The organism is Paenibacillus sp. FSL M7-0656, from assembly GCF_038003225.1.
Lineage (GTDB): Bacteria > Bacillota > Bacilli > Paenibacillales > Paenibacillaceae > Paenibacillus > Paenibacillus amylolyticus.
The window spans coordinates 5,709,467-5,767,137 of record NZ_JBBOOT010000001.1; the positions used below are offsets into that span (position 1 = coordinate 5,709,467).

Annotated in this window: 49 protein-coding genes, 9 tRNA genes, 3 rRNA genes and 2 other annotated features (2 of these 63 running past the window's edge); of the genes, 59 read left to right on the forward strand and 2 right to left on the reverse strand. The window is 47.5% G+C overall.

Annotated features, from left to right (window positions below):
* From MHI01_RS25135 to yajC, 58 genes are all read left to right on the forward strand, one after another.
* On the forward strand, window positions 1–578 hold the 3' portion of the coding sequence (locus MHI01_RS25135) for a hypothetical protein (RefSeq protein WP_036605891.1). The gene continues 10 nt to the left of window position 1, outside the view; only the last 578 of its 588 coding nucleotides appear in the window; its start codon lies beyond the left edge, outside the window; its stop codon occupies window positions 576–578.
* 335 nt (window positions 579–913) lie between these two features.
* Window positions 914–1,315 carry an adenosylmethionine decarboxylase gene (gene speD, locus MHI01_RS25140; RefSeq protein ID WP_127548249.1) on the forward strand — a complete coding sequence of 134 codons (402 nt, stop codon included), beginning with the start codon at window positions 914–916 and terminating at the stop codon, window positions 1,313–1,315.
* 342 nt (window positions 1,316–1,657) lie between these two features.
* Window positions 1,658–3,043 (forward strand): glutamyl-tRNA reductase, encoded by a 1,386-nt coding sequence (gene hemA, locus MHI01_RS25145; RefSeq protein WP_036605893.1) that lies wholly within the window; start codon window positions 1,658–1,660, stop codon window positions 3,041–3,043.
* 14 nt (window positions 3,044–3,057) lie between these two features.
* Window positions 3,058–3,885 carry a cytochrome c biogenesis protein CcsA gene (ccsA, locus tag MHI01_RS25150; protein ID WP_036605894.1) on the forward strand — a complete coding sequence of 276 codons (828 nt, stop codon included), beginning with the start codon at window positions 3,058–3,060 and terminating at the stop codon, window positions 3,883–3,885.
* A 5-nt stretch (window positions 3,886–3,890) separates the two neighbouring features.
* Window positions 3,891–4,541: a precorrin-2 dehydrogenase/sirohydrochlorin ferrochelatase family protein gene (locus tag MHI01_RS25155; RefSeq protein ID WP_340984361.1), complete on the forward strand. Its 651-nt coding sequence runs from the start codon at window positions 3,891–3,893 to the stop codon at window positions 4,539–4,541.
* Between the two features lie 2 nt (window positions 4,542–4,543).
* A complete protein-coding gene (gene hemC, locus MHI01_RS25160) occupies window positions 4,544–5,500 on the forward strand; it encodes a hydroxymethylbilane synthase (RefSeq protein WP_036605896.1) in 957 nt (318 codons plus the stop codon).
* A 4-nt stretch (window positions 5,501–5,504) separates the two neighbouring features.
* Complete coding sequence (gene cobA, locus MHI01_RS25165) at window positions 5,505–7,067, forward strand: uroporphyrinogen-III C-methyltransferase (RefSeq protein ID WP_036605897.1); 1,563 nt, start codon at window positions 5,505–5,507, stop codon at window positions 7,065–7,067.
* Window positions 7,068–7,169: 102 nt separating this feature from the next.
* Complete coding sequence (gene hemB, locus MHI01_RS25170; RefSeq protein ID WP_017692601.1) at window positions 7,170–8,171, forward strand: porphobilinogen synthase; 1,002 nt, start codon at window positions 7,170–7,172, stop codon at window positions 8,169–8,171.
* Between the two features lie 26 nt (window positions 8,172–8,197).
* The gene (gene hemL / locus MHI01_RS25175; protein ID WP_036605898.1) at window positions 8,198–9,502 is read left to right on the forward strand and encodes a glutamate-1-semialdehyde 2,1-aminomutase; all 1,305 of its coding nucleotides are present in this window, start codon (window positions 8,198–8,200) and stop codon (window positions 9,500–9,502) included.
* Complete coding sequence (locus tag MHI01_RS25180) at window positions 9,499–10,404, forward strand: RluA family pseudouridine synthase (RefSeq protein WP_101314283.1); 906 nt, start codon at window positions 9,499–9,501, stop codon at window positions 10,402–10,404. Before hemL ends, MHI01_RS25180 begins: the two co-directional genes overlap by 4 nt.
* A 367-nt stretch (window positions 10,405–10,771) precedes the next feature.
* A complete protein-coding gene (locus MHI01_RS25185) occupies window positions 10,772–12,355 on the forward strand; it encodes a LysM peptidoglycan-binding domain-containing protein (RefSeq protein ID WP_282320391.1) in 1,584 nt (527 codons plus the stop codon).
* A gap of 155 nt (window positions 12,356–12,510) precedes the next feature.
* Window positions 12,511–12,792 (forward strand) — a binding site (T-box leader).
* A 60-nt stretch (window positions 12,793–12,852) separates the two neighbouring features.
* Window positions 12,853–15,519 carry a valine--tRNA ligase gene (locus MHI01_RS25190; protein WP_036605901.1) on the forward strand — a complete coding sequence of 889 codons (2,667 nt, stop codon included), beginning with the start codon at window positions 12,853–12,855 and terminating at the stop codon, window positions 15,517–15,519.
* A 78-nt stretch (window positions 15,520–15,597) separates the two neighbouring features.
* Window positions 15,598–16,974, forward strand: coding sequence for a bifunctional folylpolyglutamate synthase/dihydrofolate synthase (locus MHI01_RS25195; protein WP_036673600.1), 1,377 nt, complete (start codon window positions 15,598–15,600; stop codon window positions 16,972–16,974).
* Between the two features lie 56 nt (window positions 16,975–17,030).
* A complete protein-coding gene (gene murC, locus MHI01_RS25200) occupies window positions 17,031–18,350 on the forward strand; it encodes a UDP-N-acetylmuramate--L-alanine ligase (protein WP_047841184.1) in 1,320 nt (439 codons plus the stop codon).
* Between the two features lie 116 nt (window positions 18,351–18,466).
* Window positions 18,467–19,693 (forward strand): SPOR domain-containing protein, encoded by a 1,227-nt coding sequence (locus tag MHI01_RS25205; RefSeq protein WP_164783275.1) that lies wholly within the window; start codon window positions 18,467–18,469, stop codon window positions 19,691–19,693.
* 145 nt (window positions 19,694–19,838) lie between these two features.
* Window positions 19,839–20,081, forward strand: a complete 243-nt coding sequence (locus MHI01_RS25210; RefSeq protein ID WP_047841183.1) for a DUF4321 domain-containing protein — start codon at window positions 19,839–19,841, stop codon at window positions 20,079–20,081.
* Between the two features lie 94 nt (window positions 20,082–20,175).
* On the forward strand, window positions 20,176–20,787 hold the full coding sequence (locus MHI01_RS25215) for a Maf family protein (protein WP_036673538.1): 612 nt from the start codon (window positions 20,176–20,178) through the stop codon (window positions 20,785–20,787).
* Between the two features lie 37 nt (window positions 20,788–20,824).
* Window positions 20,825–21,514: a RadC family protein gene (gene radC / locus MHI01_RS25220; RefSeq protein WP_036673540.1), complete on the forward strand. Its 690-nt coding sequence runs from the start codon at window positions 20,825–20,827 to the stop codon at window positions 21,512–21,514.
* A gap of 183 nt (window positions 21,515–21,697) precedes the next feature.
* Window positions 21,698–22,732 carry a rod shape-determining protein gene (locus tag MHI01_RS25225; RefSeq protein WP_017692612.1) on the forward strand — a complete coding sequence of 345 codons (1,035 nt, stop codon included), beginning with the start codon at window positions 21,698–21,700 and terminating at the stop codon, window positions 22,730–22,732.
* A gap of 185 nt (window positions 22,733–22,917) precedes the next feature.
* Window positions 22,918–23,790, forward strand: coding sequence for a rod shape-determining protein MreC (gene mreC / locus MHI01_RS25230; protein ID WP_127548268.1), 873 nt, complete (start codon window positions 22,918–22,920; stop codon window positions 23,788–23,790).
* Entirely contained in the window at window positions 23,790–24,323 is a 534-nt protein-coding gene (gene mreD / locus MHI01_RS25235; protein ID WP_036605906.1) for a rod shape-determining protein MreD, read from the forward strand. The genes mreC and mreD overlap by 1 nt, the downstream gene beginning before the upstream one ends.
* A 74-nt stretch (window positions 24,324–24,397) precedes the next feature.
* Complete coding sequence (gene minC, locus MHI01_RS25240; protein ID WP_017692615.1) at window positions 24,398–25,060, forward strand: septum site-determining protein MinC; 663 nt, start codon at window positions 24,398–24,400, stop codon at window positions 25,058–25,060.
* 3 nt (window positions 25,061–25,063) lie between these two features.
* Window positions 25,064–25,858 carry a septum site-determining protein MinD gene (gene minD, locus MHI01_RS25245; protein ID WP_017692616.1) on the forward strand — a complete coding sequence of 265 codons (795 nt, stop codon included), beginning with the start codon at window positions 25,064–25,066 and terminating at the stop codon, window positions 25,856–25,858.
* A gap of 149 nt (window positions 25,859–26,007) precedes the next feature.
* Window positions 26,008–26,859, forward strand: coding sequence for a M23 family metallopeptidase (locus MHI01_RS25250; protein WP_076320302.1), 852 nt, complete (start codon window positions 26,008–26,010; stop codon window positions 26,857–26,859).
* Complete coding sequence (locus tag MHI01_RS25255; RefSeq protein ID WP_036605910.1) at window positions 26,852–27,712, forward strand: M50 family metallopeptidase; 861 nt, start codon at window positions 26,852–26,854, stop codon at window positions 27,710–27,712. Before MHI01_RS25250 ends, MHI01_RS25255 begins: the two co-directional genes overlap by 8 nt.
* Window positions 27,713–27,818: 106 nt before the next feature.
* Complete coding sequence (locus MHI01_RS25260; RefSeq protein ID WP_036605911.1) at window positions 27,819–29,069, forward strand: Rne/Rng family ribonuclease; 1,251 nt, start codon at window positions 27,819–27,821, stop codon at window positions 29,067–29,069.
* Window positions 29,070–29,125: 56 nt separating this feature from the next.
* Window positions 29,126–29,210 (forward strand) — a sequence feature (ribosomal protein L21 leader region).
* A gap of 14 nt (window positions 29,211–29,224) precedes the next feature.
* On the forward strand, window positions 29,225–29,536 hold the full coding sequence (gene rplU / locus MHI01_RS25265; RefSeq protein ID WP_017692620.1) for a 50S ribosomal protein L21: 312 nt from the start codon (window positions 29,225–29,227) through the stop codon (window positions 29,534–29,536).
* Window positions 29,537–29,550: 14 nt separating this feature from the next.
* A complete protein-coding gene (locus MHI01_RS25270) occupies window positions 29,551–29,880 on the forward strand; it encodes a ribosomal-processing cysteine protease Prp (protein WP_036605912.1) in 330 nt (109 codons plus the stop codon).
* A gap of 23 nt (window positions 29,881–29,903) precedes the next feature.
* Window positions 29,904–30,215, forward strand: a complete 312-nt coding sequence (gene rpmA, locus MHI01_RS25275; protein ID WP_017692622.1) for a 50S ribosomal protein L27 — start codon at window positions 29,904–29,906, stop codon at window positions 30,213–30,215.
* Between the two features lie 90 nt (window positions 30,216–30,305).
* Entirely contained in the window at window positions 30,306–31,103 is a 798-nt protein-coding gene (locus MHI01_RS25280) for a Spo0B domain-containing protein (protein ID WP_235193928.1), read from the forward strand.
* A 17-nt stretch (window positions 31,104–31,120) separates the two neighbouring features.
* Window positions 31,121–32,431, forward strand: coding sequence for a GTPase ObgE (gene obgE / locus MHI01_RS25285; RefSeq protein WP_036673545.1), 1,311 nt, complete (start codon window positions 31,121–31,123; stop codon window positions 32,429–32,431).
* 229 nt (window positions 32,432–32,660) lie between these two features.
* Window positions 32,661–33,098 (forward strand): ACT domain-containing protein, encoded by a 438-nt coding sequence (locus MHI01_RS25290; protein WP_017692625.1) that lies wholly within the window; start codon window positions 32,661–32,663, stop codon window positions 33,096–33,098.
* A 58-nt stretch (window positions 33,099–33,156) separates the two neighbouring features.
* The gene (locus MHI01_RS25295; protein WP_017692626.1) at window positions 33,157–34,443 is read left to right on the forward strand and encodes a homoserine dehydrogenase; all 1,287 of its coding nucleotides are present in this window, start codon (window positions 33,157–33,159) and stop codon (window positions 34,441–34,443) included.
* A 115-nt stretch (window positions 34,444–34,558) separates the two neighbouring features.
* Window positions 34,559–35,629 carry a threonine synthase gene (gene thrC, locus MHI01_RS25300; RefSeq protein ID WP_036673546.1) on the forward strand — a complete coding sequence of 357 codons (1,071 nt, stop codon included), beginning with the start codon at window positions 34,559–34,561 and terminating at the stop codon, window positions 35,627–35,629.
* Window positions 35,626–36,594: a homoserine kinase gene (gene thrB / locus MHI01_RS25305; protein WP_315372268.1), complete on the forward strand. Its 969-nt coding sequence runs from the start codon at window positions 35,626–35,628 to the stop codon at window positions 36,592–36,594. The genes thrC and thrB overlap by 4 nt, the downstream gene beginning before the upstream one ends.
* A complete protein-coding gene (gene pheA / locus MHI01_RS25310; RefSeq protein WP_101314286.1) occupies window positions 36,591–37,463 on the forward strand; it encodes a prephenate dehydratase in 873 nt (290 codons plus the stop codon). The genes thrB and pheA overlap by 4 nt, the downstream gene beginning before the upstream one ends.
* A 148-nt stretch (window positions 37,464–37,611) precedes the next feature.
* Window positions 37,612–38,496 carry a branched-chain-amino-acid transaminase gene (ilvE, locus tag MHI01_RS25315; protein ID WP_017692630.1) on the forward strand — a complete coding sequence of 295 codons (885 nt, stop codon included), beginning with the start codon at window positions 37,612–37,614 and terminating at the stop codon, window positions 38,494–38,496.
* Window positions 38,497–38,691: 195 nt separating this feature from the next.
* Window positions 38,692–40,320, forward strand: coding sequence for a LysM peptidoglycan-binding domain-containing protein (locus MHI01_RS25320; protein WP_340984364.1), 1,629 nt, complete (start codon window positions 38,692–38,694; stop codon window positions 40,318–40,320).
* Window positions 40,321–40,864: 544 nt separating this feature from the next.
* Window positions 40,865–42,417: ribosomal RNA gene (locus tag MHI01_RS25325) — 16S ribosomal RNA — on the forward strand.
* A gap of 368 nt (window positions 42,418–42,785) precedes the next feature.
* Window positions 42,786–45,710, forward strand: a 23S ribosomal RNA gene (locus MHI01_RS25330).
* 78 nt (window positions 45,711–45,788) lie between these two features.
* Window positions 45,789–45,905 (forward strand): 5S ribosomal RNA (rrf, locus tag MHI01_RS25335).
* Together the 16S, 23S and 5S rRNA genes with 9 tRNA genes alongside form the textbook arrangement of a ribosomal RNA operon.
* An 83-nt stretch (window positions 45,906–45,988) precedes the next feature.
* Window positions 45,989–46,064: transfer RNA gene (locus MHI01_RS25340), tRNA-Asn, on the forward strand.
* Between the two features lie 4 nt (window positions 46,065–46,068).
* Window positions 46,069–46,140, forward strand: a tRNA-Glu gene (locus MHI01_RS25345).
* 6 nt (window positions 46,141–46,146) lie between these two features.
* Window positions 46,147–46,222, forward strand: a tRNA-Val gene (locus MHI01_RS25350).
* A 17-nt stretch (window positions 46,223–46,239) separates the two neighbouring features.
* Window positions 46,240–46,313: transfer RNA gene (locus MHI01_RS25355), tRNA-Met, on the forward strand.
* 27 nt (window positions 46,314–46,340) lie between these two features.
* Window positions 46,341–46,418 (forward strand) — tRNA-Asp (locus MHI01_RS25360).
* A gap of 23 nt (window positions 46,419–46,441) precedes the next feature.
* A tRNA-Gly gene (locus tag MHI01_RS25365) sits at window positions 46,442–46,516 on the forward strand.
* Window positions 46,517–46,522: 6 nt separating this feature from the next.
* A tRNA-Arg gene (locus MHI01_RS25370) sits at window positions 46,523–46,599 on the forward strand.
* 16 nt (window positions 46,600–46,615) lie between these two features.
* A tRNA-Leu gene (locus MHI01_RS25375) sits at window positions 46,616–46,694 on the forward strand.
* A 7-nt stretch (window positions 46,695–46,701) separates the two neighbouring features.
* Window positions 46,702–46,775, forward strand: a tRNA-Pro gene (locus MHI01_RS25380).
* 202 nt (window positions 46,776–46,977) lie between these two features.
* On the forward strand, window positions 46,978–47,670 hold the full coding sequence (locus MHI01_RS25385; RefSeq protein WP_340984365.1) for a BofC C-terminal domain-containing protein: 693 nt from the start codon (window positions 46,978–46,980) through the stop codon (window positions 47,668–47,670).
* A gap of 306 nt (window positions 47,671–47,976) precedes the next feature.
* Complete coding sequence (ruvC, locus tag MHI01_RS25390) at window positions 47,977–48,480, forward strand: crossover junction endodeoxyribonuclease RuvC (RefSeq protein ID WP_017686765.1); 504 nt, start codon at window positions 47,977–47,979, stop codon at window positions 48,478–48,480.
* Complete coding sequence (gene ruvA, locus MHI01_RS25395) at window positions 48,477–49,091, forward strand: Holliday junction branch migration protein RuvA (RefSeq protein WP_036616866.1); 615 nt, start codon at window positions 48,477–48,479, stop codon at window positions 49,089–49,091. Before ruvC ends, ruvA begins: the two co-directional genes overlap by 4 nt.
* Window positions 49,092–49,146: 55 nt before the next feature.
* Window positions 49,147–50,157: a Holliday junction branch migration DNA helicase RuvB gene (gene ruvB, locus MHI01_RS25400; protein WP_036616868.1), complete on the forward strand. Its 1,011-nt coding sequence runs from the start codon at window positions 49,147–49,149 to the stop codon at window positions 50,155–50,157.
* A gap of 105 nt (window positions 50,158–50,262) precedes the next feature.
* Window positions 50,263–52,350 carry a SpoIID/LytB domain-containing protein gene (locus MHI01_RS25405; protein ID WP_340984366.1) on the forward strand — a complete coding sequence of 696 codons (2,088 nt, stop codon included), beginning with the start codon at window positions 50,263–50,265 and terminating at the stop codon, window positions 52,348–52,350.
* Window positions 52,351–52,356: 6 nt separating this feature from the next.
* Window positions 52,357–53,385: a tRNA preQ1(34) S-adenosylmethionine ribosyltransferase-isomerase QueA gene (gene queA / locus MHI01_RS25410; protein ID WP_340984367.1), complete on the forward strand. Its 1,029-nt coding sequence runs from the start codon at window positions 52,357–52,359 to the stop codon at window positions 53,383–53,385.
* Window positions 53,386–53,420: 35 nt separating this feature from the next.
* Window positions 53,421–54,557 (forward strand): tRNA guanosine(34) transglycosylase Tgt, encoded by a 1,137-nt coding sequence (gene tgt / locus MHI01_RS25415; protein ID WP_036616872.1) that lies wholly within the window; start codon window positions 53,421–53,423, stop codon window positions 54,555–54,557.
* Between the two features lie 67 nt (window positions 54,558–54,624).
* Window positions 54,625–54,936, forward strand: coding sequence for a preprotein translocase subunit YajC (gene yajC, locus MHI01_RS25420; RefSeq protein WP_036616875.1), 312 nt, complete (start codon window positions 54,625–54,627; stop codon window positions 54,934–54,936).
* A 125-nt stretch (window positions 54,937–55,061) separates the two neighbouring features.
* Here the strand turns inward: yajC and MHI01_RS25425 are convergent, their stop codons facing one another.
* Window positions 55,062–55,454 carry a TIGR04086 family membrane protein gene (locus tag MHI01_RS25425; protein ID WP_036616878.1) on the reverse strand — a complete coding sequence of 131 codons (393 nt, stop codon included), beginning with the start codon at window positions 55,452–55,454 and terminating at the stop codon, window positions 55,062–55,064.
* A 228-nt stretch (window positions 55,455–55,682) separates the two neighbouring features.
* Here MHI01_RS25425 and MHI01_RS25430 point away from each other — a divergent pair, with 228 nt between their 5' ends.
* Entirely contained in the window at window positions 55,683–56,396 is a 714-nt protein-coding gene (locus tag MHI01_RS25430) for a YetF domain-containing protein (protein WP_445744932.1), read from the forward strand.
* A gap of 3 nt (window positions 56,397–56,399) precedes the next feature.
* Here the strand turns inward: MHI01_RS25430 and spoVB are convergent, their stop codons facing one another.
* Window positions 56,400–57,671: the 3' portion of a stage V sporulation protein B gene (spoVB, locus tag MHI01_RS25435; RefSeq protein WP_340984369.1), read on the reverse strand. 351 nt of this gene lie beyond the right edge of the window; only the last 1,272 of its 1,623 coding nucleotides appear in the window; its start codon lies beyond the right edge, outside the window; the stop codon is at window positions 56,400–56,402.

Here is a 57,671-nt window from a genome sequence, read left to right on the forward strand (position 1 = left end):
GGTTAGCCACAGAGTACGTTAAGGCCACTATGAAATTGTCAGAACCCCAGATGCATCAGTTTTTGCGCATGACAGAAGACGGCAGGCTTCATCACCGGGTTAAGGTGTTGGACAATGGTTGTCAGGAGGTTGTGCTGGGGGATGTAAGTGGAGAAGAAGTGCATTTCCCCTTTGACCGCATAGAAGGGTTTTATATCTGTGAATTATCTTGCCGCCTGGTGAATCTGCATCTGACCAACGTTGTCCGGAAGCTCTTTGTGACTTTTAAGGGTGACGGGGTCGTTCATCGGATCTATAAAGGGTTCACCATGACGTATGTTTATGCTCAAGGCACTGTCCGCAAAATTGTGGAGAAGACCGGGGAGAACACCCGAGTGATCTATGAATACAAAAACACGTTGCTTGAATTGCAACATCTGTTCCAGGCCAGAGATGTAGAACGCGAAATCAACCGTGTGTATGCCGAGATCGATTCATTACTGGACACTAGAAAAGATGCGACTGCTGATCAGCTCCATCAGATTGATGAGACCCTTGCTCGTCATCAAAAACGGTTGTTTGAGCTTGAAGCTTATTAGCTTAAAATTGTATGTTTATAAACGTATATGTATATAATGAATTCCCTTGTATCTTCCGTGCAGTGGCACTCGCCAATGTGGAGGTTGCAGGGGGATTTTTTGATGTGAGATGGAATATTCCGAATTGAAAATATTTATTTTACAATCTTCTGGAAAAGGGTTGATTTCACTCTGATTCAATGTTATTTTTAATCTCGTTGAAAACAAAATAGGAACCAGGATTCACTCAGGACATTATATGTTGCGAGAGATTTTTCCCTCGGGAAGTGAATGACGTAGGTCCTAGCGGATGAAATTTTTCAAACATTTTATTCCTAGGAAGGGGGAACCGAAGGATGGAATATTCAACTTTCGGAAGACACGTTGCTGTTGATACTTGGGGTGTTGACTTTAATCTACTGAACAATGCAGAGTATCTGGAAGCCCAAATGATTGAAGCAGCAGAGGCATGTGGCGCGACAGTGATGTCCGTACAATCCAAGCAGTTTGATCCACAGGGAGCGACCGTACTTGTACTATTGTCTGAGAGCCATCTCTCCATTCATACGTATCCTGAGAGAGGTTTTGCAGCGATTGATTGTTACACTTGTGGGGAGACTGTAGATCCACAGCTTGCTATTGACTACCTGGTATCCGTATTAAAGCCTGAAACAACGTATGCAAAGAAGTTGGTACGTGGTTTGGGCGAATTGCAAGTTGAAACACCAGACATGAACAACCAGATTGAACGGGTTTAAATAAAAAGTATATTGCATACACAATGTTCACATATCGGGATGGACACATAACCTCCCAAACTCTAATAGTCATGGAATAATTCCATGGCTATTTGTTTTAATATGCGTATCGTTATGAATATTCATAATGGACACTTTTTAACGCATAACGGTGAACTTTGGTGAGACACTACAATAAATGACAGTGCATATGATGATGAACATGGTGATTTCATAAACATTTCATAAAAATGACCCGGTCATGGCTATGATGTGTGATATAATTAACCTTGTCAATCATAAATGGATAGACATATGCAGTAAGCACTTTGATTGGAAATTTATTAGGCAGGTGAACTTGCAATGCACATCGTTGTCGTTGGTTTGAATTATCGCACGGCGCCTGTAGAGGTTAGGGAACGATTCACATTTGCAGAAAAGGATTTGTCTGAAGCGCTGCAGCAGCTCAAGCTGACCAAGAGTGTATTGGAAGGTGTAATCGTAGCCACATGTAACCGTACCGAGTTGTATGTTGTGGTGGACCGTCTTCACATGTGTGGTTATTTTATTCGAACATTCATGGAACAATGGTTTAACGTACCACGGGAAGAATTTACGCAACACTTATATATATATGAAGATGATCAAGCCATGCGCCATTTGTTCCGCGTCATCTGCGGACTAGATTCCATGGTCATTGGTGAGACTCAGATTCTTGGACAGGTGAAACAGGCTTTTCTTAAAGCGCAAGAAGAGAAATCAACAGGTACCTGGTTTAATATGCTGTTCAAACAGGCAGTTACGCTGGGCAAACGGGCACATTCGGAGACTTCCATCGGGGAGAGCGCCGTATCTGTCAGTTATGCTGCTGTTGAACTCGGTAAGAGGATTTTTGGCATGTTCACAGACAAGAAGGTGCTCATTTTGGGTGCCGGCAAGATGAGTGAACTAACCGTAAAACATCTCTATGCCAACGGGGCATCCGAGGTCATCGTGGCGAATCGAACGCTCGCAAGAGCTGAAGAATTGGCAGCCAAGTTCCGGGGGACACCTTGTACGATGGAACAGGCATTAGATCGACTGAATGAAGTTGATATTGTGATTAGTTCGACTGGAGCTGAACGTTATGTCATGGATGCAGCAGTGGTACGGGAGAGCATGAAGCGTCGTCAATCTCGTCCATTGTTCCTGATTGATATTGCGGTTCCACGCGATATTGATCCGGCGATTGGTGAATTATCCAACGTATTTCTCTATGACATTGATGATCTGGAAGGAATCGTGGAGAGCAACCTGGAGATGCGTAAGGTGGAAGCTGCCAAAATTGAGAGAATGATTGAGCTTGAGATGGAGGATTATTACCATTGGCTCAAAACGTTGGGTGTTCGTCCCGTTATTCGGGCTTTGCAGGAAAAAGGTGTCTCCATTCATGAAGAAACGATGGATAGCCTGTTTAATAAACTGCCTGAGCTCGATGAACATCAACGTAAAGTCATTCGTCGTCTGACCAAGAGTATTGTGAACCAAATGACGACAGATCCGATTAATCGGATTAAGGAAATGGCAGGCACGAAGCAAGGTGATGAAGCTCTGCGCATGTTTACTCAGATTTTCGCTCTGGAAGATGCAGTAGAGATGGCCGCTGAAAAAGTGAGTCAGAGTGATGCTACAGCTCTGGCGAAACCAGCCGCTCACCTTAACGAAAACCGGCAAGACCCCGTGCCGGCTTATGCTCCGGCAGGCGTATAAGGCGGGTGGGCAGCTTGACCCTTGCTGAACAAGTTTATGAAGCTCTAATCTATATGTATGCCCTGAGCCTACTGTTCTATTTCTCGGACTGCATTCGACGCAATGCGGGGGCGAAGCGGACAGGCACAGGGTTTCTTGTCGTTGTTTGGGGATTGCAGGTAACGCATGTCATATTGCGCATGTGGACTGAAGGCCATTTCCCCATCTATACCACCTTTGATTTTTTGTTTATATTTTCATTCAGTATTGTGCTGATGTCTCTCGTCATGACTCGCATCCAGCGTTCCGAATTTGTGATTTTGTTGCTGAATGTTGTAGGTTTTTCCGTTACGGTATTAAACCGACTGTGGTTTACGGCCGGAGAGATATCACTGCATAACTGGCAAACGGTACATGGATTACTCATTATGCATATTACCTTGGCGAATCTTGGTTTTGCGGCGTTAACCGTTGCTACGGTATTTGCCATGTTATATCTGTTCCTGCACCGTAAGTTGAAGAAAAAAAAGTGGAATGATACGATGCGACGGATGCCAAGCCTGGAAGTGATCGGCAAATACATGGATGGTGCTAATTTCATAGGTACACCGCTCCTTGGTGTTTCTGTGATGCTTGCCGTATTATCCATTGTGGCGGAAAGACGCTGGATTCTACTCTTGGATCTCAAAGTTATTGCGACAGGTCTTGCTATAGCCATCTATGTGGGGTACTTCGTATCCAAGAGAAGGAAACAGTTCTCTACAATTATCATGGCAAGATGGACACTGATCGGGTACGGATTTGTCATTATAAGTTTTTTATCCAATGCGTATTCAGCGTTTCATCGTTGGACGGGAGAGTGAAGGGGATGGACCGTTACACGCCCATATTTGTGAATACTTCAGGCAAGAAATGCTGCGTGGTTGGTGGTGGACGTGTTGCCGAACGTAAAATTAAGGGATTACTGCATGCTGAGGCACAGATTACGGTCATTAGTCCGGAGCTTACTCCCGTATTAAAACAACTGTATCATGAATCCCGAATTCAATGGATAGACCGGTCCTACCGCAATGGAGATTTGCGGGGGGCCTTTCTCGTATATGCAGCGACTGACCATTCAGAGGTTAATTCAACTGTGGTTCGGGATGCGGAGGCTGCGGGCATACTGGTGAATAACGCGATGTCTTCGGAGCACAGCAACTTTATTACGCCAAGCGTGGTAAGGCGTGGGAGATTAAGCATAGCGATATCCACAGCAGGAGCGGGACCGGCAGCAGCTGCGGAGATACGTGCCACACTCGAACGACAGTTCGGTGATGAGTATGAGACGTACCTTGAGTTTTTGCACCAGATGAGGACTGAGGTGAAGTCACGCGTATCTTCTTCAAGTCTCAGAAGTACGTTGCTTCGGCAATTAACTGAAATGCACATATTAGAAGATATTCGTACAGGCCATTTTCGGTGGTGGACCGAAGAAGAAATCGGGGACTGGATATCCCGTAATCAGGAGGAAGTGTAGATATGCGTACAATTAAAGTTGGAAGTAGACAGAGCGCGCTTGCGCTAACCCAGACAGGTCATGTCATTCAGGATTTACGCGATATTTGTGAGCGGGAAGGATTAGCTTTTGACTTTGAAGTACATAAGATTGTTACCAAGGGAGATCTCATTCTGGATGTAACGTTGTCAAAAGTGGGAGGCAAAGGTCTGTTTGTCAAAGAGATTGAACAGGCGATGCTTGATCGTACGATTGATATGGCTGTGCATAGCATGAAAGATATGCCCTCCGAGTTACCCGAAGGATTAATCAATGGTGCTATTCCCCGTCGTGCAGATCCACGGGATGCGCTGATATCTAATGGTGGACTAACTCTGGATCAACTGCCAGAAGGAGCTAGAGTCGGAACAAGCAGTCTGCGCCGATCGAGTCAATTAAAGGCCTATCGTCCAGATTTGCAATTGGAATCGATTCGCGGCAATATTGATTCCCGTCTGCGAAAGCTGGAGACCGAAGGATTCGATGCGATTATTCTGGCAGCTGCAGGATTGTACCGTATGGGCTGGGAAGACCGAATCACAGAGTACCTGACGGAAACAGCTTGCCTTCCGGCAGTGGGTCAAGGCGCGCTTGGTATCGAATGTCGTGAAGACGATGAGGAACTATTGCACTTGCTGCAGCTGTATAACGATCCCGAGACAGCATTTCCTGTACAGGCGGAACGCCGTTTTCTCAGTGTATTAAATGGGGGCTGTCAGGTTCCGATCGGTGCTCATGCGGTGTGGGTGCCTCAGCAAGATGCAGATTCCCTGAATGGTGAAAACACGTTACAATTAACAGGTATGGTCGGCACGCCGGATGGTGGACTGATTCTTAAGGAAGCTATGATCGGCAAGGACCCGGTTCGTCTGGGAGAAGAAGTAGCGTGGAGATTGATTGAACGGGGTGCAGAGCAGATACTGGCAGAAGTTAGGGGATGAAGACATGGTGGGAAAGGTCTTTTTGGTAGGGGCAGGTCCTGGGGATGCAAAGCTGATTACGGTAAAAGGATGGGAATCCATCGGGAAAGCCGATGCTGTAGTCTATGATCGTTTGGCAAGTCCGAGATTGTTGAAACAAATGAAACCCGGCGCAGTCAAGATTTACGTGGGCAAGCGCCCGGATCGGCATACGATGAAACAGGAAGAAATCAATCAACTGTTGGTTGATCTGGCTCTTGAAGGCAAGGTTGTGGTTCGGCTTAAGGGCGGCGATCCAACTATCTTTGGACGCGTGGGCGAAGAGGCGGGTTTGCTACACAAAAACGGAATTCCGTTTGAGATTGTACCTGGGGTTACCGCTGCAATAAGTGTACCTGCGTATGCCGGAATTCCTGTGACTCACCGTGACTATGCATCTTCCATCTCTATTATTACGGGGCACGAGAGTCCGGACAAGCTTGATCGCAGTATCCATTGGGATAAAGTGACGAATGCAACGGGCACACTTGTATTTATGATGGGGGTTGCCAAAATTGGATATATCAGCGAACAATTGATTCGTCATGGTCGTCCAGCGCAAACACCGGTAGCTCTAATTCGTTGGGGAACACGAGCGGAACAGGATACCCTTACAGGTACCCTTGAGGATATAGAAGCGAAAGTGATCGAAGCCAATTTCCAACCACCAGCTGTTATTGTGGTGGGAGATGTCGTCAATCAGCGGGAACAATTGAAATGGGCAGAAGCGCTGCCGCTGTTTGGCAAACGAATTCTGGTAACCCGTGCTCGCAGTCAGGCGAGTGAACTGGTGAATCGCATTGAGGAACTCGGCGGTGAACCGTATGAGTTTCCGGTTATTGAGACGGTCATGCCATCCAGTGAATCTGCCAAGCAAAGTGTCAAAGACGCCTTCAGTGCTTTAAATACCTATGACTGGGTGTTTTTCACAAGTGTGAACGGCGTGGAGTTTTTCTTCCGCCATCTGGAACAGGAAGGCAAGGATATTCGCTCGATTCATCAAGCGAGAATTACTGCCGTAGGACCTTCCACAGCGGACGCTTTGCGCAAACATGGCATCGTAGCTGAAGTTGTCAAAGGTCCTTTCCAGGCCGAAGGCATGCTTGAGGCTTTTGAAAGCGAATTGAAGGAAGGTCAGAGAGTATTGCTTCCGCACGGTGATCTGGCACGTACGTGGTTACGTGATCAGTTGAGAGAAAGAGGGCTTCAGGTCACCGAAGCCATCACCTACGATACGATCCTCGCTGGTGAGGATGATGACGAACTACTCAAGCTACTTGAAGAAGGTGGTATTCATGCGGTGACCTTTACAAGTTCATCGACGGTTACCAATTTCATGAGTATGTTGAAACGTATGGGGTTGCAAGATCCACTGCCTTTATTGAAAGATGTGGAGGTTGCGTGTATCGGGCCTGTTACAGCCAAAACGGCAGAAGCCGCTGGACTAAAGGTTACACTGATGGCAGAGGAAGCAACGATGGATAGCTTGATCACAGTGCTATGCGACTGGAAACGGACAGGCACCAAAGAAGGCGCTCTTCGAAATTAATACACATGTAATCATGTCAACATATGAAGCGTGCTGAATTCGATAGGATACCAGCGCGCTTCCATTTTTGCTCTATTTAACTTTCAAGGAGGTTTTACTCGTATGAGTTTTCCAATTGTACGGCATCGCCGTTTACGCCAATCGACAGGTATTCGCAATATGGTCAGAGAGACCCATCTAACTGTGGACGACTTTATTCAACCGATCTATGTGACGTATGGAGAAAATGTGAAATCTGAAATTAAATCCATGCCTGGCGTATTCCGCTTCTCGCTGGATCGTCTTCAGGAGGAAGTAACGGAAATTGCCGAGCTGGGAATTCCAGCCGTGTTATTGTTCGGTATTCCCGAGACGAAGGACAGTGTGGGTTCATCTGGCTTCGCTGAAGATGGCATTGTGCAGGAAGCGACGAGATTGATCAAATCCTGGTACCCGGAACTGCTGGTTGTTGCTGATACTTGTCTGTGTGAATTCACGGATCACGGTCACTGCGGTATGGTACACACCGTGGAGATTGACGGCCACATCTGCGGAGATGTGTTAAATGATGAATCACTTGATCTACTCGTGCAAACGGCAGTGTCTCAAGCCAAAGCAGGAGCGGACATTATTGCACCATCCAACATGATGGATGGATTTGTACAAGCGATCCGCGCGGGGCTGGATGAGAATGGATTCAGTCACATTCCGATTATGTCTTACTCTGTTAAATATGCATCCGCATTCTATGGTCCATTCCGCGAAGCAGCGGATTCTACACCCCAATTCGGAGACCGCAAGTCGTATCAGATGGACCCGGCGAACGCGCGTGAAGCCTTGCGTGAAGCAGAGACGGATGTGCTCGAAGGAGCGGATATGCTAATGGTTAAACCTTCGCTGTCCTATCTTGATGTCATGCGTACGATTAAGGATCAATTTGATCTTCCGCTTGTTGCCTATAATGTAAGTGGCGAGTATGCCATGGTGAAGGCGGCGGCGATTCAAGGCTGGATCGATGAGAAAAAAGTTGCCATGGAAATCCTGCTCAGCATGAAACGCGCAGGTGCAGATATGATCATTACCTACTACGGAAAAGACGCTTCACGCTGGTTGGCTGAGAAATAAAATAAATTACATTGAGGAGGATATTCATGACTGCACAACAAGGTAATCGTCGCAATGATGAGCGCTCACGCAGCGCGTTTGAGGAAGCGAAGCAGTACATACCCGGGGGTGTGAACAGCCCTGTACGCGCATTCAAATCGGTGGGACTTACTCCGATCTATGCAGAACGTGGTGAAGGGTCCAAAATCTACGATATTGATGGCAATGTTTTTATTGACTATGTGGGATCCTGGGGCCCACTCATTATGGGACATGCACACCCTGACGTTGTAGAAGCTTTGCGTGAGACAGCCCTCAAAGGAACAAGCTTTGGTGCGCCTACCTTGCTGGAGACCGAGATGGCAAAACTGGTCTGTGAGCGTGTACCTTCTATCGATATCGTGCGGATGGTTAATTCTGGAACTGAAGCAACGATGAGTGCCATTCGACTGGCACGCGGGGTAACCGGACGCAGTAAAATTCTGAAGTTTGAAGGATCATATCATGGACATGCAGACAGCTTGCTGATCAAGGCTGGCTCAGGTGTTGCAACGCTGGGTCTTCCAGATAGTCCAGGCGTGCCTGAAGGCGTAGCTGTGAATACCATTACGGTGCCTTATAACGATCTGGAGTCCGTGAGACTTGCTTTTGAACGTTATGGTGAAGAACTGGCCGCTGTTATTGTGGAGCCTGTGGCAGGTAACATGGGGGTTGTTCCTCCGGCTTCCGGTTTCCTTGAAGGGCTGCGCAGTTTGACGACCCAATATGGCAGCCTGCTTATTTTTGACGAAGTCATGACCGGTTTCCGCGTAGGGTTGAACTGTGCTCAGGGACGGTATGGGGTTACACCTGACCTGACTTGTCTGGGTAAAGTTATCGGTGGCGGCCTCCCGGTTGGCGCTTATGGTGGTCGTCGGGATCTGATGGAACAGATTGCTCCAACAGGACCAATCTATCAGGCAGGTACATTGAGCGGGAATCCGCTGGCTATGGCAGCAGGGTATACAACGCTCAAATTGTTAACACCAGAGGTCTATGACCGTCTGGAGACATTGTCTGCACGTCTGCAAGCCGGATTCGAGAAAAATGCAGCTGAGACGGGTATTGCGATAACCATTAACCGTGTGGGTTCCATGGTTTGTCCATTCTTCAGTGCCGTTCCAGTAACCAATTATGATATTGCCAAAGAAAGCAATCTGGATCAATTCCGTCGTTATTTTGCGGCCATGATTGATCAAGGTGTGAGTGTTGCGCCTTCGCAATACGAAGGTATGTTTGTCTCTGGTGTGCACACGGAGCAGGATATTGACGATACGATTGAGGCGAATCGTAAAGCTCTTCAATCGCTATGACCATCAAAAGTTGGAAACGCCGCGGGGAATGGCTTGAGCTGATGCCAGGGAAAGCCGTAACAGGCAGCTCGGACAAACCGATGGCTGCAGAGCAATGGTTATTGTCTGAGCTTCAGTTTCCGGAGAAACTGCTCCGTCAGCTGAAAGCAAACCAAGGAATACAACTTGCAGGGGACCGGCTTCGGCTGGCCCTTTTTGCGTCCCAGCCAATCGATGTTGAGCCACGCTGGGCTGATGTGGATGTATTATATGAGGATGATTTCTGTCTGGTTATGCACAAACCTGCAGGCATGAAACTGCATCCAGATGGAAGCCGTACCGATCAGGCGATCACGCTGGATCATGTGGTTGCCTCTTATTATGAAATGAACGGAATACAGGCGAGCGTACGCCATGTTCATCGACTGGATGAGGATACAACGGGACCTGTCCTATATGCCAAAAATGCTTTTGCCCTCGCCAAACTGGATGAAGCGATGCGTCGTAAAGAGATTGGTCGCCATTATGTAGCTATTGCAGGTGGACAAATTCCCCTTGAACTCCACAAAATTGATGCTCCGATTGGCAAGGATAGACATCACAAGCAGCGCAGACGTGTCTCGGAAGGTGGACAGGAAGCTGTTACTCATGTGGAGACCGTCGAAGTGTGGGAAAGAGCAACCCTTGTACGATTAAAGCTGGATACAGGACGAACACACCAAATTCGTGTACACCTGAGTTACGCGGGACACCCGCTCATTGGTGATTCGTTGTATGGTGGTAGAGCGGATGCCATTGGGCGACAAGCACTTCATGGAGAGATGCTTAAGTTTAGTCATCCGTTAACCGGAGCGATGATTGAAGTGAACGACCGTTGGCCATCCGACTTCACACAATTGGCAGAGCGAGAGGGGTCTTACTAGTACACTATATAAGTTCGACTAACTATTTACACGAAAACGGAAAGGACAGAAACAACCAGAAGAAGTAAAGCGTTCGCCTAAAAGCTTTCTGAAAGAAAGCTACTTCGGAAGCATAAGCTATCCCCGGTTTTTCCCTTTGAAGAAGGGAATCAAAAAAAATCTGGGGATAACAGTGATCGGAAGGTTGTTCTGTCATTGGAGTGACAGTGTAAATAACCATGAGTTGAACATATATAGCAAGGTTTTTCAAAAGGTGGCATGCTCCTCTCATTCAAGGCATATAGATGGGGTAACGAAGGATTTGGACCATGGATCAGTCCCATGAGAAGGATCATGGTGAACATATGCCGAAAGGAGGACGCCACCTTTGTTGAATCAACCTTATGGTTTGCGGTTCGATATTTATGAGCGCGTTCATTTGTCTGAGGGAGTCCCTGCGATTGAGGAACTGGAGGAGATTGAACTATACCCGCGCATTCAAGTCATAGGGCAGGATGATCATGCCACGTTAAGAGGACATCTTTTACTTACAGGTGCGTACAGAGGAGAGAATGAGGCTTCAGAGGAGCTCAAACATTTCATTCCCGTGGAGATCACAGTGCCGCTGAACCGGGTCAGATCGATTGAGGATATTTCCATCGAGATCGAAAATTTTGACGTGGATCTGTTATCCAATCGCAGTCTGAACATTACAGGCGTGTTGTCGCTACGAGGTATCGAAGGTTTTCCTGTTGAAGAGCCACAAGTGTGGTCAGCAGATGAGTTTACAGTTGTTCATTCACCTGATGCTCAGCAATCCAACCGTTCCGATGAAGCAGCACAGGCAGGTAGCGATCCCAACACATTTGCACAAGAGTACCTGCTCCAGCGGAGTGAGGAAGAGAGACTTACGAATGCAGCAGAACTTGCATATGGTGCTCCGGAATTCGCTGACCTGTCCACACGGGAAGAGACATTAAGGAATAGCGAAGAATGGCAGCAGGATTATGCGAATGCGTCATCCGCAGAGCCACTTCAATCTGAGGAGCTAAGTGCGGAGTACGTTAACGAAAACAGACAACCTGATGCAAATGAAGATCCCGCATCTCTGACAGCGAATGGAGATGAATTGGCATCTCATGAGCAATACAGCGAACCTTCTCCGATCTCGTCATTTATGGCTGAGACCGCAGATCGATTAGCTTCTTACCCTGAGTCGGAACCATTGTTGCCTCTGGAAGATGAGTCTTCGGGTTGGTCCGAGCCTTCCGTGGATGCATTGCCTGCGAACTCGAGAAGTGCAGATCAAGCAGTCTCAGAGCCTACTGCTCAATCATCTAATGAGTTGGCATCACCGGATGTACCGGACGCACCAGAGGTATGGCACTTCGAATCCGCGAGATCTGTACCTCAGCAGGAGAATCAGGCAGTTGCCGATGTCCCGGGCGAATCACAGGCGGAGAACTGGCAAGGTGTATTTGCTTCGTCCGAACCAGGCAACGCTGAGGAAGACCGGCCGTCTTTTGAAGCGACTGGGGTAGACGAGTTCGTACAGAACGAAGCATTTGTTCCTGAACCTGTAGCTGAGACGGAAGACAAGCCGGAGCTGAAGGTTGCTTTTGGCAGCAAAAAAGAATCCGCACCACGGCAAGAAGAGGGCGTAGGTATCTCTTCTTTGTTATCCTCCGGTAGAGCGGCACGCGATGCTGAAGTGGAGCGAGGCGATGAGGTTCCTGCGGGTGTGGTACAGGAAGAAACGTATCCAGCTGATGATGTGGAATGGAAGAACCTGTTCCTGGGAACGATCGTGGACCAGACCCCGTTCCGCAAGGTGAAACTTTGCATCGTTCAGCGAGAAGATACACTGGATGCTATTGCAGATCGATATCAATTGAGCACGAGGGAACTTCAGTTGTATAACCGATTATCTGAGCAGGTTGTGGAAGAAGGTCAGATATTGTACATCCCTTAATCCGTAGTTAAAGCCTTCGTTACGACCCGTGATCCCCTTGAGGATTGCGGGTTTTTGCATGATTCGTCCTAAACCTGCATTCCAGCGCTCTTTATCCGCTGTTGTCAGGTTGACTATCGCGCACGAGCAAGGTATGATGTGTGTAGGTTTTTTGAAGAACAACGTGGAACGGGAGTAGTAGACAGTATGACCTTTCAGAGAGTGGAATTGCAGCGCTGTGAGATTCCGCAGGAACCAACTGATCGAAGTCGCCCGGGAGTTGCCTGTTTGAATACAAGGGATGAATGAGATCTATCGTCATTTATTTCTGAGGTAGGATGGGCCGGTAGCAGCCGTTATCTGCTTGAAGTGTCACGTCATGTACAGAGGGTGAAGTCTATCTTGCTGTAGGCGTGAAACAAAGGTGGTACCGCGAAAGCTAACCTTTCGTCCTTTGATGGATGAAAGGTTTTTTTGTTTTTTTTGGCGAAGATGATGAAGTAACGGAGGAATGACACATGTCTGAGGAAAAAAAATCAGCTGCAACAGAAATGCCGACCACTTACGATCCTAAGGCGGCAGAGGATAAATGGTACTCCACCTGGATGGAGCGTGGATATTTCAAAGCCGGTCAACGTAAAGATGCAGAGCCGTATACGATTGTAATTCCACCCCCAAATGTGACCGGTATGCTGCACATTGGGCATGCGCTTGATTTTACACTGCAGGATATTCTGATCCGCACCAAACGGATGCAAGGTTATGACGCACTGTGGCTTCCGGGTTCCGACCATGCAGGTATTGCTACCCAAACCAAAGTGGAGCAGAAGCTGCGTGAAGAAGGTCTGACTCGTTATGATCTGGGACGTGAGAAGTTTCTGGAGAAGGTATGGGACTGGAAAGATCAATATGCCACTACCATTCGTCAGCAATGGGGCAAAATGGGATTGTCGCTTGATTACTCACGTGAACGTTTTACGCTGGATGAAGGTCTGTCCCAAGCGGTTCGTAAAGTATTTGTTCAACTGTATGAAAAAGGCCTTATTTACCGAGGCAAACGTATCATTAACTGGGACCCGGTGAACCGGACAGCTCTGTCCGACATTGAGGTTGAATATAAAGAGGTTCAGGGTCACCTGTACCATCTGCGGTACCCGCTCAAAGACGGAAGTGGCTACGTTACAGTGGCAACAACGCGTCCTGAAACGATGCTGGGTGATACAGCGGTTGCTGTTCATCCGAAGGATGAGCGTTATGCAGATATGATTGGTAAAGTACTTGTACTGCCTATCATTGGACGCGAAATTCCAATTATCGCTGATGATTATGTGGATAAAGAGTTTGGAAGTGGTGCAGTTAAAATCACGCCTGCGCATGATCCAAATGACTTTGAAGTAGGTCTTCGTCATGATCTGCCTCAGATTACGGTAATGGATGAGAGCGGCACTATGAATGCTGAGGCAGGCAAGTATCAGGGACTGGATCGCAGTGACTGCCGCAAGCAGATTGTTGCTGACTTGAAAGAGCAGGGCGTATTGATCAACATTGAGGATCACACGCATCAGGTTGGACACAGTGAACGTACCGGAGCTGTTGTTGAGCCGTATCTGTCTACACAGTGGTTCGTTGAGATGAAGCCACTTGCAGAGAGAGCGATTAAAAAACAACAGAGCGGCGAAGGGGTTAATTTTGTTCCAGATCGTTTTGAGAAAACCTATCTGAACTGGATCGAGAACGTTCGTGACTGGTGTATTTCCCGTCAACTGTGGTGGGGACATCGTATTCCTGCCTGGTATGATGAAGAAACAGGTGAAATCATCGTATCTGCTGAAGATCCAACAACGCTGCCAGAGTATGCTGGACGCAAGCTCAGACAGGACGAAGACGTACTCGATACTTGGTTTAGCTCCGGCTTATGGCCATTCTCCACACTAGGCTGGCCGGAAGATACGGAAGACCTGAAACGTTATTATCCGACAAGTGTACTTGTGACAGGGTATGACATCATATATTTCTGGGTTGCACGTATGATTTTCACTGCACTGGAATTCACCGATGAGATTCCGTTCAAGGATGTGCTGATGCATGGTCTTGTTCGTGATGCAGATGGACGCAAAATGTCCAAATCACTGGGCAACGGTGTAGATCCGCTGGATGTGATTGAGAAATACGGCGCAGATGCAATGCGTTACATGATCTCAACCAGCAGCACGCCAGGTCAGGATCTCCGTTTCCGTTGGGAACGGGTGGAGCAGGCTCGTAATTTCGCCAACAAGATCTGGAATGCTTCGCGCTTTGCATTGATGAATCTGGAAGGATTCACCTATGAGGAACGTGACATCAGCGGAGAGCTTGGTACAGCGGATTATTGGATTTTGCACCGTCTGAACGAAACTTCCCGCGATATTACGCGTCTAATCGAAGCGTATGAATTTGGGGAAACGGGTCGTGTGTTGTATAACTTTATCTGGGATGACCTGTGTGACTGGTACATTGAGTTTGCTAAGCTGTCCTTCTATGGGGAAGATCCGGTTGCCAAGAAGAAAACACAATCCGTGCTTGCTTATGTGCTGGATCAGACCATGCGCCTGATTCATCCGTTTATGCCATACATCTCCGAAGAGATCTGGCAGCATCTGCCGCATGAAGGTGAGACCATTACGTTGGCATCTTGGCCGGTATATGATCCTGCTCTTGAGAACCCAGAGGCTGTTGCCGAGATGAACCTGCTTATGGATACCATTCGTGCAGTGCGAAACATTCGTGCAGAAGTGAATGTGCCGATGAGCAAAAAGATCGAGCTGATGGTCAAAGCAAATAGTGCTGAGACGTCCAGCATCATTGCGCGTAACAGTCACTACATCAAACGTTTCTGTAATACGTCCGAGTTCGATAGTGGGCTGGATTTAAACTCACCGGATAAGGCAATGACTGCGATCATTACGGGGGCAGAACTATACTTGCCGCTCGCAGGTCTTATTGATATCGAGCAGGAAGTGGCTCGTTTGGAGAAAGAGTTGGAGAACCTTGAGGGCGAAGTTCTCCGTGTAGAGAAAAAGCTGGCGAACGAAGGCTTTGTAGCCAAAGCTCCTGCCAAAGTTATTGAGGAAGAGCGCGCCAAACAAGCAGATTATTCCGATAAACGGGATAAAGTGATTGCACGAATCAAGGAACTTAAAGGTTAATATATGTGGGTCGGATGGAGAGCCATTATGCCATCCGGCCGCTTTTTTCACTCAAACTCGGGACCGAAGGTGAATCAGATGACGGAATTAGACGGGACAGATGCAGCAGCTCCTTTACTTACGTACAACGAGGCCGTGGACTGGATCAATGGCCTTATTCCTTTTGGCATCCGACCTGGATTGGAACGAATCGAGAGTCTGATGTCCATGTTAGGCAATCCACACCAACGTCTCAAATTTATTCATGTCGCGGGAACGAACGGCAAAGGTTCGACTTGCGCTTTTTTGACGTCAGTGCTTCTTCAGGCTGGATATGATGTGGGTACCTTTACGTCGCCTTATATCACCAAGTTTACAAACCGTTTTCAATACAACGGTGAGGATATTCCTGAAGAAATCCTGCTTAAGCTCTCGAACCGATTACATCCACTGGTCATGGAAATGGCCTCCACTCCGCTTGGATCACCCACAATGTTTGAGGTGTCCACGGCTCTGGCGCTTCTGTACTATGCAGAGGAGTGTTACCCTGACGTTGTGGTATGGGAGACGGGGCTAGGGGGAAGGATGGACGTAACGAATATTGTCGCACCTGTTGTGTCCGTCATCACCAACATTGGTATGGATCATACGGATGTGCTTGGAGATACGATTGAGCAGATTGCTGGAGAAAAGGCAGGTATTATCAAGCCGGGAGTACCCGTTGTGACTTGCGCGACTCAACCCGAAGCTGTGAAGGTGATTCAGGAGAAAGCACAGCAGCTTCAATCAAGCGTGTATTTGGCTGGAGATCAATTCTCATATCATAGACTGGACAGCAATGAGAACGGACAATCTTTTCATTTTACAGGCCCGTTCCGTGATCTGGACGTTCGCATACGCATGCAGGGTTCACATCAATGTGACAATGCAGCGGCCGCACTTATGGTGCTTGAATTGCTTAGACAATACATGGCATTTATGCTGGATGACAACGATATTGCACTTGGACTGGAGAATGCTTTCTGGGCAGGAAGATTCGAAAAAGTCGTCGATGAACCCCGAATTGTGCTTGATGGAGCACATAATCCGGAAGGGGCAGAGTCACTGGCCAAGAGCATTATGGATGTCTATCCGCACAACAAGTTAATTTTGATGATGGGTATGTTGGCAAATAAGCATCACGAAGCGTATTTGCAGCATATACTGCCACTAGTGGATACGCTGATCCTGACCGAGCCAGATTTCCGACGCAAAATGGATGCAGCCGAATTGCTGCAGATTGTCGAACGGGTACGTCCCGCCATTGCGAAGCAGGAACTGGAAATCATCGTCGAGCCCGAATGGGCAAAGGCACTTGATCTATTGAAGTCACGGACGGAAGCGGAAGATCTGGGGGTGGTCTCCGGCACACTGTACCTGATTGCGGATGTGCGGGCAGCCCTTTTGCATCAAACCGATTCTGAAAAAGGTTGGTGAAAGTTTTGTTAAATACATCGGAACACGTTCATTTTATAGGGATTGGCGGATATGGCATGAGTGCCATCGCAAGAGTTATGTTGGAAATGGGATACACCGTTACCGGATCGGATGTCGCTTCACAGGAGTTGACCGAGAAGTTGGCAGCCAAGGGAGCGAAAATATATATTGGACATACGGCAGAGCACGTCACTGGAGCAGATCTTGTTGTCTACTCTACAGCAGCGCCTGCTGATAATGTGGAACGGGTAGCAGCTGCAGAGCTGAACATTCCGATTCTGCATCGTTCCCAGATGCTTGCACGTTTGTTGAACGAACGTAAAGGTGTGGCTGTAGCTGGGGCTCATGGTAAAACAACCACTTCATCCATGATTGCACTTGTTATGGATAAATGTGATACAGATCCGACATACATTATTGGCGGAGAAATCATGAATGTGGGTACCAACGCGAAGGCCGGTCAAGGCGACTGGGTAGTCGCTGAAGCGGACGAGAGCGATGGTTCATTTTTGCAGTACCATCCATGGCTCGGTATTGTAACCAATATTGAGGCAGATCATCTGGAGAATTACAACAGTGATTTTGAGGAGCTCAAAAGGGCTTATGTGCAGTTCCTGAGCCAGATTCGTCCGGAAGGAACAGCGATTGTGTGTTCTGACGACGAGAATGTTCAAGCGATTTTGCCAGAACTCAAGTCACGGATTACAACCTATGGTATTGATCGTGCTGCAGATTATACGGCAACGGATATTGTATTGGGCGATCGCCGTATCTCCTTTACGATGAATCATCAGGGTGCTGCTATGGGCACGGTGGAATTATCAGTGCCGGGTAAGCATAACGTTTATAATGCGATGGCTACTGTGATTACCTGTCTGGAAGCAGGCATTCCATTTGAGAAGATTGTGGCAGCTATCATCCAGTTCCATGGAGCCAAACGTAGATTCCAGGTATTGGGCGAGGCGCGCGATATGCTGATCATCGATGATTATGCTCATCACCCGACTGAGATTGAAGCTACCATTAGTGCCGCCAAAGCAACGGGCAAACGCATTATTGCGGTATTCCAGCCACAGCGTTATACGCGGACGTTCTTCCTGCTGGATGCGTTCAGTCGTGCTTTCGCGGAAGCGGATGAGGTGCTTATTACGGACATCTATTCTCCTGCGGGCGAAAAACAGATCGAAGGGGTAACCTCAGCCCGACTGGTTGAACTGATCGTTCAAAACAGTAATGCTTCTGCACGTTACCTTCCTACAAAAGAAGAAGTGGTAGCTGATCTGCAACATCGTCTGCAGCCAGGAGATCTTGTGATTACGATGGGCGCAGGTGATATTTGGAAAGTCGGCGATACACTTGCCAAAGGTTTGAAATAGATCAATTGAGAAATCGCCTGTCTTCGATACGAAGCAGGCGTTTTTTGCGTTATATGGAATGTATTCTCCAGTCTCTGCATATAGCTTATATAAATGGGACAAAGGAGAGGGTACGGGTGAGCAATGCTAGAATGACGTTTCGCTTCGGGGATCATGAGTCGGACAAGCCTGAAAACAAGAGGATATCTGCGTCCAGTCCATTGGTGACGTTAAGTGAAGAATTACCGCATAATCAACCGCTAACGCCTAAGATGGATACAACCCCATCATGGACGCCTGAGGATATCCCCGGAGACTGGGGAGAGACGGTGCTGACAAGCTCTACTGTACCTGAACCTGACGAACGGGTGAGTCATGATTCGAACTTGAACTTGGATGAGGCCCATTATTTTGGGAACCGTTCCGGTTACGGTTATGTTAATCACACCGATAATCCGGAGGAAGAGCGTCGTGATCTGCCCAATATCCATGATGATCAAGGCCACGACTGGCTTGCAGATTCGGAGAACTATTCCTATAAACGCAATCGCCCTCCAAGGGGATGGAAAATGATTGGTTCTGTCACTGGGGCACTTGTTACCGGAGCGCTTTTTGGTATGGTTATTCTTTCGTTTTTTAATAAAGAAGGAGCCGCGAAGCCAGGCGATCTTCTGCCCGTCAATCAGGCAGTTTCTACTGTGACGGGTCAGGAGGGGACTGCAGGTACAGAACAGCAACTTCAGACAGCTACGACTGGCAGCACGTATTATGCACTTCAATACGGTGTATTCAGTTCTCCTGAACGTGCTGAGCAGGCCAAGCTTGAGCTCGCTCAGGCAGGTATAGCCGCAGGTTCTGATCCTGAAGACGGCAATCGAGTATATGCAGGCATTTCGGCTGATCGTGAAGAGGCCAAGCTACTTAGCTCCAGGCTAAAAGCCCAGGGAGTTGAACTGTATGTCAAGGAGATTGTGAACCCTGAGATCAATCCGGCTATATTCGGTGGCAAGCAAGAGGATGTGCAGCTTTTCTTCACAAACAGTTCTGCACTGGTGGAACAATTATCTACCTTGTCCATTCAGCAGCTGGGACAGTCTGTTCCGGCAGCAGTTTCTACAGAAACGATGACCGCGATTCAAAATAAGCACGAGTCATGGCTGACGGGATTGAATAGTCTTACACCTGGCCTGACCGCAGATGTACAACCTATTATTGGTGGAATGGAGAAATCAATGAACAGTGCAATTACGGCTATAGCGGAGTACAACAAAAACCCGGATGATGTACACATGTGGTCCGTGCAGTCCGATCTGATGGAATATGTACTACAGCAGAAAAAATGGCTCGAAGCGATAAAGCAGTAACATGCTCTTTCCCATAACAACGCTTGGAAATACCCATCCGGCAAGGAACTGGAAATAGTTCCCCTTGCCGGATTTGTGTTTGTATTGACGTACAAAACCCCGTATAATAATGTGGGTGTCAAAAAATGGCGAGGGAAGATTACCGATGAAAAAAAACTTCGGCATGTTATTGCTGTTTCTGCTGCTCGGCTGGATGGCCGGAGCGTGGATCGCCAAGGCACTGCAGCCTGTAAAGGCAGTAGCCTTTCTTACGAAAGCCACGACCATACGTTGGTCGCCACAGGCTGATCTGGATATTATCAGTTATGATATTTCACTTCAATTTCAAATGAGCCTTCTGAGTCTGATCGGTATGATTGCCGCTGTGTGGCTTTATCGCAGACTGTAGGAGAATGACGAGTTATGACGAAAAAAATTAAACCAGTGACATCTATTATCGTGATTCGGACAGGATGTTGCCGTGGCATAAGGAGCCGTTCATTTTGGATAACACACAACAGCGCCCTATTATTCTGGCCTCCACATCGCCTCGGCGCAAAGAACTGATCGCATCACTCCACCTAGCGTTTGATGTAATACCAAGTCATGCCAATGAAGATACACCACCAGAGTGGACACCTGAACAGACGGTACAGGAACTTGCTTTGCGCAAGGCGCTTGCCGTGTATCGTGGGCTTGAAGGCCGCGAGCAGGAAGCCATTATTGTTGGTAGTGACACCGTTGTTGTTCTGGATGGTGAGATTCTAGGCAAACCCTTAGACGAAGCGGATGCTGAACGTATGTTATCAAGACTGCAGGGGCGCGTACATCGGGTGTTCACGGGTGTCGCTTGTATTGATGCGGGCAATGGACAGTCGTTAGTTCATTACCGCCAGACCGATGTAACGATGAAAGAGCTGTCGGATGCGACCATCCGTGCTTATGTGCAGACAGGTGAGCCTTCAGATAAGGCAGGATCATATGCCATTCAGGGCATTGGTGCTTCACTGATCGACCGCATTGAAGGATGTTACTTTAATGTGGTTGGCTTGCCGCTATCTTTGCTAAGTGATATGTTGGACGGGTTCGGCGTACATGTGTTGCCACGAACATGAATGAAGCCAAATGTTGTGAAATGAAAAGAGGGAACATATGGAGTCGCCTCAATACATGATGCGCGACATCCCCCAGGAAGAACGCCCGAGAGAACGCATGATGGAATACGGGGCGGGCGCCTTAAGCCATGCTGAATTGCTGGCAATTTTACTTCGAACAGGCACAAGACAGGAATCCGCGGTGCATATGGCACAGCGGATTCTGGCCGAAGCGGGTGGCATTCGCTCGTTGATGGATTTGAGTCTGGAAGAACTGACCGCGATGAAAGGGATCGGCAATGCCAAGGCTGTGCAATTAAAAGCTGGCATTGAGCTGGGTCATCGGATTGCCAAGAGCAGACTAACTCAGTCGACTTCAATTCGTACACCGCGTGATGCAGCTGATATCCTGATGGAACAATTGCGTTACTTGCAAAAAGAACATTTTGTGTGTCTCTTTCTGAATAGCAAAAATCATATTATTGCCCAGGAAACACTCTCCATGGGCAGCCTTAACGCTTCGATTGTACATCCACGTGAAGTGTTCCGGGCTGCCATCAAATGTAGCAGCGCATCGATTGTGTGCGCACACAACCATCCGAGTGGTGATCCTACGCCCAGTCCGGAGGATATCCAAATAACCAAGAGACTGATTGAAGCAGGCGCTATTGTTGGCATTGACGTGCTTGATCATATTATTATCGGAGATGGAACGTACGTAAGTTTGAAGGAGAAGGGCTTAGTATAATATAATGGTTGGCGTTGATGTTTTCCTATGAATGTTAACGGCGTTGTCCGTAAAAGATAGGTTCACTTTACAAATGCAAAAAAACAAATGCGAATATTAGCTCCACGTATTGCGTGGGAATAAAATTATTACGCTCTGGATCAGAATGGAGCGGCTATATGAGGCAGAAAAGGAGATTATGTTATGTTTGGTGGTTTTACGAAAGATTTGGGTATTGACTTGGGGACAGCAAATACGTTGGTTTATGTACGAGGAAAAGGAATTGTGGTGCGAGAACCTTCGGTTGTCGCTATACGGACAGATACAAATAGCATCGAGGCAGTAGGTGAAGCCGCCAAAAAAATGATTGGACGTACACCAGGTAACATTCGTGCCATTCGTCCAATGAAAGATGGCGTTATTGCCGATTTTGATACAACGGCAACGATGATCAAATATTTCATCCGTGAGGCGCAAAAACAACGCTCTATGTTCCAGCGTCATCCAAACGTGATGGTATGTGTACCATCCGGGATCACAGCAGTAGAACAACGTGCGGTTGAAGATGCAACCAAACAGGCTGGAGCACGTGAAGCCTATACGATTGAAGAGCCTTTTGCTGCTGCAATCGGTGCAGATCTGCCTGTATGGGAACCAACAGGTAGTATGGTTGTCGATATTGGTGGCGGTACAACGGAAGTGGCTGTTATCTCTCTTGGTGGTATTGTAACGAGCCGTTCGGTTCGTGTAGCAGGTGACGAGATGGATGAATCCGTTATCCAGTACATCAAACGCCAATACAATCTCATGATCGGTGAGCGTACATCGGAGCAATTGAAGATGGACATCGGATCAGCAATGCCATTGGAGCAAGTAGAAACGATGGAAATTCGTGGACGTGACCTTGTAACAGGTCTGCCGAAGACAATTACGATTACTTCGGACGAGATCAGTGAAGCGCTGGCTGATACCGTGAATGCAATTGTTGAAGCGGTAAAAGTAACACTGGAAAAATGCCCGCCTGAACTTGCTGCCGATATCATGGATCGGGGTATCGTTCTTACAGGTGGTGGGGCTTTGCTTCGCAACCTGGACAAGCTTCTCGCTGGTGAGACAGGAATGCCTGTCATTGTGGCTGAGAACCCGCTGGATTGTGTAGCCATCGGAACAGGTAAAGCGCTTGAGAATATTCATTTGTTCAAAAGCAGAAGCAGTTCGGCAGTTCGTTCCAAACGTTAATTGGTATTTGCCTAACTTGGCATAGCGACCAAGTGGCAAGATATCTTTATAGAGGACCCGGTTAACCCCGGGGATGAGCTATTACCCGCTTAACAGGGGAGGATCGGCTGATATTCTCGCAGGGACTACAGGTCTGACAGTCTCCCCGCCGGGCATGGCTCGGAAGAGAATATGGATGTTAGAGGGTGTTCGAACTGTTTAAACTGCTAGGCAACAAAAGACTTTTTGTTTTGCTGGTGGGCCTTGTTACATTTATCGCGTTAATGGGCTTTACGCTCAGTCCGCGAACCACTCTATCCTGGCCGGAGAAATTCCTGAAGGATTCAGTTGGATTTGTACAATACGTATTTTACAAGCCCGCTTCCTATGTAGCGGGCTTTTTCAAAGATGTAGCGAACATGCGTACGGTATATGATGAGAATGAAGAGCTTCGCATCGCGATGGGTCACTATACCCGGGATCGGCTGAAGTACAATGATATGGAGCAAGTGAATGAGCAACTTCAGAAAGCGCTCAATTTCACAGAAGAACAGAAGAATCGCTATAATTACGGTTCACGAATTGCTCAGGTTATCAGTGCTAATTCGGATCCAAACAGCAGAACCATTAACATTGATATCGGTGAAAATGCGGGAATCAAGCCGGGGATGGCCGTTACCTCCCAGGAAGGGCTGGTCGGCGTGATCAGTCATGTCAGCTCATATACATCAACGGTTAATCTGTTAACGTCCATGGACGCCAATGATCCGACATCCAATGCCATTGCAGCAACGGCAGTAGGTAAGGAGAAAGTATTTGGTATGATTGAGAGTTATGATCCGAAGACGGGCATGCTCAAAATGACCAAGATCTCGGAGGATTCTAATATCAAAGAGGATGATGAGATTATCTCCTCCGGAATTATTAACAATTTTCCGAAGTACATGCGGATTGGTAAAGTGAAGAGTGTCGAGAAAAGTGAGTATGGTTTAACAAAAACAGCTACAATTGAGCCATATGCAAGTTTCCTTGACTGGAAAGAGCTGATTGTCATTATCCCGCCTGAGGTAAAAGAATAATGGTAACGCGCAAGCAAGTTCTGTTCCTGTTACTATTCGTTTTGTTCATTGCGGAAGGCACAATTTTACCGCTGCTCATCCCTTCTGGCTGGCAGATGCGTATTTCTGCCAATCTGGTCTATATCGTAATTTTGTTTATCGCTGTATATCATCATCGTCACACGGCACTAGTACTCGGTATATTTTTTGGACTATTGCATGACGTTGTATTCTACGGCGAGATGATTGGACCTTATGGATTCTCGATGGGATTATCGGCATATATGATGGGACTCATTTTTCAAGCACCACGTGCACCACTGCCGGTTATGGTATCGGTTGTCATTTTGGGAAGCCTGCTTAATGACACCATGCTATTTTTCCTGTACAAGCTCTTCCAACTTAACCACGTGACCTTTGACTGGGCGTTGATTGAATACATGATTCCTAATTTGTTCATTCATTTTGTGTTTGCCTTGATCATTTATGTCCCGCTTCGGAAACAACTGGAGCGGATCGGCAAGAGACGGAGCAAGACAGAAGAAGCTTCCTAAATACATTTATGGAGCGCAAAGCAGGAACTTGGGGCCCCGGGCACGAAATGTAATGAGATGGGAGGGACAGGCTTATGACGGTAAAATCGAATCACGTAACGATTAAAGGCATCCGAGACGGCCTGGTTTTCCTGTTGGACGATCAATGTGAATTCGAGGAATTGCTCTATGAGCTCCGCTATAAGCTGGAACACAGCCATCAAAATATTTTGACCGGACCGATTGTTCATGTGGATATCAAGTTGGGTGCCCGCGAAGTGACAGAGGACCAGAAAGAAGCAATCCTCGATATATTGAAGCAAAAAGGGAATCTGCTTATTCGATCCATCGACTCACCTGCACTCCAACCGGAGGTTAAAGGACCACCGCCGATTGTAACCATGTGTGGTATGGTGCGTTCAGGTCAGGTGCTTCATCATGAAGGAAATCTCCTGTTTCTTGGGGATATCAATCCGGGGGGCACAGTGACGTGTACCGGAGATATATATGTGTTGGGTTCACTCAGAGGTATGGCTCATGCCGGAATTGGCGGGGACGAGGAAGCGATCATTGCCGCTTCGGTATTTGCACCGACGCAGCTGCGGATTGCGGATATCATCAGTCGTCCTCCCGATGAATGGGAGAGCCGAGAGACCGGAATGGAATTTGCTTACTTACAGGACAATCAGATGCAGATAGACAAAATGAGCAATATCGTTCGGTTACGCCGAGATTTTAATGTGTTTAAAGGAGTGTAGCTCATGGGAGAGGCGATCGTGATCACTTCGGGTAAAGGCGGCGTGGGTAAAACAACCACCTCGGCAAACATCGGGACAGCGCTGGCGTTGCTCGGCAAAAAGGTTTGTCTGGTAGATACCGATATCGGCCTTCGTAATTTGGATGTCGTGATGGGACTCGAAAACCGTATTATTTACGATCTGTGCGACGTTGCGGACGGCCGCTGCCGTCTGAATCAGGCTTTGGTCAAAGACAAGCGTTTCGAAGAATTATATATGTTGCCTGCGGCGCAGACGAGAGACAAAAACTCAGTGTCGCCAGAACAGGTCAAGGATATTATCCTTGAATTGAAAAAAGATTTTGAATACGTCATTATTGATTGCCCAGCCGGCATAGAGCAGGGTTTCAAAAATGCGGTAGCAGGAGCAGATCAGGCCATCGTGGTCACTACACCGGAAAATGCTGCAGTACGTGATGCGGATCGTGTCATCGGCCTGCTGGAGAGTTCGCACATTCAATCACCAAAGCTGGTGGTGAATCGAATTCGTAATAATATGGTTAAATCGGGTGACATGTTAGATATCGATGGTATTTTACAAGTACTTAATATTGACCTGATTGGCATCGTGCCTGATGATGAACTGGTCATCAAAGCGGCCAATTCAGGAGAACCTACCGTCATGAATCCGGATTCACTTGCGGCAATTGCGTATCGCAACATTGCACGACGCATTCTGGGAGATACGGTCCCATTGATGCAGCTGGAGCAGAAAAAGGGTGCTTTTACTCGTTTCAAAAAGTTCTTGGGAATGGGTTAACTCATTTAAATGGACTTATTCATTATCTGATTACATGACAGCCGTGGCTTATAGCCCGGCTTTTTTTGTTACCTGCGGGCAGGCTTGTTCATATTATCAACCACCTCTTCATAGGATGTAGTAAACAAGCCTCGGCGGGAGGACATTCCATGAACACGAAACTCAGAATCAAGCAGAGACGAGAAGAACGTATCCGGCGACTGATGGATGGTGCCACTGTGGAGGTCTTACAGGAGCAGAAATTAGGTTCACTGTTGGACAAGAATGAGATCATACACCCGAAACCATTTACGCCGCCTAGTGAGGGGACACAGGAAAGAGATCCGGAATGGTTGTGGAAAAAAGAGAATGGTCATTTCGTTCCAGGAGGGCATTCGAGATTCAACCTGTTCAAGTCACTTCTCAAACGGACGGTTATTAGCGCTTTGATATTTGGCGGAGTATGGGGTCTATTTCAGTTGGATACATCGTGGACGACATCACCCAAAACAGTAATTGCGGATGCACTCCATCGGGATATGGATTTTGCCTCAGCAGCGGCTTGGTATGAACGGCATTTTGGAGGAACGCCTTCGTTTCTTCCGGTCCTCGGACATACGACGGATGCCGTGAACGGATTGAAAGTAAGGCAGTTACTGGGCAAACCGATCTCAGGCACAGTGGTTCAGCCATTCGCGCTGAGCATGAAGGGAATTGAGATCGTTCCGGATGCCGCAGGTGCAGAACTTATACAGGTCGCAAGTTCTGATGCTGGGCGTGTCATGGAGGTTATCGGAGATGCAGCAAGTGGATTCACAGTTGTCATCCAACATACAGGCAATGTCACGGCAATATACGGTCGGCTGAACGAAAGTGAAGTGAGCGTGAATGATTGGGTGGAAGCGGGGAATCCAGTGGGGAGTCTCAAGGCTACGGGTGGTGAACAACCGGCCACGCTCTATTTTGCAGTCAAAGAGGGGGAGGAGTACGTAGACCCGGCGGAAGTTGTTGCCCTTGATTAGGGTGTGGGGAGTCCATATTACGTTTCATCCGTTTTTTGTAATTATCATGATGGCCTCCCTTCTGACTGGACATTTTATTGAGCTTATTACGTTGTTTGCCATCGTATTCATTCATGAATGTGGACATGCTGCGGCGGCAGCACTTCTGGGCTATCGTGTCTTGTCGATCCAGATGCTTCCTTTTGGAGGAGTTGCGGTTATCGAAGATGGAGGTACGATCACGGCCTACCGGGAAATCATGATTGCTCTGGCTGGTCCATTACAAAACATCCTGATGGTTGGCGTGGTTATGCTGTTGCAGTATGGCAATCTGGGCGATCCGGTATTTCTCAACTATATCATTCAGGGGAACCTGCTCATTGCCCTATTTAATCTGTTGCCTGTACTTCCTCTGGACGGAGGTAAAGTTGTTCAGGCACTTGTCAGTCTGTGGGCACCTTACTATACAACATTAATGTGGACTTACAGAATTAGCATTCTGTGTAGCGTAGGGGTTATTTTATATGCTATCAGCCGATGGTTTACTGGAGACTACGGCCTACCGCTCAACATTCTGTTAATCGGCCTTTTTTTGTTCTATTCCAACGTAACGGATTACCGAAATGTGCCCTATCGCTTTATTCGTTTTCTGATGAATCGAGAGGGTGCGTTTGCTCGTCACGCGGCTACTGGCAGTTTGGCGCAGCCAATAATCTCATTCCCGGCGAAACCTTTGGACACTATTTTGCGTCTATTAAAGAGAGAAAGATACCATATGGTATACGTGATGAACAGACAGGGTCGAATTATGGCCGTCTTGCCTGAGCAACGGATTATCGGTTCCTATTTTCAACAAAATGGTAATAAATTGTAGTGTTCTGGTGGACCTGTTCTGAAATGGGTTAATATATGTACAATGAGAATTGAAAAGATACTGAAATGGATGTGGATGATTTGAATTGTCTTCTAGAGGTGAAGCCATGAAACAAATGATAGTACATAATGAACATAACCTCATGCAAATGGCGCTTCTGGAAGAAGGCAAAGCTGTGGAATTTACGGCAGAGCGTACACGTGATCGTGGACTGTTGGGTTCCTTTTTCAAGGGACGGGTCGTGAATGTGTTACCAGGTATGCAAGCTGCTTTTGTGGATATTGGTCAGAAAAAGAATGCGTTTCTCTATGTGGACGATGTGTTGCATCCCCATCTGGAGAAACAGCCCAAGGTGAAGCCTTCCATCTCGGAGTTGCTTCGTCCGGGTCAGGAAGTCATTGTTCAGGTTCTGAAAGAACCGGTAGGAGGCAAGGGAGCCCGGGTGACGACTCATTATTCACTCCCGGGCCGTTGGCTTGTCTACATGCCTGTTGCTGACTACGTAGCGGTATCCAAGAAAATTGCCCGTGAAGGGGATCGTTCCCGTCTTAAGGCACTTGGGGAGCAACTGAGGCGGGATGAAGAAGGACTTATTATTCGGACCGTATCTGGAGAAGAGCAGCATGAAGCCATTAAGTCGGACTTGGAAACATTACGCGCGCAGTGGTATCTGATTCGTGAAAAAGCGGACAGTTTGCCTTCACCAAGCCTCTTGCATAGGGATCATAGCATGGTACAGCGAATCATCAGAGATGTGTATACGCCAGGGAGTGACGAAGTCATCACTGATAGTGAAGGACAAGCCCGTGAGGTAAAAGCATTGCTCGAAGAGATTAGTCCTGGTCATCAACCCAAAGTACAGGTGTATCGGGGAACAGAATCCATCTTTGCTGCCTATGGTGTGCAGGAACAGTTGAATAAGGATTTTGCTCGGAAAGTGTGGTTGCCCGGAGGCGGATACATTGTTATTGATCATACCGAAGCTCTGACTGTAGTGGATGTGAACACGGGTAAATATACGGGAGCAGGCGGTGACAGTCTGGAAGAGACCGTGACAGAGACTAACATACAGGCAGCAGTGGAGATTGCCCGTCTAATGCGCCTGCGGGATATCGGTGGCATGATTATTGTCGACTTCATTGATATGGAGGAAGCTTCGAATCGGCATGAAGTCGCAGCAACCTTGGAGGGTGAGCTCAAGAAGGATCGGACCAAAGCATTTGTAATGGGTTGGACCAAACTGGGTTTGCTCGAACTTACCCGTAAGAAAGTGCGGGAAGAAAGTACGTTGCCCTATGTGGAGCCGTGTTCTTCCTGCCATGGAACGGGAAAAAGATATATTTCACCTTTGCATTGATTTTTGATATATTGCGTGATATAATCTTCAAGTATGTGTTTAGCCTAATGGTCTTGCACATGCTGTAACCGCACTGGCCGGGTATAAGAACAGTTCCGCAAGGACACTGTCACCTGAGAACGGGCGAGTCTGAGACATGAGGAGGTGCAAGGCAAATGTACGCAATTATTGAAACAGGCGGCAAACAGTACAAAGTCCAAGAGGGCGATGTTCTGTTCATCGAGAAATTGACTGCGAACGATGGCGAAAGCGTAACGTTCGACCGTGTCCTGGCTGTATCTAACGATCAAGGTTTGACAGCAGGTACACCATTGATTTCCGGAGCTACTGTAACGGCTAAAGTGGAGAAACATGGCAAAGGACAAAAGGTTATCGTATACAAATACAAACCTAAAAAGAACTACCATGTGAAGCAAGGTCACCGTCAACCGTACACTAAAGTAACTATCGAAACAATCAAAGCGTAAAGAAGGTGCGATAAGTGATTATCGTTCAAATCTTTCGTGATGAGGACGGGAACATCGAACGTTTTTCCATTGAAGGGCATGCTAATTTTGCCAAGCGGGGAGAAGACATCGTATGTGCCGGGGTATCCGCTGTTACAGTGGGTACGGTGAACTCGATTGAAACATTGACCGGTGTCGAAATGGATGCCAAGATGAAGAATGGCTTTTTAAGCGGTTCTTTACCTTTGTTAGAGAGAGGGGAAACCTGGTCCCAGGTACAATTGTTACTCGAATCCATGGTGGTTATGCTCTCTAATATTGCAGAGTCATACGGGAAGTATATTAAAATACAGCAATTCAAATAAGCAAAGAAGGAGGACAACCAATCATGTTGAAATTAAATCTTCAGTTATTCGCATCGAAAAAAGGTGTAGGTTCCACGAAGAACGGACGTGACAGTAATGCTCAACGTCTGGGTGTTAAACGTGCTGATGGTCAAACTGTAACTGGTGGTAGCATTCTCGTTCGCCAACGCGGAACGAAAATTCACCCAGGAACTAACGTTGGCATCGGTAAAGATGACACTTTGTTCGCGAAAATCGACGGCGTTGTAAAATTCGAACGTTGGGGACGCGATCGCAAAAAAGTAAGCATCTATCCTGTTAATGTTGCTCCTGTAGCAGCAGCAGTAGAAGCGTAATATCGGCATTCCGCCTAAGGAGCCTTCGGCATTTTTGCCGAAGGTTTTTTGTATTCAACGGTTATTCGATAATGAACTGGCAGAAGAGACATGTTATACTTGGTTACGGTGGGTGTAGACCAACCGAGTTTTGTAGAACGGGGAGAAGCCATGAAATCTTGGAAAAGAGTGCCGTGGATTGCGGCATGTTCACTTCTGATTCCTTTGGTTTTCGTTATGTTGTATCCGGCGATGATCTCAAGCGTCGTGTGCGCATTGTGGTCCGTCGCAGTATTGCTCATTTCTGTGAATGCGATGAAGAAACAGGCGGAGGCGGAACGCAGAGCCATCATACAATCCATGGAAAAAACAGCAATTGCTTCATTAAATCATCATCGACACGACTGGATGAACGACCTTCAGGTGTTATATGGATATCTTCGGCTGGGCAAACTTGATAAATCCTTGCAATGTGTGGAAAGAATAAAAGAGCGGGTTACAGAAGAAAGCCGAATCTCCAGATTAGGTATTCCTTCCCTCGTATTTTATCTTCAGTCTTTTCGCGCCAGTGGAATTGCGCTGGACTTGCATGTGGAAATAGAAGATGAGTTGCAGCTTAGTGCTCTGGTCTCTCCCGAGGATGGCGAGTCACTTACCGGGGCGATTGCTGATGCAATCAGGGCCTATCAATATGGCGGCGGCCGGTCTTCTTGGGGAGAGGTTCGCAAACTGACCTTAAACTTCGGACAGGACCATGGAGATGTGGTTGTCCGACTGGATGGGGATCAAACACCCGATCCGGAAACACTGCGGCAGCTTACTGCCGTACTCAAAGGAAAAAAAGTCAGAACGGAGCAGTTTCCGTCTGAGGATACGTTTATACAATTCAGAATGCCGTGTGGAATATAGGAAGAAGGGGTTAACCAATGTTTGTAGATAAAGCGAAGATTTATGTAAAAGCCGGAGATGGAGGGGACGGAATTATTTCGTTCCGTCGTGAGAAGTATGTACCAAACGGCGGACCTGCCGGGGGCGATGGAGGCAGAGGAGCTGACATCATTTTCCGCGTGGATGAAGGTTTGCGTACGTTGATGGATTTTCGTTACCAGCGTCACTTTAAGGCCCCACGTGGTGAGAAGGGACGTAACAAAAGTCAGCATGGTGCAAACGCGGAGAACATGATTGTGCGCATTCCACCAGGAACTATCATCTTGGATGAAGACAGTGGAGAAGTACTGGCGGATATGACACGTCACGGTCAACAGGTTGTTATTGCTCGTGGTGGTCGGGGCGGACGAGGTAACATCCGATTTGCTACACCGAACAATCCTGCACCTGAACTTGCTGAGAACGGTGAAGAAGGACAAGAGCGATACATCGTACTCGAACTGAAAGTTATGGCAGATGTTGGTCTGGTTGGTTTCCCGAGTGTTGGGAAATCCACATTGCTTTCTGTCGTTTCGTCAGCCAAGCCAAAGATCGGGGCATACCATTTCACAACCATTACACCGAATCTGGGTGTAGTCGGTGTAGGAGAAGGCCGAAGCTTTGTCATGGCTGATCTGCCTGGACTGATTGAAGGTGCGCATGAAGGAGTCGGACTGGGACATGAGTTCCTGCGTCATGTCGAGCGTACTCGTATTATTGTTCATGTCGTAGATATGTCGGGTTCGGAAGGACGCGATCCTTTTGAAGACTGGCAGAAAATCAATGACGAATTGAAGTTGTACAATCCGCTTCTCGCCGAGAGAACGCAAGTTGTAGCAGCTAACAAGATGGATATGCCAGACTCTGAAGCGAACCTGGAGCAATTTTTACAGCAAGTTCGTGAAGTGCAACCTGATATTGAAGTGATGCCAATTTCATCCTTGACTCGTAAAGGGATTCAAGAACTTCTGTATCGTGCAGCTGATCTGCTGGATCAGGCTCCAGACGAGCGAGTGGTTGAAGAGGTAGCAGATGTATCTGAACGTAAAGTATACAGTCTGGACAAAAAAGAAGACGATGGTTTCAAAATTGTGCGTGAGAATGAAATGTTCGTTGTCGAAAGTGCCAAGATTGACCGCATGATGAAACGGATGCAACTGAACTCGCACGAGGCTATACTGAAACTCGCACGTACACTGCGTTATATGGGTGTGGATGCTGAGTTGCGTAAGCGCGGAGCTGTAGAAGGCACCATCGTTCGTATTGGAGACTTTGAATTCGAATTCGTGGAAGGTAGCAGTTACTACTAAGTAGCCGTCTTCCGTGGAGAGACAGATTGATATAGGAACGCAGAGAAGTGGGAAGTTGACCCGCAACTCTGCGTTTTTTTTGTTTTTTCCTGACATGGGAGAGGGATAAACTTGTATACTGTGAGGAACGTATTTCAAAAAATAGGCGTGTCATGTATTGCCCTTTTGTCATAGATCCTATATAATGTCCACTATATGAATACATGAGTCTTTGAGGAGAGGACGTTCTGTGAACGAACGCTATTACTTAGTACGGGAAGATATTTTACCAGAGGCAGTGGTGAAGACCATGCAGGTAAAAGAACTACTGGCTTCTGGGGATGTTAAAACAGTGCATGAGGCGGTTGAACAGGTCGGATTAAGCCGGAGTGCCTTTTACAAGTACAAAGATGGAATTCATCTGATCAACCAGCTTGAGCGCGAGAGAATTGTAACGATCTCCATTGATCTGGAGCATCAGTCGGGGATCTTGTCTCGTGTGCTTGGACATGTAGCTGGTTATGGAGCTAACGTACTCACGATTAATCAGAGTATCCCGCTTCAAGGAAGAGCCAATGTTGTCATTTCGGTGGAAACGACACATCTTCATGGCGAAATTGGTGAAATGCTGGATCGAATGCAAGATATGCCTGGAGTAAGACGTACACGTATTGTAGGCCAAGGGTAATTAGGCTTTAACATACAGGACTGACGGACAAGAATAGACATTAGGGGGTAGATCGTTAGTGAAACCGGTAAAAGTCGGATTGTTGGGTCTGGGAACTGTCGGAACGGGAGTCGTTCGCATTGTGGAAGGGAATCAGGAGGATCTGAGCAGTCAGGTTGGATCGCCGATTGTCATCGAGAAGATCGCAGTGAAAAATACAGAGAAAGAACGTGTTATTGCTGTAGACCGTGCCAAGCTTACGGAAGATCCTTGGGAAGTCATTCGTCATCCGGATATTGATGTCATCGTTGAAGTCATGGGCGGCATTGATCAGACGAAGGAGTATATTCTTGAAGCGTTGGAACGTGGGAAGCATATCGTAACAGCAAACAAAGATCTCATGGCACTGCATGGTACAGAGATTTTGGCGAAGGCACAGGAAAAACAATGTGACGTGTTCTATGAGGCGAGTGTTGCTGGAGGGATTCCGATCATTCGTACGCTGATTGAAGGTTTCTCTTCTGATCGGATTACCCGCATTATGGGGATTGTGAACGGAACAACGAACTTTATTCTGACCAAAATGAGTCAGGAAGGTGCATCCTATGAAGAAGTACTGGCTGAAGCACAGGCTCTGGGATACGCCGAATCCGATCCAACTTCCGATGTGGAGGGACTTGACGCAGCTCGCAAAATGGCGATATTGAGTACACTCGGTTTCCGCACCAATGTGGAGTTGAAGGATGTAACCGTTAAAGGAATATCCTCCGTAACTCGAGAAGACATTATGTATGCCAAAAGATTGGGCTATGAGATGAAGTTACTTGGTATTGCGGACCGTATTGGCGATGAGATCACGATCAGCGTTCAGCCGACAATGGTTAGACAGAATCACCCAATTGCTTCAGTCAACGGTGTGTTCAACGCAGTATATGTACACGGTGAAGCTGTAGGGGAGACGATGTTCTACGGTGCGGGTGCGGGAGAACTCCCAACGGCAACTTCGGTTGTAGCTGACATTGTGGCGGTTACCAAAAACCTTAAACTTGGCGTGAACGGTCTCAAAGCAATTGTGCCTTATAAGATTAAGCGACTGCAAAGCGACGAGCAGATCGTGTCGAAAAACTTTATTTTACTACACGTAGACGATAAAGCCGGTGTATTGGCACAAATTACACAAATTTTCGCAGAATATGATGTCAGTCTGGCGTCGGTTGTTCAACAGCCGAATGAGCACAACCCGGATGCCGAGATCATTATCGTTACACATAATGCAAGTAAGGCAAGCATGGATAAAGTGTTAAAACATTTTGAATCACTCAGCGTCATTCGCCGCATTAAGAGTGTCTACCGGGTCGAAGGATAATTGTCCTTATCCCATACGGCATCTCAATTATTTCAGTTATAACGTACAAGTTAATCATATCCGGTTCAACAGGTCATCATTCCAGATTATTAAAACATAAAGGAGTTTACCCACAATGAGATATCAAGGACTTTTGCAAACGTACAGAGAGCACCTTCCAGTTAATGAAAATACACCCCTGCTTACGCTTCAGGAAGGAAATACACCGTTGATTCATGCAGAGAATCTGTCTGAGGAACTCGGTTTGAATGTTTATTTCAAGTATGAAGGTTTGAACCCTACGGGATCTTTCAAAGACCGCGGTATGGTTATGGCAGTTGCCAAAGCTATGGAAGAGGGTAGCCGTACGATCATGTGTGCATCCACAGGTAATACGTCAGCAGCTGCAGCGGCCTACGCCGCACGTGGTGGCCTCAATTGTATCGTACTGATCCCGAATAACAACATTGCACTGGGTAAACTGGCCCAAGCCATGATCTATGGAGCTAAGGTGATCGCGATCAATGGTAACTTTGACCGTGCACTGGAGATTGTGCGTGAGATCACAGCCAAACATCCGATCACGCTTGTAAACTCTGTGAATCCGTTCCGGATTGAAGGACAGAAGACAGCAGCGTTTGAAGTAATTGAACAACTTGGCGAAGCGCCTGACGTTCTGGCTATTCCAGTCGGTAATGCGGGTAATATCTCGGCTTATTGGAAAGGTTTCAAAGAATATAAAGAGGCAGGCAAGTCCAGCACGCTTCCACGTATGGTTGGTTTCGAAGCAGAAGGTGCGATGGCCATTGTCAAAGGTGAGCCGATCCTTGAACCTGAAACGGTAGCAACAGCAATTCGAATCGGTAATCCGGCGAGCTGGAAAACGGCGGTAGCTGCAGCTGAGGAATCTGGTGGACAGATCAACTATGTAACGGATGAACAAATTCTGACAGCGTATCGTACACTTGCTTCTCGGGAAGGGATTTTTGCTGAACCTGCTTCTGCGGCTTCCCTTGCCGGTGTATACAAACTGAAGAGTGAAGGGTACTTTAAAGGCGGAGAGACTGTCGTTTGTGTACTGACAGGTAATGGCCTGAAAGATCCTAATATTGCGATCAAAACAGTAGCGACTGAGCCACTTGTTGTTGAAGATACGGAAGAAGCAGTAATGGCGGCTATTGCACAACTGGAGCAGCAATCTGTATGAGTTTGCGTGAAAAGGTAACCGTAAAAATACCTGCAAGCACAGCCAATCTCGGTCCGGGGTTTGATACCCTGGGCATGGCATTGTCTTTGTATGCCTGGTTGGAAATGAAACCTGCCGAGCAGACGTCATTTCATCTTCACGGCAATCATTTGACAGGCCTGCCAACAGATAAATCGAATTTGATTTACGAAGTGGCACAGATGGTATTCAATGAAGCTGGGGTATCCATCCCTGAATTGGAGATTTCCATGTATTCCGATATTCCGCTTACGCGGGGACTCGGGAGCAGTGCATCAGCCATCGTTGGTGCATTGGCAGCAGCGAATGCATTAATTGGTGCTCCTTTATCCGATGCGAAGCTTCTGGATATGGCCACATCCCTCGAGAAGCATCCTGATAATGTGGGAGCATCTCTGTATGGCGGTATTATTACGGCTGCATGGAATGGTCAACAGGTAGATCATATACGTATTGAACCACACCAGGATCTGCAGGCTTTGGTTATTGTACCTGAATTCCAGCTGTCTACTTCAAAAGCAAGGAATGTAATTCCAGAGCAATTTGGCATGTCTGATGTGGTGTATAACATTAGCAGATCTTCACTGCTCGTTGCCGCTTTGGCGAGTGGACGACTGGATATGATTCAGAAGGCGATGTCAGATCGAATTCACCAACCATATCGGGCATCATTGGTGCCAGGCATGGCTGAGATATTGGAACATGCTGTTGATCATGGAGCGTTGGGAGCTGCCCTGAGCGGAGCTGGCCCGACCGTATTGACTTTGGTAGATCGTCATGACACCCGGAAAGCGGGATTGGAACAATATTTGCTGGACACTATGGAGCGGGAGGGCATATCTGCTTCTGCACTGTGGCTCGATCCGGATTTGGACGGTGTAACCGTGTTGCCTGATCAAGACGAACGTCCTTTTCTGGACAGAATCAAAGGGGAAGTTAATGCATGAAACGAATTGCAGTATTACCTGAAGGCTCAGTCTCTCATGAGGCAATTGATTTCCTTTTCAACGGGGAACCATTAGATTTGCTTCATTCCAAGCTGATTTCGGATGTGTTTAGAGCAACGGATAGCGGGAATGCACAATACAGTGTCATTCCGATTGAAAATACCATTGAGGGTTCCGTTAGTCTTCATATGGACTGGCTTGTAAATGAAGTGGATATTCCAATGCAGGCGGAGTGGGTATACCCATCCATCCAGAATGTGATTGGACATGGTTCGGAATTTAAGACAGAGAGTGGCGATTATGACTTTGGTAGAATCACCAAGATTATGTCTCACCCTGTGGCTATTCCGCAGTGTCAGAATTTTATTCGGCTGCATTCGCCTGGGGCGGATCTTGAAGGTGTGAACAGTACAGCCGAAGCTGTAGAAATTGTGAAAAAAAATCCAGGTAAGGGCTGGGTAGCGATTGGTACCAAACTTGCTGCTCAGAAGCATGGTCTGGACATTATGGCTGAACGGGTTACAGATCATGACAACAACTACACTCGTTTTGTGCTCATTGGCCATGAACCTGTGAACATTCCACGTGAACCGGATCATGTAAAAACCAGCTTGCTGGTGACGTTGCCAGAAGATGCACCGGGTGCGTTGCATCAGGTATTGTCGGCTTTTGCATGGCGGAAGCTGAACTTGACCCGTCTCGAATCTCGTCCAACGAAGAAACGATTGGGCAGTTACTATTTTTACATTGATGTTGTGGAAACGGTCGATTCGGTATTGCTTACCGCAGCCATGGCGGAGATTGAAGCATTGAATTGTCAGGTGCGCGTTCTGGGTAGCTATCCTTGTTATACATATCCTTCGAGATAATTGACCTGACGGTGTTTGGGAATGTTAGAAGGTTGTCATAAGTCGGGGTAGAATGAGCGAGTAATGGCTTGTCATTTGGTGTACAATGGACGGGTTAATAACGTTTCGGAGTAAAGGGAATGGATATTTTATGGAGGTGCAGTCATCGGTGGCAGAACAATGGATCTATTTGGATGGTCAGTATGTGACCAAGGAGAACGCAACCGTTTCGGTATATGATCATGGATTTTTGTATGGAGACGGGATTTTCGAAGGTATTCGGATCTATAACGGAAATATTTTCAGATGTAAGGCCCACTTGGATCGTTTGTATGATTCGGCAAAATCCATTAGTTTGAACATTCCGCTGTCCATTGATGAGATGCTGGAAGTCATGGCTGAAACGGTGCGCCGCAATGATATGCGTAATGGTTATATTCGTCTTATTGTATCGCGTGGCCCTGGTAATCTGGGGTTGGACCCGTTACGTTGCCCTAAGGCATCCGTAATCATCATCGTGGAGCAATTGGCGATCTATCCGGAGGAAGCGTATCTTACTGGATTGAAAGCCGTGTCGGTATCCCAACGCCGGAACATTCCGGACGCATTGAATCCAAAAATTAAATCGTTAAACTATCTGAATAACATCCTGGTTAAAATCCAGTCTAACTATTCAGGTGCTGGTGAAGCAATTATGCTGAACTCCCAAGGTTACGTTACTGAGGGTTCAAGTGATAACATCTTCATCATCAAAAATGGTGTAGTGTACACGCCGCCTTGTTATCTCGGAGCACTTGAAGGGATTACACGTCAAGCGATTATCGATCTATGTGGTGAACTGGAGCTTGAATTAAAAGAAGTGCCATTCACCCTGCATGATGTGTATATCGCAGACGAAGTCTTTTTCACCGGGACAGCTGCAGAAGTTATCGCTGCATATGAAGTCGATGGAAGAACAATTGGCACGGGAGTAGCAGGTCCGGTAACGCTGAGACTGCTGGAAGCATTCCGTCAGATTGTTGACAAAGATGGATATAAAGTGTGGGAATCTTAAGTTAGAACTGCATAACATAGGGAACAGGAATCCTCCTTGTCCGATAAAATTCTGCATACCTGGTGTATGGGGATTTTAGAGACAGGAGGATTTTTTTTGTTTAGTTGATGTCATTAGCCCGGTTTCTGCATAGGATGTAGTAACGGTATGGGCGAATGTACTGCCCAAGTATGACGTCTAGGAGGTTAGTTCCCTGTGAAAATACACATGGTGAAAAAAGGCGACACATTATATCTGCTGTCCCAAAAATACAATGTAGCGCTGGACAAATTGATCGCGGCTAATCCGCAAATCACAAATCCCGACAAGCTGGATATTGGCATGAAGGTCAAAATCCCTGCAGAGCCAGTAACACCGAAACCGGAGGGTGTGCTCCACAGTCACAAGGTGCAACAAGGAGATTCGTTATGGAAGTTGGCACAAGCCTGGGGAGTTCCTTTAAAAGACATGGTCAATGCCAATCCACAGTTGAAAAATCCGAACGCTCTGCTGGTGGGGGAGACAGTTTATATTCCATCTATGCACGCACAAGGAAACAGCACATCTAATTCGGGTGCCGGCAATATTGCTGCTCATGAAAAGTTGTCACCTGAGGGTAAGGAATACACGGGAGTCAAAGAACCGGAACCACCGGCTCCAGTAGCGCCAACTCCCCCTGCTCCGGTAGCAGAGGTTCCTGTTCCTGTCCCGGTGCCTGCTCCACCACCAGCCAATACGGAGAAGCCGAATGTGAAGCCTGAACTGGAGGTACTGCCGCAGTTACCGGAGCTTCCTGAAGTGAAACCCGAAAAGGAAACGCACAAAAAAGAAGAGGTTAAACCCGAAGTTTATGTAAAACCGGTAGCAGAATCCAAGAAATACACAATGCCTAATCTTTCGCCTGAAATTATGCCTTTGCCTGTAATGCCTAATACAAAGTCTCCAACTGAGGTTGCACCAGCAACGAAAAAACCTTGTGGTTGTGGTAATAAGTTGCATCATGCGCCAGCCGAGCACCCTTATGTTCAAATCCCGGTTTCTGTACAAGAGGTGTATGGTGCTCAGCAAGACATGTACACGGCAGGAGCGAGTAACAATGCGGCGTTTCCAGGGATTCCGGAAGTTAGTCCTTATAGTGGCAGTGATCTGCCTAACAGTCCGTGGACTGGCGCGGAGCAGGGTTATAACCACAATAACGTTATGCCGAATCTGTCCGCAGAAATGCAAAACAACTCATTTCCGATTGCGCCAGCTGGCGAAGTGAATAGTCCATTCCCAACATACGCAGCACCTAGTCATATGAATCATCAGCCGCCTTTCATATCTCCATACTCAATGCTTCCGTACCCTCCATGCGGATGTGGCTCACATACACATATGCCTCAGTATACTTATCCTTCTCATGGTTATCAGGATCCGGCTTGGAATATGTATGGTCCTTCGTACGGTATGCCGCCTGAAATGTCCACATCAACGATGCCAAACCAGCCTATTGAGTATGCTTATCAGAATCCGTACCCTACTCAGAACATGGTTCCCCCGTCCCCGCTTGGAGCATTTGGTGAAATGTATCCTCCTCAGGGGCAAGGGAAGGGTGGCAAAAAAGGGGGGCGTGAAGACGCTAACTTAAGTCAGGTAGCAATTGAAGAGGTTGGATCAGATTCGGAAGGGAAGTCTAAGCAAGCAGGGAATAAGCCGGCCGCTGCAAAACGCAGAACAAGCAAGGCTCCTCTGAAGAATAAATCCAAGGTATCCGTGTCCGGGAAAACATCCAGAGAGGGTGCAGCTACTTCCAACCAACGGAAATCCGATAAAAAGCGTCGTAATCCATGGATACAGAACTAACCTGGAGATTGCGATTGATGAATAAGTGAGGTCCCTGTTATACAAGCGGGAAGCCAGCTCCGTAATAGAGAGCTGGCTTCCCGCTTACCTGAGTAAACATTGAGTTGCACATAACGGAGATAGTTGCTCAGGAAATAATAGAAAGCATTTTATTAAGAAGCTATTGTAAACCCTTTCATAAATGTGTTAAAATATTTGTACCCTATGAGCATGACCTAATATGATAGGACAAGATAGGGAACGGATATGATAGCTTTAGCTAATGTAAAACTACTAAAGAAAAGAAATGAAAAAAACTGTTGCATTACATTCAGCCGTATGATATATTATTTAAGTCGCCGCTGAAACACAGTGCTGACACGGGAAACATAAGAGGTAATGAAACAAGTTTGATCTTTGAAAACTGAACAACGAGTGAGTAAACATTCTGCTTGCAGAATGAACGCGAAAGTTGGAGACAAGCCTTGGCTTGAATCGGCTGGAGCACAAATGAGATTTTTAATCTCGTCAGATTCAAAATGAGCTTATCGCTCTTTTCAATACTTTATTGGAGAGTTTGATCCTGGCTCAGGACGAACGCTGGCGGCATGCCTAATACATGCAAGTCGAGCGGACTTGAAGAGAAGCTTGCTTCTCTGATGGTTAGCGGCGGACGGGTGAGTAACACGTAGGCAACCTGCCCTCAAGTTTGGGACAACTACCGGAAACGGTAGCTAATACCGAATAATTGTTTTCTTCGCCTGAAGGAAACTGGAAAGACGGAGCAATCTGTCACTTGGGGATGGGCCTGCGGCGCATTAGCTAGTTGGTGAGGTAACGGCTCACCAAGGCGACGATGCGTAGCCGACCTGAGAGGGTGATCGGCCACACTGGGACTGAGACACGGCCCAGACTCCTACGGGAGGCAGCAGTAGGGAATCTTCCGCAATGGGCGAAAGCCTGACGGAGCAATGCCGCGTGAGTGATGAAGGTTTTCGGATCGTAAAGCTCTGTTGCCAGGGAAGAACGCTTGGGAGAGTAACTGCTCTCAAGGTGACGGTACCTGAGAAGAAAGCCCCGGCTAACTACGTGCCAGCAGCCGCGGTAATACGTAGGGGGCAAGCGTTGTCCGGAATTATTGGGCGTAAAGCGCGCGCAGGCGGTCATTTAAGTCTGGTGTTTAATCCCGGGGCTCAACCCCGGATCGCACTGGAAACTGGGTGACTTGAGTGCAGAAGAGGAGAGTGGAATTCCACGTGTAGCGGTGAAATGCGTAGATATGTGGAGGAACACCAGTGGCGAAGGCGACTCTCTGGGCTGTAACTGACGCTGAGGCGCGAAAGCGTGGGGAGCAAACAGGATTAGATACCCTGGTAGTCCACGCCGTAAACGATGAGTGCTAGGTGTTAGGGGTTTCGATACCCTTGGTGCCGAAGTTAACACATTAAGCACTCCGCCTGGGGAGTACGGTCGCAAGACTGAAACTCAAAGGAATTGACGGGGACCCGCACAAGCAGTGGAGTATGTGGTTTAATTCGAAGCAACGCGAAGAACCTTACCAGGTCTTGACATCTGAATGACCGGTGCAGAGATGTACCTTTTCTTCGGAACATTCAAGACAGGTGGTGCATGGTTGTCGTCAGCTCGTGTCGTGAGATGTTGGGTTAAGTCCCGCAACGAGCGCAACCCTTATATTTAGTTGCCAGCACTTCGGGTGGGCACTCTAGATAGACTGCCGGTGACAAACCGGAGGAAGGTGGGGATGACGTCAAATCATCATGCCCCTTATGACCTGGGCTACACACGTACTACAATGGCCGGTACAACGGGCTGCGAAATCGCGAGATGGAGCCAATCCCAACAAAGCCGGTCTCAGTTCGGATTGCAGGCTGCAACTCGCCTGCATGAAGTCGGAATTGCTAGTAATCGCGGATCAGCATGCCGCGGTGAATACGTTCCCGGGTCTTGTACACACCGCCCGTCACACCACGAGAGTTTATAACACCCGAAGTCGGTGGGGTAACCGCAAGGAGCCAGCCGCCGAAGGTGGGATAGATGATTGGGGTGAAGTCGTAACAAGGTAGCCGTATCGGAAGGTGCGGCTGGATCACCTCCTTTCTATGGAGAATCGTTTCCTGCAACGGAAACATTCAAATAAGCAGGTTCTTAGAACCTGCAACAGCGATTCATTTCGGTCCGTCACTTCGGTGTGGATGAAATGAAGAGCACAAATTATTCACTCGTTGTTCGGTTTTGAGAGCTCAAACTCTCAAACAGCTTGCTTTTGCATGGAGCTTGTTCTTTGAAAACTAGATATCGAAACGAAACAAACGCGAATTAGAACATTCCTTTTTAGCTGAACTTGTGTAAACAAGTTTCAATAAAAACGGTAGTCAAATTGCTTTTGTGATGGTATCGGGTGAGAGTGACTTTTGGCTTTGCGCAAGCAAAACAAGGGAAGCGAGCGACCGAAACCGGAACAAAATGGTTAAGCTACTAAGAGCACACGGAGGATGCCTAGGCGCTAGGAGCCGATGAAGGACGTGGCGAACAACGAAACTGCCTCGGGGAGCTGTAAGCAAGCTTTGATCCGGGGGTGTCCGAATGGGGAAACCCAGCTGGGGTAATTTCCAGTTACTCATAACTGAATACATAGGTTATGCAGAGGCATACCAGGGGAACTGAAACATCTAAGTACCCTGAGGAAGAGAAAACAATAGTGATTCCGTCAGTAGCGGCGAGCGAACGCGGAGAAGCCCAAACCAGAGAGCTTGCTCTTTGGGGTTGTGGGACGTCTCACATGGAGTTACAAAGGAACCGGTTAAGCGAAGAGGTCTGGAAAGGCCCGCCAAAGAAGGTAAAAGCCCTGTAATTGAAAGTTGGTTCCCTCCGAGACGGATCCCGAGTAGTGCGGGGCACGTGAAACCCCGTATGAATCCGGCAGGACCATCTGCCAAGGCTAAATACTTCCTAGCGACCGATAGTGAAGCAGTACCGTGAGGGAAAGGTGAAAAGCACCCCGGAAGGGGAGTGAAATAGAACCTGAAACCGTGTGCTTACAAAAAGTCAGAGCCCGTTTTAGGGGTGATGGCGTGCCTTTTGTAGAATGAACCGGCGAGTTACGTTCCCGTGCAAGGTTAAGGTGAAGAGCCGGAGCCGCAGCGAAAGCGAGTCTGAATAGGGCGATGTAGTACGTGGACGTAGACCCGAAACCGGGTGATCTACCCCTGTCCAGGGTGAAGGTGCGGTAACACGCACTGGAGGCCCGAACCCACGCATGTTGAAAAATGCGGGGATGAGGTGGGGGTAGCGGAGAAATTCCAATCGAACTCGGAGATAGCTGGTTCTCCCCGAAATAGCTTTAGGGCTAGCCTCGGAAAACAGAGTCGTGGAGGTAGAGCACTGATTGGGTGCGGGGCCCGCAAGGGTTACCAAGCTCAGTCAAACTCCGAATGCCATAGACTTACTTCCGGGAGTCAGACAGTGAGTGCTAAGATCCATTGTCAAAAGGGAAACAGCCCAGACCATCAGCTAAGGTCCCCAAGTGTGTGTTAAGTGGGAAAGGATGTGGAGTTGCACAGACAACCAGGATGTTGGCTTAGAAGCAGCCACCATTGAAAGAGTGCGTAATAGCTCACTGGTCGAGTGACTCTGCGCCGAAAATGTAACGGGGCTAAACACACCACCGAAGCTATGGCTTGATGCTTTGCATCAGGGGTAGGGGAGCGTTGTATAAGGGTTGAAGGTGTACCGTAAGGAGCGCTGGACATTATACAAGTGAGAATGCCGGTATGAGTAACGAAAAGATCAGTGAGAATCTGATCCGCCGAAAGCCTAAGGGTTCCTGAGGAAGGCTCGTCCGCTCAGGGTAAGTCGGGACCTAAGGCGAGGCCGAAAGGCGTAGTCGAAGGACAACAGGTCGAAATTCCTGTACCACCGTAAGCCGTTATGAGCAATGGGGGGACGCAGTAGGGTAGTGACGCGGACTGATGGATGTCCGTCTAAGCAGTAAGGCTGATGTGTAGGCAAATCCGCACATTGTAAGGCTGAGCTGTGATGGGGAGCGAAAATTATAGTAGCGAAGGTCATGATCTCACACTGCCAAGAAAAGCCTCTAGCCAGGTGATGGTGCCCGTACCGCAAACCGACACAGGTAGGCGAGAAGAGTATTCTAAGGCGCGCGGAAGAACTCTCGTTAAGGAACTCGGCAAAATGACCCCGTAACTTCGGGAGAAGGGGTGCCCCGGTAGTGTGAATAGCACGAGGGGGCCGCAGTGAAAAGGCCCAAGCGACTGTTTAGCAAAAACACAGGTCTGTGCGAAGCCGTAAGGCGAAGTATACGGGCTGACGCCTGCCCGGTGCTGGAAGGTTAAGGGGAGTGGTTAGGAGCAATCCGAAGCTGTGAACCGAAGCCCCAGTAAACGGCGGCCGTAACTATAACGGTCCTAAGGTAGCGAAATTCCTTGTCAGGTAAATTCTGACCCGCACGAATGGCGTAACGACTTGGGCGCTGTCTCAACGAGAGATCCGGTGAAATTTTAATACCTGTGAAGATGCAGGTTACCCGCGACAAGACGGAAAGACCCCATGGAGCTTTACTGCAGCTTGATATTGAATTTGGGTACGATCTGTACAGGATAGGTGGGAGCCTTTGAAACGTGAGCGCCAGCTTGCGTGGAGGCAACGTTGGGATACCACCCTGATCGTATCTAGGTTCTAACCTGGTACCGTAATCCGGTGCGGGGACAGTGTCAGGTGGGCAGTTTGACTGGGGCGGTCGCCTCCTAAAGAGTAACGGAGGCGCCCAAAGGTTCCCTCAGAATGGTTGGAAATCATTCGAAGAGTGCAAAGGCATAAGGGAGCTTGACTGCGAGACCTACAAGTCGAGCAGGGACGAAAGTCGGGCTTAGTGATCCGGTGGTACCGCATGGAAGGGCCATCGCTCAACGGATAAAAGCTACCCTGGGGATAACAGGCTTATCTCCCCCAAGAGTCCACATCGACGGGGAGGTTTGGCACCTCGATGTCGGCTCATCGCATCCTGGGGCTGAAGTAGGTCCCAAGGGTTGGGCTGTTCGCCCATTAAAGCGGTACGCGAGCTGGGTTCAGAACGTCGTGAGACAGTTCGGTCCCTATCTGTCGTGGGCGTAGGAAATTTGAGAGGAGCTGTCCTTAGTACGAGAGGACCGGGATGGACGTACCGCTGGTGTACCAGTTGTTCCGCCAGGAGCACCGCTGGGTAGCTATGTACGGACGGGATAAACGCTGAAAGCATCTAAGCGTGAAGCCCCCTCAAGATGAGATTTCCCAGTATGTAAGACCCCTTGAAGACGACGAGGTAGATAGGCTGGGGGTGGAAGTGCAGCAATGCATGGAGCTGACCAGTACTAATCGGTCGAGGGCTTATCCAATAGCAAGTTGTAATTCGCATGTTTCGTTTCGAATCTAGTTTTCAGAGAACGATCTCTGAATGTAAGCTAAGCTATGCGTTTGGTGGCGATGGCGGAGGGGTTCCACACGTACCCATCCCGAACACGACCGTTAAGCCCTCTAGCGCCGATGGTACTTGGACCGCAGGGTCCTGGGAGAGTAGGACGCCGCCAAGCGAACTCTTTCATCATACATAGAAAACAGGCTCTGCATGTTGATGTTGTACGATGAATTGCATTTGCACTGCAAATGCATATATTCCCTGATAGCTCAGTTGGTAGAGCACTCGACTGTTAATCGAGTTGTCACAGGTTCGAGCCCTGTTCGGGGAGCCATTAAGGCCCGTTGGTCAAGGGGTTAAGACACCTCCCTTTCACGGAGGTAACAGGGGTTCGAATCCCCTACGGGTCATAATATGGAGGCTTAGCTCAGCTGGGAGAGCATCTGCCTTACAAGCAGAGGGTCGGGGGTTCGATCCCCTCAGCCTCCACCATATAAACTTTATAACGACGCGGGGTGGAGCAGCCCGGTAGCTCGTCGGGCTCATAACCCGAAGGCCGCAGGTTCAAATCCTGCCCCCGCAATTATACTTTCCTTTGAGAAAGTGATCTGGAACCGTGGTGTAGTTGGCCTAACATGCCTGCCTGTCACGCAGGAGATCGCGGGTTCGAATCCCGTCGGTTCCGCCATTTTTATATTAATAATACCGTGTGCGGAAGTGGCTCAGCGGTAGAGCATCGCCTTGCCAAGGCGAGGGTCGCGGGTTCGATTCCCGTCTTCCGCTCCAATATTTGCGCCCTTAGCTCAGCTGGATAGAGCGTTTGACTACGAATCAAAAGGCCGGGAGTTCGAATCTCTCAGGGCGCGCCATTATAACTTCAAATTTGCCGGCGTGGCGGAATGGCAGACGCGCTCGACTCAAAATCGAGTGGGAAACCGTGGAGGTTCGAGTCCTCTCGCCGGTATATATAACGGGATGTAGCTCAGCTTGGTAGAGCACCTGGTTTGGGACCAGGGGGTCGCATGTTCAAATCGTGTCATCCCGATCTCTAAAAACACTATCTATAATTAGATAGTGTTTTTTTATATTTATCTATATAAGATTCTATAAATGCAGGTTCGATATTAACTATGACAAATTCTCTAAGCTAACACATGCGTGTTCCTTCTTCAGACAACAAGTTAATTGTGCATAAAGCCTCAATCTTTAGGTCACAATAGGTTTAAAAAGTGATAGAAGGGGTTCATGTGAACACGTTTAACTTCAGAAAACAATTCAAGAGACGCTGGAGACGGTGGAAACGAACAGTATGGATGACGGCGGCTCTGCTTGCAGTTACGATATTGGCTTACAGCGGGTTGTCTATCTCATCGGCGATAGAGCGTTTGCTGACAACTAATTTTAGTGAGGCAACGAGTGTGATGGGCCCTGTTACGCAGGAAGCAAGATATGAACAGGAGATTCAGGCGTTAGTAGAGCAACTTGATTCTGATCCGGATCATTTAACAAGTGTGGTTTTGGAGACACAGTACATCTGCGGAGTGGAAACAGAGCAGTTAGGCAAGATGGCTAGACCACAGTTGAAGATGCTGCTAGCTCAACATCCGGAATGGGATGCTACCGTTGGAACATCAGATGAGTTGCATTTGAAGCAACGTGTAGATGACCTTTCACCGCTTTGTAAACAACAGGCTTATATCAGTATAGATGCTGTAGGGAACCTTAATTTGTACGAGGGTAAGCCTGCAGAAGAGAAGGTTATTCGTACGTTCTTTCAATTGGATGTTGGAACGTTGGAAAGTTCTTTGCCTGAAGGCGTACTAGAGCAATTGCAACAGGGTATTCGGATTCAAGACAAGGATGAGTATGATAGCGTGATCTCTACGTTCAGTGACTATGCCGTGGATGAAGACCATCATTTAATCCGTAATGGCGGGTAATCCAAACGTCCTCACCTACGGTATTAAAATTGTGAAGTACTGAAACGATGGTGGCAAGCAATAACATTGGTGGTTTACGTAACCAAGCGATTGAATCTAAAATACGTGGAATGTGATGAAGGACATCGAAGAGATGTCCTTTTTGTCGTTTGAACTGAAATACATGAAAATACGTATAAACATGTAAAAAATTCACGAATAAAGGCGAGTAATCAGTTAGACAAAGTTTTTCCTGCCGCAGGGTCTATCTTTTGTTATAATGAAATGAACGATACATATGTTCGCTTTTGTGAGGGAGAGATGGTTTTGCGTTTTTTGGGAATTGACCCGGGGATTGCGATTGTTGGTTTTGGTTTTGTGGATAAAATCGGCAGTAAGGTGGTACCCGTACAATATGGATGTATTCAGACGGAAGCTCATACCCCTGAAGAGGAACGGTTGCTTCACGTATATGAAGGTATGGTGCAATTGATTGATAAATACAAACCGGACGCAGTAGCGCTGGAGAAACTTTTTTTCAATCGGAACGTTACAACAGCAATGTCTGTCAGTCAGGCGAGAGGCGTTATGGTACTCGCTGCCGCACAGAAGGGTTTGCCTATTGCAGAGTATACGCCAATGCAGATCAAGCAGGCTGTTGTGGGGTACGGTAAAGCGGAGAAGAAGCAAGTACAGGAGATGGTCAAAATGTTCTTGCGTCTTCAGGTCGTTCCTAAGCCGGATGACGTAGCGGATGCATTGGCTGTAGCCGTGTGCCATGCACACTCTTATACATTAAATTCCAAGTTGAATGAGGTATTGCGAAAATGATTGATTTTCTAAGAGGACAGTTCATTCATGTAGAGAATGATTATATTGTGCTGGATGTTCATGGCGTGGGGTATCGCGTTTTCTGTCCGAATCCATTTGCGTTTGCGAAGCAAGAAGGCGAAATTACCGTGTACACTCACCATCATGTGCGTGAGGATGCGATGTTGCTGTTTGGATTTGTTACACGGGATGAGCAGCGTTTGTTCCGTAAACTGATTGAAGTATCCGGTATTGGGCCAAAAGTAGCTCTGGGCATACTCGCTGGAGGTACACCAGAACATGTGGTTACGGCGATTTATCAGGAGAATCTTACGTTCTTGACCAAATTGCCAGGCATCGGCAAGAAGACTGCACAACGCATGATTCTGGATCTCAAGGATAAGCTGGATAGTTTTGGCGCGGCAGCGTATGCAACTGGGTTGTTCGCTCCTCCATCGGAAGAGTCGGGAAGTGGTTCAGCCTGGGATGAGGCACGTGAAGGTCTCAAGGCACTTGGGTATACTGACAGTGAGCTTGATAAAGTATGGCTCAAATTGAAAAAGGATGTTACTACAGCAGATTCCGTTGATGTGTTGATGAAAAAGGCGCTGCAAATGCTGTTTACGGGATAATACAAATTGCATATTATAATATAGCTGTAGCCTGCAAAAAAAGGTAGGGATGAACATGGATGACCGGATTATTTCCGCGAACCTGATGATGGAGGACCAAAATGTTGAGTTGAGTCTTCGTCCCCGGTATCTGAATGAATATATCGGGCAGAATCAGGTGAAGGAAAATTTAAAGATATATATTGAAGCTGCCAAATTTCGTAATGAGGCATTGGATCACGTTTTGTTATATGGACCACCTGGACTTGGTAAAACAACACTTGCCAACATTATTGCCAACGAATTGGGCGTTAATTTACGAACTACGTCAGGCCCGGCCATTGAACGCCCGGGTGATCTTGCAGCATTGTTAACCAATCTGCAGGAAGGCGATGTCTTGTTTATTGATGAGATTCATCGTTTGCATCGTACGGTTGAAGAAGTCATGTACCCTGCTATGGAAGATTCGGCATTGGATATTATGATTGGTAAAGGTCCAAGTGCACGTTCCGTTCGGCTGGATCTGCCACCATTCACTCTGATTGGGGCTACAACGCGTGCTGGATTGCTGTCTGCTCCACTTCGAGATCGATTTGGTGTTATAAGTCGCTTGGAATTCTATACGGTTGATGAGCTGGCTTATATCGTCTCACGCTCTACCGAAATTTTGGGTGTAGAGATTGTGGGAGATGCTGCGCAAGAGATTGCATTGCGCTCACGTGGGACACCGAGGATCGCGAACCGTTTGTTAAAACGAGTACGCGACTTTGCACAGGTGCGTGGTGATGGGATTATAACGCAGACACTGGCGGAAGAAGCGCTGCAACGTCTCCAGATTGATCCGCGTGGTCTGGATGACATTGACCATAAGATGCTCAAATCGATGATCAACAGCTTCCGGGGAGGTCCCGTAGGATTGGATACAATTGCTGCTACAATCGGGGAAGAAAGTCAGACGATCGAGGATGTCTATGAACCGTATCTGCTTCAGATTGGTATGATTCAGCGTACACCAAGGGGCAGGATCGTAACAGATCTCGCCTATCATCATTTGGGTTTGCCTGTTCCACCAAGAGATGGGAAATAATCGAATCTGTTGAACATGCTCATTTGAAGGTTCACCATAAACATTGAAATAATCACGTGTTAATCCGATATAAAATGAAAGAAATGCACGGAGAGGAGTCTGATTGTGGGAAAAGCAATACGAACGAAGAAGTGGAGTCGTCGATTGAAGGTACTGGCGGCAGCTCTTTTGACAGTGGGTTGTCTGCAAGTGCCTGCATACGCAGCAGGAAATGATGGACAGACGATCCGGGTAGCCATGTTTGCGAATCTGGGCAGTGCGTATAAATCAACTACACCACTCATCACGCTTGAATCGACAGGACAATGGAGCATCCAATCGGAGAGCGGCGCAAATGTAAACCTTCCGGCAGGACAAGTCCGTTTCAGTGCAGATGGATTCCGAGTAAAGGTGTTGGAAACAGCGGACTTTAAGGCAGCATCTGCAGCAGCAAAATTGTTGCAGGCAACCGCAGATAAACCGTTGCTGTTCACAACGTCTGTGAATGGAAATGCCATTTACCAGCTCTACACAGGCAACTATGCAACGGAGGCACTGGCAGGACAAGCTGTTACACGAGTACAAAAGGTAGCAGCAGCTCAATTGGCTGGTCAAAAGCCAGCTGTAACGGGAAGTAAACGCCTGTCTGCTGGAACCTATGGTTCGATTCAGGAAGCAGAGGCAGCACAAGCCATCCTTTTATCAACAGGAGTTAGTAGTGTCTATCCTGTCCTTCAACTGAGTGGTGGAAGCCAAGCATACGCGGTATGGGTGGGTGAAGCTTCAACGGATGCGGAATTAACCGCATTGAAGAACAGTGTGGAAGCCAAAGCTCCGGGGGTAAGCCTTTCACCTGTCAACACTAATGCAGGGCTCATCATCCGCCAGGATGCAGGATTAAGTACGGATGCACTCAAAACAGCTCCGCATTACACCATTGCAGGTACTGAATCCAAAGCATTGGTACAAGGGAATGGCAATGGTATCAAAGTAGTGGAACGTTCCCAGCGAACGTATCGTGGAGATATGGAAATCAGCATCGTAAGTGGTGATCTGGCGTTGGTCAACGTCGTTCCACTGGAGCAATACCTGTACTCTGTCGTAGGGGCAGAGGTGTATTCCTCCTGGCCTGCTGAAGCTCTGAAAGTTCAAGCCGTAGCTGCTCGATCCTACGCGCTTCAACAGGGTGAACGTTTCAAAATTGCGAATGTCGTGGATACAACGCTCAGCCAAGCCTACAACGGGATTGGTTCGGAGAACGATAAAGTAACCAGTGCAGTGGATGCAACGGCTGGAGAAGTGGTCAAGAGCGGTGGGAAAATCATCGAAGCTGTATTCTCCTCCAATGCTGGCGGCCAGACGGCTCATCCTTCTGAGGTATGGAACGGCGGAGCAGGTGTGTTCACCAATGTGGTTAGCTCAGGAGATACATCAGCTCAGGCAGGATTACATACGTGGTACCATGTGCTACTGGATACAGGCGTTAGCGGGTACATTCGTGAGGACAACATCAAAGAATTAACGACCAAGACCAATGCAGGACTGGCAAAAGTGACGGTAACGGCTCAGAATACCAATGTGCGTTCCGTTCCGTTAATTCAATCCACCGTTGAACCTGTAGCCAAAATGAATCCAGGCAACGAAGCTGTTGTGTTGGCAAAAGTGGCTCAATCCAACGATTATGCTTGGGTGAGAGGACCTTTCACGTCTGCCCAGTTGGTTAAATCCCTTCAGGGTAAAACAACAGCGTCTGCTCCTGCTTCAATCTCAACCTTGGAAGTGACCAAGCGTGGACCTTCCGGAAGAGCACTTGAAGTCACTGCCAACGGACAGGCTATGACGGTGAAATATGCCGATACATACCGCTCTGCGCTCGGTGGATTACCGAGCACTTTATTTGATATTGCAGGGACCGGAAGTTATACTGTATTAGGCGCTGACGGCAAAACAGCCAGTAAAACCGGCTCAAATGGTGCCTCTGTATTGTCTTCTTCTGGCGCAGGAACATCATCCGGTAATGCACTTGTGGTTATGAGTGGTGATGGTCAAGCGAGAGCGGTGACGCAGGGTCAGACCTTCATGTTCATCGGTCAGGGCAATGGCCACGGATTGGGCTTGTCCCAATGGGGAGCCAAAGGTATGGCAGATGAAGGGTATGATTACCAGGCAATATTGAAACACTATTATCAAAATGCGACTATTGTTAAGGAATGAAACTAAATGAATGTGAACTTATATGATTTTGAATTACCAGAGCAATTGATAGCACAGACGCCGTTGCTTGATCGCACGGCATCCCGTTTGCTCACCTTGAACAAAGATAGTGGTGAGATTAATCATCAAACGTTTCCCGATATTATCGATTTTCTGAATCCCGGCGATACATTAATTCTGAATGATACACGTGTTCTACCAGCCCGTCTGTTCGGTACAAAAGAAGATACCGGAGCAAAAGCGGAAGTGTTATTGCTCAAAAATGTGGAAGGCGATAAGTGGGAAGCACTGGTTAAGCCGGGTAAAAAGCTGAAAGCCGGTTCAGTCATCGTATTTAGTGATGAACTCAAGGCAATCATTGAAGAAGAGGGCGAGATGGGGGCACGTACACTTACGTTTACGTATGATGGAATCTTCCAAGAGATTTTGGACCGTCTGGGTGAGATGCCGTTGCCCCCTTATATCAAGGAGACATTGGATGACCGCGAACGGTATCAGACCGTGTACGCCAAGCATGAAGGATCGGCGGCTGCACCTACAGCGGGATTACATTTTACGGATGAGTTGCTGAACCAGATTCGAGCCAAGGGTGTTAATGTCGCCTTCATCACGCTTCATGTAGGACTGGGAACATTCAGACCAATGTCGGTTGACGTTGTTGAAGATCATGTCATGCATGAGGAGTATTACTCCTTGTCACAAGAAACAGCAGACCTGATTAACCAGACCAAAGAGAATGGACACCGTGTTTTTGCGGTTGGGACTACGAGTTGCCGAACTTTGGAAACGGTAGGTAGCAAATTTGAAAATGGAATACTGCAAGCGAGCAGCGGATGGACCAGCATTTTCATCTACCCAGGCTATTCCTTCAAAGTGATCGATGGGATGCTTACGAATTTTCATCTCCCGAAATCCACGTTGGTTATGTTGGTTAGTGCACTAGCAGGCAGGGAACATATTATGCAGGCATATGAGGAAGCCATCCAAGAGAAATACCGGTTCTTCAGCTTCGGCGATGCCATGTTGATATATTAGTATAACGATTAACTTTTAGAGGATGATTAAAACCAATGGCAGCAATTACGTATGAACATATCAAAACTTGCAAACAATCCGGTGCACGTCTGGGACGTGTACATACACCTCACGGTATTATTGAGACACCAACCTTTATGCCTGTAGGTACACAGGCGACTGTCAAAACAATGAGCCCTGAAGAGTTGAAAGAAATGGATGCTCAGATTATTTTGAGTAATACCTATCACCTGTTTCTGAGACCAGGACATGAAATCATCCGTGAAGCTGGCGGATTGCACAAATTCATGAACTGGGATCGTCCAATTCTGACGGACAGCGGCGGATTCCAAGTGTTTTCTCTCAGCGAGATGCGCAAGATTACGGAAGAAGGCGTTAACTTCCGTTCTCATCTGAATGGAGACAAGAAGTTCCTTTCTCCTGAAGTGGCGATGGAAATCCAGAATGCACTTGGCTCCGATATTATGATGGCGTTTGACGAATGCCCACCGTATCCGGCTGAATATGAATATGTAAAAAAATCACTCGAAAGAACAAGCCGCTGGGCAGAACGTTGTCTCGAAAGTCACGCTCGTCCGCATGACCAAGGTCTGTTTGCCATCGTACAGGGAGGCATGCATGAAGATCTTCGCCGTCAGAGCGCCGCAGATTTGACTTCCATGGATTTCCCGGGGTATGCTATTGGTGGACTGAGTGTTGGAGAACCGAAACATTTGATGTATGGTGTATTGGATTATACGTTACCTTTGTTGCCATCCAATAAACCACGTTATTTGATGGGGGTAGGTTCGCCCGATGCGTTGATTGAGGGATCAATTCGTGGAGTGGACATGTTCGACTGTGTTCTGCCAACTCGGATTGCCCGTAACGGAACAACGATGACCAGCCAAGGACGTCTGGTAGTTCGCAATGCCAAGTTTGCAACTGATTTTGGGCCACTTGACCCTGAATGTGATTGCTACACTTGTCGCAACTATTCCAGAGCTTATCTGCGTCATTTGATCAAAGCAGATGAAACATTTGGCCTGCGTTTGACAACGATCCATAATCTTCATTTCTTGCAGAATCTGATGCGTAATGTACGTAAAGCCATTATGGAAGATCGTTTGCTTGATTTCCGGGATGAATTTTTCGATCAATATGGTCTTCATGACAATGACAAAGGTTTCTGATTGAGGTTTTGAGGGAACCAGCGTAACAAGCAATATCTGTATGTATAGTCGATAAGGGGGAGTTTGAATGTTTCAAGGAATGCCTCTAGCAGGAGCGCAAGGCGGTGGGATCGTATCTTTGATTGTACCTTTAGTACTCATGGTTGCGATTTTCTACTTCTTAATGATTCGTCCACAGAACAAAAAGCAAAAGCAACGGAATTCCATGCTAAGCCAATTGAAAAAGGGCGATAAAATTGTAACGATTGGTGGCCTTCACGGTACGATCGCTGAGATTACGGACGATGTGGTTGTATTGCGTGTAAACGATGTAACTAAGCTTACATTTGACCGTAATGCAATCAGCACGGCTGTAGCTCGTGATACGGCTGTTGAATAGTTACTGTAACATAGAATAACGAGGGTGCGTTTGTGGCGTATTCCCTAGTAGAGAACCGGATCTCCCTGGAGACCCGGTTCTCTTTTTTGATTTATGAGGGAAGGTAGATGTTCTTTACGAGTCAGCTAGGAGCGATGCGTATTAACACCGAACATACCACCGAGAGCTGAAATGAAGAACGCGCTAAGCAGTTGTAAACTATCCTTCCAATTAAACGAAGCATCCAGCGCGAGAAATCCGATCAACAGCACAAGCAGTCCATATACGATTCCGGTAATCCCTCCGTAGTACCATCCTTTTTCACCAGAACGTTTGCCTGCGACAAAACCACCAACCAATAATGACAAGCCATGAACAACATAGGTATACAACGAGAGGTCCTGTTCCCGCATTCCGCTCATCCAGAGAAACAAGGAGAGAATAAATGCCCCGATAAACATCCATACAAAAGCCTGACAGAGGCCTGACAGAATCGGATTGGACACTCGAAACGAAACCAAGCGGCGGATCAATTGCATGAAGCAACCCCCTTGTACAAGTTATAAGTTAATACAGTGTATGGTCAAGCCTTCGGACTTATGAACTGTTTTCCATTAAATGAACAGATTATTTCTGCATGAGCATGTAAGGTTCAGGTCAAAATAGGGATTGCATTACCCAGCTAACTGTTAAAAACTCAGTTTCGAAGGAGGACCCCTGTTGTGAACTTCCCAGATGTCGGATCACATATCTTTCGAACCATTCTCATGTACTTTCTGGTGTACTGCGCAATGAGGGTTATGGGTAAACGTGAGATTGGTAAGCTATCCATGTTTGATCTTGTCGTGTCCATTATGCTTGCTGAAATGGCTGCTTTTGTCATTGAAGATATTGATAAACCGCTCTCTCACGGGATTGCCCCCATGCTTACCTTGATCATTGTACAGATCGGAATGGCCTTTATAGGCCTTAAAAGTCGGCGTCTTCGCCTGATAATTGATGGCAAACCTACTGTTTTGATCTCCAAAGGCGTTCTTCACCGGGATGAGATGCGGAAGCAACGATATAATCTGGATGATCTATTACAACAACTCCGTGAACAGAATGTAGATAGTATCGGTGAGGTTGATTTCGCTATTTTGGAGACCACAGGCAAGCTGACCGTTTTTCCCAAGGATGAAAATACTTCTAACGACAGCAGTTCTTCCGGCTCTGATTCAGAAGGGGCTTCTTCCGGTAAATCCAAAACAGAGAAAAATCAGATTGACGGATTTCCAAATATTAAATATGAAGGTCTGCCACTACCCTTAATTATGGACGGAAAGGTCCAGGATCAGAATCTGGAGATCATTCAGAAAACGAGATTTTGGCTGAAAAATCAAATTCAACAGAACGGAATTATGGATTTCAAAGATGTATTTATATGCTCCATTGACCACAATGGGAAGATATATGTCAGTCCAAAAGATGATAAAAAATGAAAATCATTTGCCTGAGCGGCGCTTGAACCATAAACCAATTAAAGGAGCACGGGACAGATCATGAAAGTCAATCATTTTGGTCCAGCCCATGACGATGAAATACACGATAAGCCCGACAAAAGGAGCGAGAAGCATCCTCACCCAAAAAGGCAATATCATGGCAGTCTCTTCGTATACGAGTAGGGTCGCTGCTCCCATGATAAACATTCCTGCACCCGTCTTGACCCAATCCATCATTCTGAAGCGGAACTGTAGCAGGCTACGTACACTTTGGGCATGTAACAGGGTAACTACCGTAGAATTCACACAGATGGCGATGACTGCACCGAAGATGCCATATTCAGGCCGGGAAGCAAGCGTTAAAATCAACGTGATTTTGATAACAGCACCGATAAACGTATTCAGCAATGCTTTACCCGGACGGTCAAGAGCTTGTAGTGCAGCTTGAAGAGGAGCTTGAATATAGATGAACAAAGCAAAGGGAGCCATTAGCTTCAGCATGCTTCCGATCGATGCATCATTATACAGAACAAGACACATCGGTTCGGCAAGCACATACATAAACACGGAAAACGGAGCACCTGTCACAAGTGCCAAGCGTAATGCCTGATGCATTCTTTTGTGAATCAGTGCGCGATCTCCCTGAGCAGAAGCTTCGGACAGTGAAGGCACAAGTGATGTCGCGAGCGATGAGGTTAGTGCCCCCGGCAGCAGCAACAAAGGAATAATCATACCTTGTAATGCACCATATTGTGCTGTAGCGAGCCCTTTGGATATGCCTGCCAGAGCCAGACTCTGGGCAGTAACGATGGTTTCGGCCAGATAGGATAAGGAGCCAACCAATCGGCCTGCTGTAACAGGAATAGAGATTGCAAGCAAACGCCGGATTAATCCCGGCTGTGGAGTACCTGTTTCTTTCAGAACTGAAGGTATTGGGTTTAAAGGTTTGGCTGTGAGATTGGACATGTTCTGTTGGTTAGCGAGCGGTAACTCTTTCTTCTGCCTGTTATACTTCCACAAGAGTACAAGCATACCGCCGAATTCTCCAACAAGCGCTCCCAGCATGGCACCAGCAGCAGCTTGGGCAATACCGTGGGGGAGGAGAAGCCAGGCAAACCAAATGACACAGACGATACGAATGATGGTTTCAACAATGGATGAAATGGCAGTAGGCATCATGTTTTGCTTACCTTGGAAATACCCTCTGTAGACAGCAGATACGGCGATAATGGCAATCATGGGGCTCATACTAACAAACGTATGGTATACCCGCTC

Bases quoted from the DNA above. Each gene is read 5' to 3' on its own strand.
- speD (WP_127548249.1), top strand. From the start codon at position 914: ATGGAATATTCAACTTTCGGAAGACACGTTGCTGTTGATACTTGGGGT.
- hemA (WP_036605893.1), top strand. From the start codon at position 1,658: ATGCACATCGTTGTCGTTGGTTTGAATTATCGCACGGCGCCTGTAGAG.
- MHI01_RS25155 (WP_340984361.1), top strand. From the start codon at position 3,891: ATGGACCGTTACACGCCCATATTTGTGAATACTTCAGGCAAGAAATGC.
- hemC (WP_036605896.1), top strand. From the start codon at position 4,544: ATGCGTACAATTAAAGTTGGAAGTAGACAGAGCGCGCTTGCGCTAACC.
- cobA (WP_036605897.1), top strand. From the start codon at position 5,505: ATGGTGGGAAAGGTCTTTTTGGTAGGGGCAGGTCCTGGGGATGCAAAG.
- hemB (WP_017692601.1), top strand. From the start codon at position 7,170: ATGAGTTTTCCAATTGTACGGCATCGCCGTTTACGCCAATCGACAGGT.
- hemL (WP_036605898.1), top strand. From the start codon at position 8,198: ATGACTGCACAACAAGGTAATCGTCGCAATGATGAGCGCTCACGCAGC.
- MHI01_RS25180 (WP_101314283.1), top strand. From the start codon at position 9,499: ATGACCATCAAAAGTTGGAAACGCCGCGGGGAATGGCTTGAGCTGATG.
- MHI01_RS25190 (WP_036605901.1), top strand. From the start codon at position 12,853: ATGTCTGAGGAAAAAAAATCAGCTGCAACAGAAATGCCGACCACTTAC.
- MHI01_RS25195 (WP_036673600.1), top strand. From the start codon at position 15,598: ATGACGGAATTAGACGGGACAGATGCAGCAGCTCCTTTACTTACGTAC.
- murC (WP_047841184.1), top strand. From the start codon at position 17,031: ATGAGTGCCATCGCAAGAGTTATGTTGGAAATGGGATACACCGTTACC.
- MHI01_RS25210 (WP_047841183.1), top strand. From the start codon at position 19,839: ATGAAAAAAAACTTCGGCATGTTATTGCTGTTTCTGCTGCTCGGCTGG.
- radC (WP_036673540.1), top strand. From the start codon at position 20,825: ATGGAGTCGCCTCAATACATGATGCGCGACATCCCCCAGGAAGAACGC.
- MHI01_RS25225 (WP_017692612.1), top strand. From the start codon at position 21,698: ATGTTTGGTGGTTTTACGAAAGATTTGGGTATTGACTTGGGGACAGCA.
- mreD (WP_036605906.1), top strand. From the start codon at position 23,790: ATGGTAACGCGCAAGCAAGTTCTGTTCCTGTTACTATTCGTTTTGTTC.
- minC (WP_017692615.1), top strand. From the start codon at position 24,398: ATGACGGTAAAATCGAATCACGTAACGATTAAAGGCATCCGAGACGGC.
- minD (WP_017692616.1), top strand. From the start codon at position 25,064: ATGGGAGAGGCGATCGTGATCACTTCGGGTAAAGGCGGCGTGGGTAAA.
- MHI01_RS25250 (WP_076320302.1), top strand. From the start codon at position 26,008: ATGAACACGAAACTCAGAATCAAGCAGAGACGAGAAGAACGTATCCGG.
- MHI01_RS25260 (WP_036605911.1), top strand. From the start codon at position 27,819: ATGAAACAAATGATAGTACATAATGAACATAACCTCATGCAAATGGCG.
- rplU (WP_017692620.1), top strand. From the start codon at position 29,225: ATGTACGCAATTATTGAAACAGGCGGCAAACAGTACAAAGTCCAAGAG.
- rpmA (WP_017692622.1), top strand. From the start codon at position 29,904: ATGTTGAAATTAAATCTTCAGTTATTCGCATCGAAAAAAGGTGTAGGT.
- MHI01_RS25280 (WP_235193928.1), top strand. From the start codon at position 30,306: ATGTTATACTTGGTTACGGTGGGTGTAGACCAACCGAGTTTTGTAGAA.
- obgE (WP_036673545.1), top strand. From the start codon at position 31,121: ATGTTTGTAGATAAAGCGAAGATTTATGTAAAAGCCGGAGATGGAGGG.
- thrC (WP_036673546.1), top strand. From the start codon at position 34,559: ATGAGATATCAAGGACTTTTGCAAACGTACAGAGAGCACCTTCCAGTT.
- thrB (WP_315372268.1), top strand. From the start codon at position 35,626: ATGAGTTTGCGTGAAAAGGTAACCGTAAAAATACCTGCAAGCACAGCC.
- pheA (WP_101314286.1), top strand. From the start codon at position 36,591: ATGAAACGAATTGCAGTATTACCTGAAGGCTCAGTCTCTCATGAGGCA.
- ruvA (WP_036616866.1), top strand. From the start codon at position 48,477: ATGATTGATTTTCTAAGAGGACAGTTCATTCATGTAGAGAATGATTAT.
- ruvB (WP_036616868.1), top strand. From the start codon at position 49,147: ATGGATGACCGGATTATTTCCGCGAACCTGATGATGGAGGACCAAAAT.
- queA (WP_340984367.1), top strand. From the start codon at position 52,357: ATGAATGTGAACTTATATGATTTTGAATTACCAGAGCAATTGATAGCA.
- tgt (WP_036616872.1), top strand. From the start codon at position 53,421: ATGGCAGCAATTACGTATGAACATATCAAAACTTGCAAACAATCCGGT.
- yajC (WP_036616875.1), top strand. From the start codon at position 54,625: ATGTTTCAAGGAATGCCTCTAGCAGGAGCGCAAGGCGGTGGGATCGTA.
- MHI01_RS25425 (WP_036616878.1), bottom strand. From the start codon at position 55,454: ATGCAATTGATCCGCCGCTTGGTTTCGTTTCGAGTGTCCAATCCGATT.
- MHI01_RS25430 (WP_445744932.1), top strand. From the start codon at position 55,683: ATGTACTTTCTGGTGTACTGCGCAATGAGGGTTATGGGTAAACGTGAG.